The sequence below is a fragment of the Sporosarcina sp. P16b genome (genome assembly GCF_002743065.1).
Classification (GTDB): Bacteria; Bacillota; Bacilli; order Bacillales_A; family Planococcaceae; genus Sporosarcina.
Window position 1 is genome coordinate 1 of sequence record NZ_PDYO01000004.1, and the last position, 57,671, is coordinate 57,671.

Consider the following 57,671-nt stretch of genomic DNA (forward strand, 5'->3'; position numbering starts at 1 on the left):
GTAAACAATCGTTCAGTCACATTCATCCGCCCCCACATCTTTTTATTCATTATAAACAAAAGTACCCTATAGGATAGACTTTTTTCAAAGTGTCTATCTTATAGGGTACATTTTAGAAGTCAAGGGGCTTTTATTGGTATGTAGTGTTAAGTTATCAGATTACGGATAGATGTTTGATTTTCGCCACAATTTATCCGAATAGTCAGTAATTTTTGCGAGGACGGAAAATGCACAAATAAATGAGTGGTGTAATGGAGACAAAAGATAAGAAAAACTCTCAAACCCTAACTCCTGTAGGATTCATACAATGTCAAGCGTTGTCGGATCATAGGGAAAAGTGAAGGTTTATTCGACGTTTTTAGAAAAATCATAATCTACTATGAAAAGTACACAGCGTCTTGACCTGTCCAATACAGAGGAGTACAATATACATGTTATCATATTGTACCATGAAGAGAGGTACTGGTGAATGTGAACTAGATAGAGAAACGCATCACTACAGTATAATCTCAGAAATAAGGGAGGGTAAAAGACTTGTCGAAAGAAACAGATTTTTTCTTACGCCGTCTACATTCGTTGCTTGGTGTAATTCCAGTTGGACTTTTTGTTGCCCAACACTTAGTAATTAACCATTTTGCAACGCGCGGTGAGGAAGCATTCAACACAGCATCTAATTTTATGGGGAACTTGCCGTTTGTATTTTTCCTGGAATGGTTTATTATTTACATTCCACTCATGTTCCACGCGTTTTACGGAGTGTACATAGCTTTCTCAGCGAAATACAACGTGGGCCATTACAGTACTTTCCGTAACTGGATGTTCACGCTCCAACGGTTCACGGGCGTATTCCTTGTCATCTTCATTGCATGGCATGTATACGAAACTCGTATTCAAAAAGCTCTTGGAGCCGAAGTAGACTTCAACATGATGGTCGATATTTTGTCGAATCCACTTATGCTTGTATTCTATATCCTAGGTGTTGTATCTGCTACTTTCCATTTAGCAAACGGACTTTGGTCTTTCTGTGTTACGTGGGGAATTGCACAATCACCAGAATCACAAAAGATCGTGTCTTACATCACAATCGTTATATTCTTAATACTTTCTGTAATTGGAATTCAAGCACTTCTAGCTTTTGTGTAAAAAACTAACTAACTAATGAAATTATGTATAATTGAGGAGTGACACAATAATGGCAAAAGGCAGATTGATTGTCGTCGGTGGAGGACTAGCTGGACTAATGGCTACCATCAAATCAGCGGAAGCTGGTGTACCGGTTGACTTGTTCTCGCTAGTACCAGTAAAACGTTCCCACTCCGTATGTGCCCAAGGCGGCATTAACGGTGCTGTAAATACGAAAGGTGAAGGCGACTCCGTCGACATTCACTTTGATGATACAGTTTACGGTGGGGACTTCCTAGCGAATCAAAAACCAGTACAAGCAATGACGGCAGCAGCTCCTGGAATTATCCACTTATTGGACCGTATGGGTGTTATGTTTAACCGCACGCCAGAAGGTCTATTGGATTTCCGTCGTTTCGGTGGTACACTTCACCACCGTACAGCGTATGCAGGTGCAACAACTGGACAACAGTTACTTTATGCTCTTGATGAACAAGTGCGTTCTCACGAGGTATCAGGACTTGTACAAAAATACGAGCACTGGGAATTCCTTGGAATTATTAAAGATGAAGAAGGTACGTGCCGTGGGATCAAAGCTCAAAACTTGAAGACGATGGAAATTCAAGCGTTCAAAGCGGATGCTGTCATCATGGCAACAGGCGGCCCTGGTATTATTTTCGGTAAGTCCACAAACTCTGTGATCAATACAGGTTCTGCGGCTTCCATCGTATACCAACAAGGTGCAAAATATGCAAACGGAGAATTTATTCAAATTCACCCAACAGCGATTCCAGGAGACGACAAGCTTCGTCTAATGAGTGAATCTGCACGTGGTGAAGGTGGACGAGTTTGGACGTATAAAGATGGAAAACCATGGTACTTCTTGGAAGAAAAATATCCGGACTACGGTAACCTAGTTCCACGGGATATTGCGACACGTGAAATCTTTGACGTGTGTGTAAACCAAAAACTAGGTATCAACGGTGAAAACATGGTGTACTTGGATCTGTCCCATAAGGACCCGAAAGAACTTGACATTAAACTTGGTGGAATCATCGAGATTTATGAAAAGTTCACGGGAGACGATCCACGTAAATTGCCGATGAAAATCTTCCCGGCTGTTCACTACTCAATGGGTGGACTATGGGTTGACGATCACCAGCAAACAAGCATCCCAGGCCTATTCGCAGCAGGCGAATGTGATTACTCACAGCATGGTGCAAACCGTCTAGGTGCTAACTCTTTGCTGTCTGCTATCTACGGCGGAATGGTCGCAGGACCAAACGCAATCGATTATATGAAGCATCTAAAGCGTACAGCTGATGAACTTCCTGCAACGATCTTCGAAGATGCAGTGAAAGAAGAGCAACAAAAATGGGAAGACACTCTGAAAATGGATGGCACGGAGAACGCGTACATTCTTCACAGAGAGCTTGGCGAATGGATGACTGACAACGTAACGGTTGTTCGTTTCAATGATAAATTGAAGCAGACAGACGAGAAAATTGTCGAGTTACTTGAGCGTTATGAAAATATTAATATTACGGATACACAGCAATGGTCTAACCAAGGAGCTATTTTCACACGTCAGTTGAAAAACATGCTATATCTAGCACGTGTTATCACTTTAGGTGCATTGAATCGTGATGAGAGTCGTGGCGCGCACTACAAGCCGGACTTCCCGAATCGTGACGATGAGAACTTCTTGAAAACAACAATTGCGGAATTCGATGGAGTCTCTGCACCAATTATTTCATATGAAGAGGTAGATACATCTATCATTCCTCCACGTATCCGTGATTATTCAGCGAAGAAAGGAGATTGACAAAAGTGAGCGAACAACAAACAGCAACTGCTACAAAAACTGTCGTGTTTGACATTCATCGTCAAGATACTGCCACTTCAAGCCCATATGTGGAAAGATTTGAAGTTCCATATCGCCCGAATATGAACGTAATTTCGGCTCTAATGGAAATCAGACGTAACCCAGTAAATGCCAAAGGTGAAAAAACGACGCCTATTAACTGGGATATGAACTGTTTGGAAGAAGTCTGTGGTGCATGTTCAATGGTTATAAACGGTCGCCCTCGTCAGTCATGTACTGCACTGGTTGATCAGTTAACACAACCTATTAAACTTGAGCCTATGCGTACATTCCCAGTCGTTCGTGACTTAGTTGTTGACCGTGAATTCATGTTCGATTCGTTAAAGCGTATTAAAGCATGGGTTCCGATCGATGGTACGTATGATCTTGGTGAAGGTCCCCGTATGCCTGAGCGCAAGCGTCAATGGGCATACGAATTGTCTAAATGTATGACTTGCGGGGTATGTCTAGAAGCTTGTCCGAACGTAAACGACAAGACGAACTTCATGGGTCCTGCATTAATGTCACAAGTACGTCTATTCAATGCCCATCCGACAGGTGCAATGAATAAAGATGAGCGTTTGGCTACTGTTATGGGAGACGGAGGAATCACTGAGTGCGGTAACTCACAAAACTGTGTAGTTGCTTGCCCTAAAGGAATTCCATTGACGACTTCTATCGGTGCAATTGGTAGAGCAACGACGATCCAAATGTTCAAAAACTTCTTCGGAAGTGACCACCAAGTAGATTAATTTCTATAAATGAAACTGTCCAAGAAGTCTATGACTTCCTGGACAGTTTTTTTGATGTTTAGAGCTTCTAGACTATGTAAGAAAGCTTCAGATTTCTTCTTTGGAAAATGTCCGTCACCTATCTTCAATCCCTAGTAGTCATAAATTGAATCTGCGTCGTCAGGAAAATACTAAATGTTATTTGACGTAAATATATATTTTGATATACTGAAGAAATGAACAATCATTCATTATGAAGGGGTGCATGTAAATGAGAGAGAGTTATATTGATGATTTAGAGGAATGGATAGAAGGATTTAATTTTCATGCGGAAGTTACAGTCCGTTTTTCTGAGACGGATATGTATGGACATTTGAACAACACAAAAGTCTTTGCATATTTTGAGTATGCTAGAATTGAATTTTTGAAGCATCTACAGCATATGGAAAAGTGGGTGGACCCAAAGGGCAAAACTATTCCAATAGTGGCGGATTTGCAATGTGATTTTGCGAAGCAAGTGTACTTTGACGAAAAGCTACAGATCTATGTAAAGGCTAATTCCATGGGCACGAGTTCAGTTGATTTGCATTATATGGCTAAGAATGAACGCAATGAAATGGTCTTCACAGGTAGAGGTGCTATCGTTCAAGTTGGAAAAGGTGATGGAATGCCTGTTGCATGGACAGAAGAAGAAAAACAGATGTTTCTCGAAAACTCGTAAAAGCCTACACAGCCGCCCCTATCCTTACATATCCTAAGGGGAAAGCGTAAAGAGGAGGGGCGCATCTTGGATGAAATGCAAAACCGTTCTTTATTAACAAATCGGGAACGACAAATTTTCACTTTGCTGGTAGACGATTTTACAACAAAAGAAATTGCTGGACAGCTGACCATTAGTGAGAAAACCGTACGAAATCATATTTCGAATACGATTCAAAAATTGGGCGTGTCAGGCAGAGCACAGGCTATCGTTGAATTACTGCGATTGGGAGAATTACAGCTAAACTAAAAATGATAGCTTGCTTACGATAGTAGATTAATTTTGTGCAATCGGTGTCAATTACTTCTTCTCTAGCCTATAACCGAAGGAAAAAATGTTGCGTTCATCAATGAAAACGGTACAATGAAAAGATAGGACTCATTTCAGGGAGCTGATTTTTTGTTGAATGAACAGAAAAACGTACCAACTGATATCGTAACGATGGAAAAAGACTTGCGATACATTGCGTCCATCATTAAAGAACAGGGTCGGAAAATATTAAAGAACTCTACTATTACACCTCCTCAATTCAGCGCTCTTCAATGGTTGTTGGAACATGGTGATATGACCATCGGTGATCTATCCAATAGAATGTTCCTAGCTTTCAGCACCACGACGGATTTAGTAGACCGAATGGAAAATAGTCAACTAGTGAAGCGAGTGCGGGATGAAAAGGATCGTCGGGTTGTCCGTGTCCATTTATTACCTGAAGGGATACGGATTATTGAAGAGGTCATACAGAAGAGACAAGAGTATTTACAAGACGTTCTTGCCGATTCAAATGAGCAAGAAATTCAGCGGTTTTCAGAATTGCTGGCTACATTACATGAACAGATGACAAGAGATTGAGGGATTACATTGAATGCACCTATTGGAGTAATTGATTCGGGGGTCGGTGGACTGACAGTTGTAAGAGAGTTACGCCACCACTTACCGAATGAACCTATTATTTATATTGGCGATGATGCACGTTGTCCGTATGGTCCTCGACCTGCGGAAGAAGTGTTGCAATTTACGATGGATATGGTCAACAGTCTGGCGCAAATGGGTATAAAATTGCTGGTGATTGCGTGTAACACTGCGACTGCCATAGCGCTAGAAGACATACGGAAGAAATTTGATTTTCCTATTGTCGGTGTGATTAAGCCAGGGGCCAGAGCAGCTGTCAACGCGTCGCAAACAGGTGAAATTGCCGTGCTTGGTACAGAAGGCACCGTGAACAGTAAAGCATATGATCAGGCGATACAAGCTCTAAAAAAGGAAGCGAAAGTCTATTCACTTGCGTGTCCGGAATTCGTGCCAATCGTTGAAAGTGGAGAATATCGCGCACAGGCGGCAAGGGATATAGTCGATAAGACATTACAGCCTTTGCATAACTACTCGTTTGATTCTGTAATACTTGGCTGTACGCATTATCCATTATTGCAAGAACATATTGAAGCGCATTTCTCCAATCAAAAGAATGTTATATCTTCAGCGGCGGAGACTGTGATTGACGTGGAAGGGATTCTTAAAGCTAAGCAATTACAATCTGTTTTAGCTAAAGAGCCCATATTTTACACAACAGGCTCGTTGGAAAAGTTTCAAGCCATCGTTGAAGATTGGCTTGCTATTCCTCAGCCAGACGTACGTAAGTTGACTTTTTGAAGTATATGGCAGTGCCCGAAAACTGTACATTGTTTTCGGGTTTTTTGCTGTGAATATGGTAAGATGGATTGATTGTAGACTTGATGAGCAGGTCACAAAAAATAGATGAACCAAAATGGAGGAAATTGTATGCGACACGATGGAAGAACAACAGATGATATTCGTACAGTAACGATAGAGAAAGATTATTTGATACATCCAGAGGGGTCAGTACTGATTTCAGTTGGCAATACTAAAGTGATTTGTACAGCGACGATTGAAGATCGAGTACCACCGTTTATGCGTAACAGTGGAAAAGGGTGGATATCCGCTGAGTACTCCATGTTACCACGCGCTACGGGACAACGTACAATCCGTGAATCATCCCGCGGTAAAGTAGGTGGTCGTACGATGGAAATCCAGCGTTTAATCGGACGGGCTTTGCGTGCTGTTGTTGATTTGGACGCTATTGGAGAGCGTACGATTTGGATCGACTGCGATGTTATTCAAGCAGACGGTGGAACGCGAACGTCTTCTATTACAGGCGCGTTCGTTGCGTTGGTTATCGCTGTGAATAAATTGCAAATCGAAAAGCAACTGCCCGTTTTTCCAGTTCGTGATTTTCTAGCAGCTACCAGTGTGGGGAAATTGGCTGACGGTCAATTGATCACAGATCTCGACTACGTAGAAGATTCCTCAGCAGATGTGGATATGAATGTTGTCATGACGGGACAAGGCCAATTCGTAGAACTCCAAGGGACAGGCGAGGAAGCTACTTTTTCCCGTGCGGAAATGAATGATTTATTGACATTGGCTGAATCGGGAATTGAACAATTGATTGCCATTCAAAGAGAAGTATTAGGCGAGTTGGCAGATAAGATTGGACAACAGGCAGGCGAAGCACAATGAAAGAAGTGTTAATCGCAACGAATAATAAAGGAAAAGCAAAAGACTTTGAAGTTCTCTTTCGTCCTTTAGGTATTACCGTGCTGACGTTGCAAGATATCGAAGAATCAATTGATGTAGAAGAAACGGGTACCACTTTCGTTGACAATGCCATACTGAAAGCCGAGACCGTTGCAAATTTACTGGGGAAGATAGTAATTGCGGATGACAGCGGGCTAGAGGTTGATGCATTAGATGGCGAGCCGGGTGTTTACTCCGCGCGCTATGCAGGCGAGCCTTCGGACGATGAAGCGAATATCGATAAGTTGCTAGCTAAACTTTTAGGGGTACCTAAAACAGCGCGTCAGGCACGTTTTCGATGCGTTCTGGCAATTGCAGGACCAGGTGTCGAGACAACTACCTATTCTGGTAGCTGTGAAGGTGTCATTACAGAACAACGACAAGGAACGAATGGGTTCGGCTATGATTCGATATTTTATGTGCCTAGTAAAGAAAAAACGATGGCAGAATTATCTGCAGAAGAGAAAAGTGCGATCTCTCATCGAGGGGCAGCTTTAGCTGAATTAAAAGAACAGCTACCGGAATTTATTACGCGGATTGGTGAGATAAAATGAAGCTAATTGTTTTAAGTGATTCACATGGCGACGTAAATACAGTGAAGCAAATTACATCATTGCAAGCAGACGCGATATTCCATTGTGGAGACAGCGAATTATCGGCAAAAGATCCAATGCTCAATGGAATCCATATTGTTCGTGGTAACTGTGATCGAGATGATCTATTCCCAGCGTCCATTGTTCAGAAAGTGGACGATGAGACTGTATTTGTCGTCCACGGCCATGAACACGACGTTAAGCGCTCTATGCTGACTCTTTCCTACGCAGCAGCTGAACAGCAAGCCACAATTGTATTATTCGGACATTCCCATTTGTATGGGGCGGAAATGATCAACGATGTACTTTTTGTTAATCCGGGAAGCACGACGCAACCACGTGGCGGTAGGAAAGCTACCTACGCAGTCATTGAAATAGCCGATGCTTATACTGTGAGTTTTCACAGTATGAATCACGACTTACTAGACCAAATCATTTTAAATAAATAGTTTTAAGAAATAGTGTTGACTTTTGTTTAGGTTATGCATATAATAGTTCTTGTGCCTGTGGTTGCAGGTGTTTGTCTCAGTAGCTCAGCTGGATAGAGCAATGCCCTTCTAAGGCATCGGTCGGGGGTTCGAATCCCTCCTGGGACGTAATAAAATCAGTCACAAACCATTGATGCAATTTGGTTTGTGAGAAACTAGGGATTCGGTCAGGGCTTCGGTCACTGGTGCAGAATCCCTTTTTTGTACCCTAACATTTTACGTATAATGAGACATGAAATTATCTTCCAATTCAACTGAATGGAGGATTTTTTTATTATGACGAAAAAGACCGGATTATTTGATGTGGATTTTACACTGACAACCAAAGAGCTTACCGCTTCTATTCAAGGAGAGAAGGCGACTACCGCTCACTACAAGCCCTTTTCGGAAGCTTTAGGAACTATTATGAACCAAATGCAGGTGAGCAGCTATCGCCCTCGTAGTCTGAAGGATTACGATACGATCCTGCATAACTTTGCAAAGAGTACAGGGGTTACCTATTTAGAAGAGCCATATTAACAAATAAGGTTACTACTAAGCTTTCGCTATGAATAGATTCCCGGCTATAGGTGAGTATGATTTAAGGGTTTGTGCAGAGAAGGTTTTCCGAATTGATTAACGTAGATGACTATAGGGTATTTATATATAGAGAGGTGATAGTAAATGAAGTTCACGTTAATCCAACAAAATGATACACATGGGTGTTTAGAATTACACGAAGAGCTTTTTTGGGATTCAAAAGGTCCGATTTTAAAGAAAGTTGGCGGATATTCGAGAATTTGCAAGTACGTAAAAGATGTAAAAAAAGAAAATAATAATGTGCTCTTTTTTGACGGCGGGGATTTGTTTCATGGAACATTGCCGCTTTTAGCAAGTAAAGGAAATGCCATTATACCTCTACTCGAGAAAATGCCGTTGGACGGTTTTGTACCGGGTAATTGGGATTTCGCATATGGCAAAGAACAGCTACAAAGTTTGACGAATAATCTTTCTTTTCCTTCGATCGCCTGTAATTTAAAGGATCAGGATACAGGAAGGCCTTTATTGAAACCGTACATCGTAAAAGAAATGCAAGGGGTGAAGGTAGGTGTCATTGGTCTCACGTATCCTTATGTCGATATTACGATGCCGCCAAGCTTTTCTAAAGGAATGATTTTTTCAACTGGTGTTGACGAAGTACAAGATTATGTCGAGAAGTTAAAGGCTGAAGTCGATATCATTGTGCTTCTGAGTCATATGGGACTTCCCCTCGACGCCAAATTAGTAAATTTGGTAAATGGAATTGATATCGTTCTTTCTGGTCATAGCCACGATCGTGTGATAAAACCGATTATCCTTAATAATACTTATATTGTACAGGCTGGTTCAAGCGCATCATTTTTAGGCCGTTTAGATATTACATTTGAAGATGATAAAGTAATGGAAGTGAAATACGAGTTAATAACCGTGGATGAGACATTCGAAGAAGATGAAGAAGTTAAGGAAATGGTAAACTCAATTTTAGCACAATATGAAACAGAACGAAGCACTATTGTAGGAGAAACAAAAGTTATTTTACATCGTTCAACTTTAGAAGAGGCGCCGATGGATAAGCTTATAACGGATGCATATTTGTCTTCATTTGATTGTGATGTTGCTTTTTCACACGGTTGGCGATATGGTCCTCCAATGGCCGTTGGTCCGCTTACTTTGTATGATTTACATACAATTATTCCAGCAAATCCAAAGTTATTTACACTTGAGCTTGATGGAGTAGCACTTTTGGAGGCATTAGAAAATAATTTGGAACAAGTGTTTTCTTCCGAGCCATTTGATCAAAAAGGTGGTTATATTTTGCGTTCCAGCAACTTAATGATGACTTACAAACCGAATAATCCAAAAGGGAATCGTATTCAGAGCTTGCAAATAGCAGGCGAAAACATTGACTTGAAAAAAGTATATAAAATTGTTGGTGGCGGGGGTCAACTATTCAAAATGCATGAAAAAAAGAAGGTTTATCAAGACATTCACGCCATTGATCTCATTTGCTCATACCTTAAGGAAAAAAAACCGTACGATGTGAAGGTAGGAATGGACATTCTTAGCGTCTGAGACGAACATTAAATACTCGTTGAAAAGATTGGGAAGAACTAATCTCCAGTGTAAGAATCATAGTTATTCAAAAAAATGGCCTTTCGTGAATTTATACGATAGGCCATTTTTTCGTCTACTCATTCCGTGTGTTGAAAAAAGTGAAACATGATTGGAAAAATCTTTTAGTATTTAATACCGAAAAATATATCGAATAAATTTCGATTTTCATCAAACCTTCATATAGCTTTAGTAATATGGAATCTAAGTGCTAATGAGCAGGAGGTGAACATCTATGGGAACAGCAAGTGTACAAACTTCAATTGCTATTATCTTTATAAGTTTGTGTGTGGGATTTCTCTCTTTTTATTTTATAGGCGATTTATCAAAAAAGAAAAAGAAAATCTATATAGGTGAATTAGTATCGCAAATTACGAATTTTGTCCTTTTTATGTGGCTTGGTAAAATTCTGTTAAATCTTTCTGTCTTTTTAAAAGATCCATTGGCAATTTTAGCATACCCAAGTAATTCGAATGCGGTTTATATTGCTGTTCTCTTTAGTTTTTTTGCAATTGCTATTAAATCCAAACGACAAAAGATTGATATCATTCCATTTCTAAATGCTTTTATACATGTGTTTTTAATAACGTCATTTTTGTATGAATTCATTCAAATTGTATGGAATAACAATACATATTCAATTAGATACCTTGGCTTACTCGCCGTGTTGATTATTACGTTCGTTGTCATGCATGCACGTGTAACAATCTATAGGCTAAATATAATCATGGCAATTGGTTGGACTTTAGGTACTTTTGGATTGACATTTGTGATGCCGTTTATGATGGTATTCGGCTATACAATGGCTCCGTGGTTTTTGGGTTTAGTTTTTGTGATTTGTTTGATAGTAAACATTTTAAAAAAGGAAGAAGGTGTCGTAAATGGGCGGAATTGAAGCAGATACGATGTTAGTGGTGGGAATGTTTTTAGCAGTAGGGGCAGGTGCGCTATCTTTTTTATCGCCTTGTGTGTTACCGATTTTTCCGGCGTATTTATCGTATATCACCGGAATTAGTGTTAAAGAACTGCAAGGAAATCATGACGTTAAAATACGTAGTAAACTATTAAGCCATTCTGTGTTCTTTTTGTTAGGCGTTTCACTTGTCTTTATTAGTTTGGGTGTCGGGGCATCATTTTTAGGACAATGGATTCAAACGTTATTAGTAGGTGATTCTGGATTACTAATACAGCGATTAGCCGGAGTGTTCATTATATTTATGGGGCTTTTTGTTGGAGGTTGGATCACTATTCCAACTTTAATGAAAGAAAAGCGTTTCCAATCTTCGAAAAGGCCAGTTGGCTATTTTGGAACTTTTTTCGTTGGTATGGGATTTGCTGCTGGATGGACACCGTGCATTGGCCCGATCTTCGGATCCATTTTATTTTTGGCGGCAAGTAACCCGGGTCAAGGTATTTTGTATACAGTGATGTATGTCATTGGTTTTGCCTTGCCATTTCTGATCCTGACCTTCTTCCTCGGATCAACCAAATGGATTGTTCGCCATAGTCAAGTGATTATGAAAACAGGAGCCATTATTATGATTCTTATGGGCTTGATTTTATTTACTGGTCAAATGCCACGCATCACCGAATTTCTTCTTAAATTAGTGCAAGATACATGGTTCGAAAAGTTAGGATAAAAATGGAGGTAATGAGAAATGAAAAAGGCAATAATTATTTTTATTGTAGTGGGAATGCTTGGGTGGGCTGTATATGAGTTCATACTTTCAGCTGATGAGGGAGGCAATATAAAAACATCTGAGTATGAAGATGCTAACATCAAAGAAGAATCCGTTGAATCCAATGAAGTGGGGATTCGTAAGGGGCAAATAGCTCCAGATTTTGAACTTAAGACATTGGATGGTGAGACAGTAAGGTTGTCTGATTACAAAGGGAAACGGGTCATGCTAAACTTCTGGGCAACATGGTGTCCGCCATGCCGTGCAGAAATGCCTGATATGGAAAAATTTAAGAGGGATAAGGATGTACAAATTTTAGCTGTAAATTTACTTGGTACGGAATCAAGTCTAGAAAACGTTCAAAATTTTGTCGACGAACTGAAGCTGACGTTGACTATTCCTTTGGATGAAAAATCTGCTATATCAAATCAGTATCAAATTGTAGCTTATCCTACCTCATTTATGATTGATTCAAATGGTCGTATCCAATCCGTTGTAATGGGTGCCATGAATTATGACTTTATGGTCCAGGGATTTGAAATGATGCAATAGGTTCCTTCTGTCGTGTAAACTAGTAGCGGGGTGATTCGTGTGAAACAAACTATTATGGTTGTCGAAGATGATAAAATGATTCGGGAATTAATTGCGATTTATTTGAAGAAAAATGGTTATGAAGTTGTGGAGTCAAGTGATGGAGAAGATGCGAAACCAGTTTTTCTTGAACATCAGCCATGCCTATTAATATTGGATTTAATGCTCCCCAAAATAAGTGGCGAGGAATTTTATGAATGGATTCTTAAGCAAGAACAAAATAATGTATCAGTTATTATGCTGTCAGCTAAAGCAAGAATTGACGATAAAATTTCAGGGTTAAATTTAGGAGCAGATGCATATATGACAAAACCATTTGACCCAAACGAGCTTATCGCGCAAGTAGAAGCAGTTTTACGCCGCACAAGTCACTTTTGTCAAAAGATTGTAGCTGAAGGGCTATGTATAATGCCGAAAAAAGGTCAAGTTTTGCTTTACGGTAAAGACATAAAATTGACGAAGTATGAGTTTAGTCTTCTTCATTACTTTATGCAAAATCCGAATATAGTTTTGTCACGAGAACAGCTCATTACGATGATTTATCCAAATGAGGAGCATACTGTAATGGATCGAACCATCGATGCGCATATAAAGAAGCTTCGTGAAAAGATTGAAGATTTTCCAGCGGAACCGAAACGAGTACAAACCATCAGGGGAATGGGGTATAAATTTGTCGCGAATAAATAACTATTTATCCACATTAATCCCTTCTGGATTCCTTTGGCGTTTAACGTTTTTAAACATTTTAGTTATAGTGACCGCGACGGCCATCAGTGGATGGGCTATCTATAATACAGCCTGTTTTCTGGTAGCTGGAGTGGGAGATCTAGATGGTAGGACCCAACAGCGATTTAACAGTACACTTCTAAATTACTTATGGATATTCATGATTGCTGCTGCTTTTGTGGGAAGTTTACTACATTTTTATTTAATAAAACGCTTAATCAAACCAATCCGAAGCTTGATTCAATCTACAGAAAAGCTGAAGCTCGGAGATTACCCGGAACCCGTGCAAGTTAATAAACAAGATGAAATTGGTCAATTGGTTACACAATATAATGGGCTTATTGCACAGTTACAAACGAATGAACAACAACGAAAAAAACTAGTCTCCGATCTATCCCACGAAATAAGAACTCCTTTGTCAAACTTAAATGGTTATCTGCAAGCATTGAGGGATGGAGATATAGTCGGCGATAAAGTCCTGTTTGCATCCCTTCATCAGGAATCAAACCGATTATCACAAATGATTGAGCAACTTGAACAATTAAAGGAATGGGATTACTTATCCACCCAATCGGTTGTAAAAAAAGAAATGTATGAAATAGAAAGCCAATTAACTCAATGTGTTGCAATGTTTGATAGGGCTTTGATGCAGAAAAATATACCGATACAAGTAGAAGTTGAATCATGTAAACTATATATTAATATTGAAGGTATACAACAAGTCATCAGCAACTTGCTGGAAAATGCTATGCGATATTATGAAGGAATCGGGCCAATTTTAATAACAGGGAAAAAACAAGGAAAAGGTTATTGTATTTCCATAACAGGACCCAGTAATCCTATACCAGTTAACGAAAGGGAAAAGGTATTCATGCGTTTCTACAGACTTGATTCTTCTCGTAGCCGATTGACTGGTGGTTCAGGATTAGGACTTGCGATTTCAAAGGAAATCGTAGAACGCCATCATCAAGGCGAGATAGGAATTGAAACGACTGATAATAGTAATACATTTTGGATTGTTTTACCGAGATGATAAAGTGAAAGGAATAGAACAAATCAATAGAGGTGGCGAACAACGCGATAATAATTCCATTCAAAACGAAACACCAATTGGAAACAGAAAAGGCAGGAAGAGTTATGCGTGAGTGGAAATCCTACTTAGATTGGGAAGAAGCAAACAGGCACCACATAATAGAAAGAGAAACAGAAGAACAGAGCTTGTCACAGGGCGAATTCGAATGGCTGAATGAATGGATGAGCGAAGAAAAATGATTAACATAGAAGTTGACCAAAAGAAACTAAAAGAGCTTTATTTTCATAAAATAGATGATATTGAAGAAGAAGTGTGGAAGTAGTCATACTTTCCTCTCTTCTTTTCGATTAAAAATAGGTGACTAAATATGATGAATGATAAAAGAACAATTGAAATGTAACTACAAGTACTTTCAGTTTTTTGAAATAGTAGTGAATAAAGAAATTGATTATATCTACTTCAAAGATGGTTCTTACCATGAACTTGTTTTTAAATCGCAAATGTTTAATATTATGCACTTGTGTGGTATGGAATACCAAGATCCAAAGAGTAAGAATATGATGAAGCCTTCGCAGATTTATGTAGCTCTCAAAGCAAATTAAATATCACCAGAAGGAGTTTTATGGAAATCATTCACTGTTCAGAAGTTGCAGATTATCAATTGTCTAGAAGATCTTACAAAATACACTGTTAGTATAAGCGATGGGAGTACTGTTTATTTGAATCTGTCATTCGAAAAAAGTAAGTCATTATAACAATGCTCGTCAAGAAAAAACTTTACACATATTATACACATTGAATAGAAGAAATGCAGGTGTATTAGGGTTTAAAGACTCTTAAAAACGTCCTCCTGGGACGTTGGCAAGAATATGTTAATGGAATAAGAAATAAAAAAAGACCGTAAACATTGAAATATAATGTTTACGGTCTTTTTTTAGTATTGAAGCAAAAATTTTTCACAGCGAATATATGTATTTGGCTTTGTCTAGGTTTCATTGAACTGGAGAGGCCCTTAAATCTTCAGGCGGTTGTCAGTGGAAGGGTAGTGTTAGTTGGAACGAGAAAACCGATGAACGAACATAAGGTTTCGATTTTGGATTCAGTATCGTCGATGGAAAGTCTAGAAAGAGATGGAAAAATCAGCAATGCTAATTGCTGTAGATCAAAAGCTTGCTGGTGTCGTCGCAATAGCTGATATGGTGAAAGAAACTTCCAAAGAAGCGATTGCCAGAATGCAAGATTTGGGTCTTGAAGTGATTATGCTGACAGGTGATAACCAACGCACTGCGGAGGCCATTGTTCGTCAAGTCGGTTTATCTTATGTCATTTCGGAAGTGGTACTAGAACAAAAAAGCGATGAAATTAAAAAATACAAGACCAAGGTAAGAAATTCGCTATGGTCAGGGACGGGATCAATGATGCACCCGCCCTTGCAGTGGCAAACATTGGATGGCGGTTGGAACAGGTATGGATATCGCTATTGAAGTGGAAGATATTACATTGATGAGTGGAGACTTAAATAGCGTTGCTGATGCCATTTTATAAGCCGTGAAACGATGTGCAATATTAAACAAAACTTGTTTTTTTGCTCTCTTCTACAACACGGTCGGAATTCCAATTGCGACAATCGGTCTATTAGCCCCTTAGGTTGCCGGTGCAGCAATGGCGTTCAGTTCGGTATCGCTCGTATTGAATGCATTGCGCCTCCAAAAAATAAATTTAAAAAATTAATGAGAAAAGCCTGTGGCAACTCCTTTATGGGTTGTCAGAGGCTCTTTTATTTAGTACATAGGTACGATTTGGACTCTGAAGAAGTAAAAGAAGTAAGAAATGTTCATTTGCATATATTCATATAAATAGTGTCCGAAATAAAGACGCTGTCTTCTAAAAGTGTGTGAAGTACATACACATAATGCTTCCATGTAAGTGAAGTACGACCTTTTGAGAGCGCTTGCTAAAATATTTACAAGATAAGTATTGGTATATGTACGAAAAAGGGTAGATGCCACTAGAATTACTAGTAATATCGACCTTTTTTCTATAATTTTGATTGATGGCATGAATATTGCATTATGTAATAGGTGTAAAGAAAAAGTAAAAGGGGTGTGATTGATTTGTTACGTAATTTGAAGATATTAGATTTCTCAGGATTACTACCTGGACCTTATGCGACGATGATGCTCGCTGACTTGGGGGCAGAAGTCTTGCGGGTAGAGTCACCAACGAGGCCCGATTTAATTCGAACATTTGGAGGAAAGAATTTTGCGGCACATGGTTTCCTAAATCGTTCCAAACGTTCAATCGCACTCGATTTAAAGAAAGTGGAGTCTATCGAAATCGTCAAGAATTTGGTGAAGGAATATGACATTGTGTTAGAACAATTTCGCCCCGGCGTTATGGAGCGACTAGGGTTAGGTTATGAAGTACTGAAAGAAGCGAACCCACAACTAATCTATTGTTCACTTACAGGGTTTGGTCAGACGGGTCCATATCGTAATCGTCCGGGACATGACATTAATTATTTATCGATTGCCGGATTGGCAGATTACTCTCGACGCAAAGAGGAGCGTCCAACCCCTCAAGCTGTACAAATTGCGGATGTAGCTGGGGGCTCTCTACATACTGTCATTGGAATATTGACAGCTGTATTGCACCGAGCGCAGACGGGAGAAGGGCAATCTATCGATGTTAGTATGACGGATGCCGCATTTGCGCTCAATGCTCTTTTTGGACCGGGTTATCTTGTTGATGGAGTGGAACCCAAGGCGGAACGAATGATGCTGAATGGCGGAAGTTATTATGACTATTTCGAAACAAAAGATGGTCGCTATTTTTCAGTTGGGAGTGTTGAGCCTGCATTTAGAAAGCAGCTATGTGAGGCGATTGGTCACCCCGAGTTACTTTCGGTTGCGATGAGTCAAGCACCTGCTGATATGCATTCGTTTACGGAGAGATTAAAAAAAGCTTTCCTAAGCAAAACCTATGATGAATGGTTACCCATTTTCGAAGAATTTCAAGCGTGTGTAGAACCCGTATTACCGTTTAGCGAGGCGTGTGTGCATCCACAAATTAAGGCAAGGGAAATGGTGATCGAAGTACCTAAGTCTGATGGAACTTCACAATCGCAAATCGCTCACCCGATTAAATTCTCAAAAGGAAGTCCGAGCTATAAACACGTGGGTGGGAAGCTCGGGGAAGATACAGTCGATGTATTTGAAGCATTGGGTTACAGTGAGGAACAAATTGCAGAATTGAAAGAAAAGGGTGTCTTCTAAAGGATTAAAAATATCAATTTGGAGTAGTGCAATGCTAGATGGATAGCTAACTAGAAGGGAGAAATATGACGATGAAAGCGAAAGTACTTGGCGTAAATATGGTGAAATTTAAAAAGCCTGGGTTGAGTGATCCATATGAAATGATGGCAGCAAAAGCGGTTCAAGGTGCATTAGAAGATGCAGGAATTGAGTATCGCGATATTGAACAAGCATATGCAAGTTACGTTTTTGGGGACAGTACTTGTGGACAAACTGCATTATACCAAGTAGGGATGACAGGAATTCCAATTATTAATGTTAATAATAATTGTTCATCGGGCTCCACTGCTTTGTACATGGCTCGCCAGGCAGTCGAATCCGGTGAAGTAGATTGTGCTTTGGCAGTTGGCTTCGAAGAAATGAAACCGGGTGCTTTAGGAAGTATCTGGAATGATCGCACGCCCCCAATGGGGTGGGCAGTAGAGCGATTGATTGAATTGAATCCTGACTTACCGGAGGCTCCTCTTGCTTTGAAAATGTTTGGAGCGGGTGGAAAAGCATATTTGGAAAAGTACGGAGCCAATCCGAATATTTTTGCCAAAGTAGCAGTGAAATCCAGAAGTCATGCTGTGAAAAATCCGTATTCAATGTTCAATCAGACATTAACGGTTGAGGAAGTAATGAATGCGCCGACGCTATTTCCAACGCTCACTCGTTTGATGGCGTGCCCACCAACTTGTGGAGCCGCCGCAGTCATTGTATGTAGTGACAGTTTTGCTAAAAAGCATGGGATATCCAATGCAGTAGAGATCCTGGGTCAGGCAATGACTACGGATACAAACGTTAGTTACGATGATCCGATGACCCTTATTGGAACTGAAATGACGAAATGTGCCGCACAACAAGTGTACGAAAAAGCGGGGATAGGTCCTGAAGACGTGGATGTTGTTGAACTTCATGATTGCTTTACCCCCAATGAAGTGGTTACTTACGAAGGATTAGGACTTTGCGGTGAAGGGGAAGCAGAACAGTTTATCAATGATGGAGATAATACGTATGGCGGGAAGTATGTCATCAATCCTTCAGGCGGATTAATGTCGAAAGGACATCCCCTTGGTGCAACTGGTCTTGCCCAATGTACAGAGCTTGTATGGCAATTACGTGGTCAAGCAAATCAGCGTCAAGTTGAAGGTGCGAAAATTGCACTCCAGCATAATCTCGGTCTTGGAGGAGCCTGTGTCACAACGATGTATCGCTTAAACTAATGGATGGCAATTTCACTCGAAATGTATTGGTAGGAATTCATTTCTTATCTAAATATTCACAAGAAAAAGTTAACTAAGGTTTCCTTTGCTATAATAGAGGTAAGTTATTTTTTATGAATAGAAAATAGCACTTCAATAGTAGAGTAGAAGGAGCCGAAAATCATGTTCGAATTGCAGAATCTGATAACCCCAGTAAGGCACTATCTTTTACCAGAAAGTACACTCCAACAAGCAATAGAATCAATGAAGCAAGCGCAGTGGAACACGATTCCTGTTATTAATGACTCCGATCAAGTTGTCGGTGTGTTTACGAGAACTAGCCTCTATGATGCACTGCTTGAAGGAAAACCAATGGATACAATGGTTCGTACTTTGATGAAAAAAGACGTAATTACGTTCCTTTATGACTCGAGTAACGAACTAATGCAAAATAAGCTTCAAAATTCGAAGGTAGGTATGGCAATTGTTGTCGATGAAGAAGGAAAAGTAGTTGGTCAGGTCACTAAAACTGACATTATCTTTTCATTGCTGGAAACAACTAAATCGCTTCAAAAGCGACAGGAGGAAATCCTGGATATTTCAGGGTTAGGTGCACTCGTTATCGATCGACATCATCGAATTATTTATAGCAACCCTAAGTTTTGTCTGATGAGTAATTATAAAGAATCCGAACTACTTCACACGGACATTACGACAGTCATTTCCAAAATTCAATTGGAAAGCATGCTCCAATCCAAGCATTATCGGCTACGCATTGGAGAATTTAACACGTTAGCCCGTATTTCTGTACACGAGATGCCTCAAGATGAAACGGGGCATATTATTCTTTTTCAAGACATTACGGATGTAGAGAAAATGGCTCAGGAGTTACAGACTGTATTGAAATTGAAAAGTATTATGCAAACTGTTATTAATAACACCTACGATGGGCTCATTATGATTGATGAATTTGAATTGATAACGTTTATTAGCCCGTCTTTGCAAGAACTATTTGAATTGGAAGAGGAACAAATACTCCATCGGTCAGTGAATGATATCTTTCCTCAATTGGAATTATCAAAGGCAATAAAATCAGGTATCTCTGAATTTAGCGACATGATGGAGATAAATGGGATTCGTTATACAGTGCATCGCATTCCAGTTTACCAGGATGACGAGATGATTGGTGTCATTGGAAAGATTTCATTTCGTGGATTAAATGAAATGGAAGAAGTGTTTAAGCGATTTGAGAAAAGTGAAATGAGTAGGCAGAAAGTAGCAACAAAACAACGAGAAACAACAAAGTTTACGGTTGACCAAATTATTACACAGGACGAGCAGATGGAAAAAATCATTCGCTCCATTTTTAAAATGGCGAAAGGAACGTCTACAGTCCTTATCCGCGGAGATAGCGGGACAGGAAAAGAACTGTTTGCTCATTCTGTTCATAGTAGCAGCGCAAGAAAAGACAAGCCATTTGTCATTGTGAATTGTGCTGCCATTCCAGAACATCTACTGGAGTCTGAATTTTTTGGATACGAAGAAGGTGCTTTTACTGGGGCGAAACAAAAAGGGCAAAAGGGGAAGTTCGAGCTAGCAAACGGCGGTACTTTGTTTCTGGATGAAGTGGGTGATATGTCATTGCAACTCCAAACAAAGATGCTTCGAGTCCTACAAGATAAAGAATTTTACCGAGTAGGTGGAGTGGAGCAGATTCAAGTAGATGTAAGAATAATCGCGGCAACAAATCGTCCTCTTGAAGAAATGGTGGCAAGTGGTGAATTTCGAGAGGATTTATTTTATCGTTTAAATGTTATTTCATTTGAGATTCCTCCATTGAGACAACGGAAAAATGATGTTTTATTGCTAAGTAAATCGTTTATCAAAGATTTAAATCGTTTAAATGGGGTCAGCATTACTGGCATTGATCCGTTGGCTGAACAAGTGATGATGGATTATGATTGGCCTGGAAATGTTCGTGAACTTCGCAATGTACTAGAACGAGCAACGATTTTTGCAGACCATGGAAAAATTGAACTCGAGGACTTACCACAATATGTTGTGAATAAAGTCGGGATGCCAGCAGGAATTGAACATGAAGAAACAAAAATATCGTTATTAGAAACGGCCGAAAGAAAAACGATTGTAGGGGCGCTAGAAAAAACAAACGGTAATAAATCACAAGCTGCAATCCTTTTAGGTATGAGTCGATCCGTCCTTTATAATCGAATAAAAAAGTATCAACTTGATGGTTCTTAATCTTTTCGGAGGAGGGGATGAAAGTATGTATTTCGATGAGTTTACAGTCGGGCATGTGTAAACGACAGATTCCTATTTAGTATCAAAAGAAGAAATTATAGCTTTCGCGTCTCGCTATGATCCACAGGATATCCATATGAATGAGCAGAAGGAAAAAAATGGCCCTTTTAAAGGAATTATTGCATCAGGTCTTCTTACATTAGGTATTGCTACGAAATTGGGCATTGAATTACGGAGCATGACGGAGAATTTCATTTGTGGTGTTGGGTGTGATGATGTTCGATTTTTACAACCGGTTTATCCTTCTGATATGTTGACAGCACATATTGAAGTCGTCGAATGTACCCCTCACAGCCAAAAAAATGATAGGGGATTTGTTTCATTTTCGTATAAGGTCAAAAATCAACGTGGGAAAGTAGTCCTGACCTTTCGTTTAACAGGTTTACATGAGCGTGATCAATCTTTATTGCATGCCTAAATAACAGTCTAGCAATCAATTTCTCTTTCTACATTACTTGAAGAATTTAAAAATGTTGCTAAGCCGGTCGGTGCTAGCAAGGAATATTTTTAAAAATGTATTCAAATATGAGGAGGGTGTAAAGATGATATTCACTAAAAGTTTACTATATGCGGCCAGGACGTATCCAGAAAAGTTAGCTATTATTGACGGTAAACATAAATTTTCCTACCGTGAATTGATTAATCGAACGGCAAAACTTAAACAATCACTGCAAGGGATGGGTATAAAAAAAGGAGATCGTGTAGGCATGTTGATGCTGAATGATTTTCGCTATATCGAGTTAATGTATGGGGTAACAGCACTTGGCGCAATTGTAGTACCACTTAATATTAGATCGAATCCCGAGGAACTTGCATTTATCTTAAATAATGCGGGTGTAACTATTTTATATATCCATAAAGAATTTCTACCCGTTGTTCCTTATTTGAAAGGAAATGTATCTGGAGTTCGCCATTTCATTCTTGCTGAAGATGCCAAACTGATGGAATCGATTGAGTCTGATGACATTGAATCCTATGAAAAGTTAATTGATGCACAGCCCGATGGAAAGTTAGCGTATGAAGGAGTCGATGACGAGGACATTGTTGGTATTTTCTATACAGGTGGAACGACGGGACGACCTAAAGGAGTTATGCTTACGCATAAAAATTTAACGGTCAATTCCTACCATATGCTGGCTAATATAAAATGTGCCGAAGATGATGTTTATCTTCATGCTGCGCCTATGTTCCACTTAGCAGATCAAGCTTCAACAAATCTATTTACGATGTTAGGGGCAACGCATGCAATCATTCGTATGTTTACACCACAAGGCGTACTTCAAGCGATTCAAGATGCAAAAGTAACTGTTTGTACGCTTGTGCCAACGATGCTAAATTTTCTTTTTCATGATCCTGAATTTCAAAACTACAATCTTAGCTCACTTCGAAGATTGACTTATGGCGCGTCTCCGATGTCGATTGCTTTGCTAAAAAAGTCACAAACCATGATGCCACACGTAAAATTTAACCAAGCATTTGGAATGACAGAAGCAGCTCCAGTTCTCACGATATTGAAAGAAAAGGATCATATTATAGGCGGTACAGAGAAAGAAGAGAAACGACTCAATTCCTGTGGGCAAGCGGTGCAAGGCGTCGAAATAAAAGTAGTGAATCCCGAGGGAAATGAAGTCCCAAATCATCAAGTCGGAGAGCTTATCGCAAGAGGTGCGAATATTATGAAAGGGTATTGGGATTTACCAGAAGAAACAGCACATGCGATACGAGCCGGTTGGTATTATACGGGGGATCTCGGTTACAAGGATGAAGACGAATATTATTATATTGTGGATCGGGCAAAAGACATGATTATTACAGGTGGCGAAAACGTGTATTCGATTGAAGTAGAAGAAGTGCTATCGAGCCATCCGGCTATATTAGAGTGCGCAGTGTTCGGTATTCCAGATGAACGTTGGGGGGAAACTGTAAAAGCTTGTGTCGTCTTAAAAACGCCTGATTTAGTTACAGGAGAAGATATTATTTCATTTGCCAAACAACATTTGGCAACTTATAAAGTTCCGAAAACAGTTGTTTTGTTAGATGAACTGCCGAAGAGTGGTGCGGGTAAGAATTTGAAACGAACATTGCGTGACCAATTCTGGAAGGGTTCTAGGAAACTTGTCAACTAATTTTGGCAACGTAAAGGGCATTTACAGTGGCAAAAAACATATATGAAGTGGGAGCATCCTATCTTCCCGCACGGCTAAGTAGCGCCTCCAACATAAGTGATTGTTGGTAGGTGTTTTTTTGCGTAAAAACTATGTGTAAATGTAATATTCATATGTAAGTGAGCGACTTTATTAATCAGCTGATACCTAATCAATCATATTGTATGAAATTCAAACACTGTCTTTTCATATTGCACGAAATTCAAACGCATTATATAAATATTGAAAAAGAAATATCTGAAAATACATAAAACAATTAGGTGGTAATAAAATATGATTTTGGACTAGCTGCTAGTAATCAATAGTTTCTAGCCTTTATTTTGATCGATTCTGTCAATAGTGTTTTTTATGGCACGAATATTGCATTATGTATTAGGTGTAAATAAAAATAATAACTGTGAAGGGGGCATAAAAAAGTTTTGAATATCAAATGAGAAATATGCCAGCATTTACGTGAATCACGGGAAAACGACAATCAACGAAAAGGACGGTGTGCGTAATGAAGGTTAAAAATATGCAGATGGGTTTACAAGTGTTTGCTGAAGAAAAACCTCATGAAGTCGCTATTGTCTGTTATGAGCAAGCATTAACATTTCAAGACTTGTATCACCGTGTAAATACTATAGCAAATTCTCTATTGGAATTAGGGGTAACAAAGGGAGATCATATCGCTGTCTATATGCGAAACCGACTGGAAATGCCAGAGATTTACTACGCAATTTCAGTTGTAGGTGCTGTATGTCTACCCATTAACTACATGCTAGAAGGAGATTCTCTATCAGGTCTGCTGAATGGATCCGATGCTAGATACGTTTTTGTAGAAGGAGAGTTACTTCCAAAAATTGAGGTCGTTAAAGACCAGCTATCGTACGTATCCAATAAAACAATTATCGTACTAGATGCGAAGCCGGAAACACCCTTTAGCAATTACGAATCGATGCTTCAGCATGGTTCTACAGAGGACCCGACTGTCTTGGTAAATCCGGATGACACATTTAACATTATGTTTACCTCAGGGACAACTTCTTTGCCGAAGGGAATCGTAATCGATGGCGGAACAACATTTAAGCGTGTGCATTGTTTCACAGAAGAATGGCAAATGAATTCTTCGTCGGTCACATTGATAACGGTTCCCCTCTATCACAGTGTAGGTCTTACCTTCAGTTGGCTCTTACCTTTGTTGGGTTCCAGACTTATCATTATGCGTGAATTTAACCCTAAACTTACGCTGCAATGGATAGAAGATCACCAAATTACACATGCCTTTTTTGTACCGACGCAATATCATTACTTACTACAGGTGCCAGAATTAGAAAAATTCCAATTCTCATCCTTGCAATTATTAATCGCAGCTGCCGCACCTTTATCCGCAGAAATGAAAAAGCAGATTGTTGGCAAATTCAGATGTGACTTGACTGAGTTCTTCGGAAGCTCAGAGACATCGGCTTATATTACTCTAAGACCCGAAGATGTCATAAATAAAGCAACAAGCATTGGGAGGAAATTAAAGGAAAAGGAAGTGGAAGTCAGGCTGATTGATGCGGATGGCAACGATGTTGGTCTAGGGGAAGATGGCGAATTTGCGATTCGCAGCCCGTATCTATTTAGTGAATATTATAAATCTCCTGAGCAAACCGAAGAGACCTTCCTTCCAGGCGGTTGGTATTGCACGGGAGACATGGGCAAAATGGATTGCGATGGCTTCTATTATCTTCTTGACCGGAAAAAAGACATGCTGATTAGCGGTGGCGTGAATGTCTATCCAAAAGATATCGAAGAGGTTGTACAAAGGCATCCAGCTGTAGAAGAAGTGGCTGTTATAGGGATTCCAAATGAACGATGGGGAGAGGCAGTTAAAGCCTATATCGTGTTGAAAAAGGATCAGTCATGTAGCGCAGAAGATATGATGCTCTTTAGCAATGAGAAATTGGCCAACTTCCAAAGAGTTAAAGAGGTGGAATTTATTGATGCATTGCCGCGTAATCCATCGGGCAAAATACTCAAGCGTCAGTTGAGAGAAAGAAAGTAACTTTTTAGATGGGATATAGGGAGGAGAATTTCTTGTCAATCACACCGTTGTCGAAAACAAAGTACATGACGGTAGCTGTTAAAGGCAGAGTAGCAACGGTTTCTTTTAACAGACCTAAATCGATGAATGCTTTTACCCTGGATATGTTTGTGGAATTTCATCAGCTATTAAAAGAACTGCGCGTTACTAAATCAATTCATATTATTATTTTCAAAGGAAATGGAAATGCTTTTTCTTCGGGTGCGGATATTAAAAATATGTCCCCGGACTTGGATCTTGAAACAATGATGGATTTGGTTAGTGAAATTGCTGTAGCCTTATACACGCTTCCGAAAGTGACAATTGCAGCGATTCATGGTGCTGCTGCCGGCGGCGGGTTAAGTTTGGCACTGGCTACCGACTATACAATCGCCCAAACAGACAGTAAAATAGCAATGAATTTTAACGGCATTGGATTAATACCTGATGTTGGGGCTCATTACTTTTTACTTAAAAAACTGGGAGAAGCGAAGGCGAAACAAGTCATTTGGAATGCGAGCGTACTTTCCGCCAGCGAGGCTTTTGACATTGGGATGATTGATGAGCTCGCGGATGATTTGCAAGGAGCTGTCGAAAGGCAAGTAGAAAAATGGCTAGCAAGTCCTATACAACCTCTAATTCAGTCAAAACTAATTTTCACTGAAGTGAACCGTGAAGAGTTGATTCACATTTTGAAACTTGAAAAAAATGGTCAGATTAAAATGAGACAAACATCTGATCACTTAGAGGGCATACAAGCATTTATAGAAAAAAGGAAACCAATATTTAAGGGTGAATGAATTCTTGGGAAATAGGAAGGGGAGATGAGCGGTGTCTACTAAAACGGCTATTAAATTTAAACCAGCTTCTTTTAATCTATTTAGAAAAGAAAGGCCTTTTTACAATGAAGAGCACGAGATGTTTCGGATTTCCCTACGTAAGTTTATAGAGCAAGAAGTTACGCCTTATTTTAAACAATGGGAAGAAGATTGCATTGTGCCTCGTGAATTGTATAAAAAATGGGCGAACAAGGTTTTCTTTGTCCACAAGTAGATCCTAAGTACGGCGGGTTAGGACTTGATTTTGGATTTAACTTGATTTTATCGGAAGAGTTGAGTCGAATCGGGGGAGGGACTGCTGGGGCGGATTTACATAGCTCCATTGTCGTTCCTTACTTGGAAAGATACGGTACGGAAGAACAGAAAAACAAGTATTTGCCGAAATGTGTGAGTGGCGATCTAATTACCGCCGTTGCCATGTCAGAACCAGGCGTGGGATCTGACTTGTCAGGTATAAGTACAAAAGCGGTACGGGATGGAAATGACTACGTTATTAATGGGCAAAAAGCATTTATTACAAATGGTATTAACGCGGACTTAATTTTCCTTGCTGTCAAGACGGATCCAAAAGTAATTCCTGCTCATAAAGGCATAAGCATGATACTTATTGAAGGAGATACACCCGGCTTTTCACGCGGACGCAATTTGAAAAAGATGGGTGCATATTCTCAAGATACGGCGGAACTGACTTTTGAAGATGTTCGTGTCCCTGTTGCCGATCTACTCGGTGAAGAAGGTAAAGGGTTCTATTATTTGATGGATAAGCTACAACAAGAGAGATTGATGTGTTCGAATGGAGCATTAGTCGTCGCACAAGAAATGCTGCAGACAACGATGAATTATGTGATAGAAAGGCATGCTTTTGGGCAGCCGATTAGTTCATTCCAAAACACGCAATTTGAAATTGCAGAAATGGCAACAGAGCTAACTGTGGCACGAACGTTCTTGGATGACTTATCAACCCGGCATATGAACGGGGAAGCAATCGTAACAGAAGTTTCTATGGCGAAATGGTGGGTTACGGATATGGCCAGACGAATGTCCGCAAGGTGCCTGCAACTTCACGGTGGCTATGGATATATGGAGGAATCCGACATTGCTCGTCGTTATCGCGAAGTGGCGGTCATGCCGATTTATGCAGGTTCAAATGAAATCATGAAAAATAGCATTGCAAGAAATCTTGGACTGTAACTTATTTTTAGTAAACTTATACTAGGGAGAGATGAAAAATGGAAATTACAAACAGTGTTGCTGTCGTTTCAGGTGGATCTTCGGGTTTAGGAGAAGCTACGGTAAGAGGTATTGTTGGACAGGGTGGAAAAGCAGTTATTCTTGATTTAAACGAGGAACGCGGAAAGAACTTAGTTGAAGAACTAGGAGAAGACAATGTACATTATGTACAAACAAACGTAGCAGACGAGGAATCGGTCCAATCGGCTTTAAATCAAGCGGTGGAACAGTTCGGGAAAATCACTGCGACCATTAACTGTGCAGGAATTGGCAGTGCTCAAAAAACATATGGTCGAAAAGGTCCGTTCGCATTGGATGTTTTCAAGAAAACGGTTGAAGTGAATTTGATTGGCACATTCAATGTCATTCGTTTAGCAGCAGAAAAAATGGCTCAAAACGAACCGAACGAAAATGGAGAGCGAGGCGTCATTGTCAATACAGCTTCCGTCGCTGCATTTGAAGGGCAAATTGGGCAAGCGGCATACAGTGCGTCGAAAGGAGGAATCGTTGGGATGACGCTTCCGATTGCAAGAGATCTAGCAGAATACGGCATTCGTGTCTTGACGATAGCACCGGGTTTATTCGATACACCATTACTTGGCAGTGCTCCTGAACCGATGAAAGAAGCTTTAGGAGCAATGGTTCCATTCCCGAGTCGCTTAGGTCGCCCAAGTGAATACGCTCGTCTTGTTAACAGTATTATTGAAAATCCGATGTTAAACGGTGAAGTCATTCGTTTAGACGGCGCGATTCGCATGCAACCCAAGTAATTAGATGAAAAGATGCATAGACCAACAAAAAAAGATGTGGTGATTAGTAATGTCTGTTGTAAAAGTTGAAAAGCAAGACAAGATAGCGATTGTAACAATTGACAATCCGCCGATGAATACAATGAGCGAAGAAGTGATACAAGCACTAGGAGAAACATTCGCTAAACTGAACGCGGATAGTGAAGTACTAGCCATTATTATTACAGGTGCTGGAGAACGAGCATTTATGGCTGGGGGAGAGATCAAAGATTTCCCAGAAAAAATGGGTAATTCGAATTTAGTACCAGAATTTTTAAAAACACATAAGATCTTAAATAGCATTGATTTCTCACCAAAACCAACGATTGCCGTCTTAAACGGGTACGCACTGGGGGGCGGCTGCGAACTTGCACTAACTTGTGATTTACGCATTTCGGAAGAGCAAGCATTACTTGGCGTACCGGAATCGACGCTTGGCTTGCTCCCTGGTGGAGGTGGAACTCAACGTTTACCTCGACTCATTGGAGAAGCAAGAGCTAAAGAGTTAATGTTTACGGGAGAACATATTACGGCGGAAGAAGCTTTACGCATTGGATTGGTCAATCGAGTTGTTCCAAAGGGTGAAGGATTGGACGAAGGGCTCAAATTGGCGAAAAAAATCTGTCGGAACTCACCTACTGCGGTGAGAAATATTAAAAAGGCGGTAGATGAAGGTCTTGAATTACCGTTTAACAAAGCAATCGAAAGAGAAGCTGAACTGTTTCAAGAATTGTTTCTCACAGAAGATGTAAAAGAAGGCGTGCAAGCATTTTTAGAAAAGAGACGACCTGAATTTCTAGGGAAATAAAGCATCATAAAAAATGGATTGACAAACATATTTTATAGTATTTTGTCACTAAGTATAAGGCAATTCCAATCGTAACGATGGCGTTCAGTATCAGTCGTATTGAATGCATCACGCCTTCAAAAAGTAAATTTGGGAAATTAACGAAAAGAGCCCGTGGCAACTCCTTTATGGATAGCTACAGGCTCCTTTTTATGGAGTTTTGTTATTTAAAATATCGTGGAATATGTAAAAATTTCTTGCCAAGTAGATTTATTATTCATGGGATCGAACTAACTTATGTACATCAATACGAATCCCTGTGTGTCATTATTCTGGAGTAACCCTTCGTATAGTGTTTAAAAGATATCGATAAATCCTCAACTTAGGGAGGTAAATTTAGTATATAAGTTGAATATATGAATCCGGTTTTATAATCTCACACAAAGACGAATAATAACTTCGTCGTGTCGTTGGTTGACATCACGAATAAATTCCCTAACCTTTAAAGTGATTTTTTGAACACTTGGGAAAAAGATATTATTAATAACGGATTCCTTCAACCATTTCCATAAGCCTTCTACAAGATTTAGTTGCGAGCTATAGGGAGGCAGAAAACAAGTTCAAGTCGAGATTGATTCTCTTTGAGAAAAGGTTGCAGGTACTTCGCATGATGAATACGTGCATTGTCCAGAATCATAACGATTTTTCCTGAAGGATAATGCTCAAGAACTTTAGTTAGGAAGCCTAGAAAAGCGACTGCGTCATACTTTTCTTCCTCGATGCAAAATATTTCACCGGTTTCATAATCTAATGTGCCAATCAATTTCACGCCTTTATGCTGCCCATATGTTGGGATCAGTCGTTGCTTTCCTTTTAAGAACCAGGTCCGCTGAATCGCTTGGTAATCACGAATCATTGATTCGTCTTCAAAAAGAAGGTGGTCAATTTCTTCATTTATAAGTTTTTTTAGCGCAGGGAATGTTTCTTCTACAAATAGCCTCTGCTTTTCCGAATCTGCCTTTTTGAGGGTATAGGTAGGACGTGTATAGCTGAGTTCAAGCTGATGTAAATCGCCGGACATCCCGCGTAATGAGTAGGAAATACTCCATTCATTTTTAACAAATTCAACGATGAGCGCAAGCGTCCAGTTATATCAGGCTGTAAAACCAACATCCATAGGGACTTGAGTCGATACAATTTTTATTAGAATGGTCTTTTGTTCCTCCGATAAATTTGATGGTTTGCCGGTGGAATGTCCAAGGTTAAGTCCATCAATCCCACTTTCTTTATAATTCGCAATATAGATCCCAACGGTTTCGAAAATTCGGCCGATTAATCTGGCAATCTCTTTCATTTTATAACCGCTTAAATAAAGAAAGATTGTTTGGTAGCGCTCAAAATGGCCACGATCCTTAGTGGTTAGCATAGCTTCTTTAATTTCTACAATTTGATTTTGGACATTCATAAGTCATCAATCCCTTCAGGGTGTTTATATCTCTATACCCGTTTAGGAGATGTAGGAATCTTTAATTCAACTTATATAGTCGGATAAAATATGTACATAGACACTAAAGTAATTATGGCAAATAAATTTGCAAAGATTGCAGTTATAATAGCCAAAGTTATTTTTGAATCGAATACAGGAATAGTTATCTTCCAAAAGTTGCTACGGCTACAATAAATCATAATAAATATATATGCTCTCCCGTTAATTATTGTAAAATTTTAGTGAGGACCTTTTGATTCATTCGATTTGAACTTTTATAATAGAAGAAACAGATCTCATCGGAAGAGGTGGCATATATGGCGATAATAATACCTTTCCAAACTAGGCAGCAACTAGAAACAGAAAAGGCAGTTAAGGTTATGCGTGAGTGGGAAACCTACTTAGAACGGGAAGAAGCGAATTGGCACCAAGTAATAGAGAGGGAAACAGAAGAAAAAGACAGCTTGTCACAGGAAGACATCAAGTGGCTGAATGAATGGATGGTCGAAGAAAAATGATTACCATGAAAGTTGATCAAGAAAAGCTAAAAGGGCTTTATCTTCAGAAAATAGATGAGCATTTACAAGAACTTGAATCAGTAGTATTTTTCGTGAATTCAAAGCAACTAGCTACATATTTAAACATGTCTTGGAATAAGATTGTAACCCACATTTTATACGATGAAGAATTTCCGAAGATACGCCTAGGGAGCAAGTGGCTGTTCCATAAAAAAGAAGTTGGTAAGTATATGGAGAGGTATAATAATGAAGTTCGTAAAAATGGTGGAAGTATCGTATCTTATATACGAAAGTGAAGATGAAAAAACATTGAGATTATTATACACAAGAAAAGAACTCACCATTATCAGTACGAGGGTAAGGGGGTATTGTTATATGTCCGCTGAGGAAACTAGAAATTAATCGTATCAAAGCTTGTCGAAGGAAATAGGGCAAGTCTGTCAAGAATAGAGTAGGTGCATGAATAAATCCATGCACCTACTCTGTTTTTATTCTATTATTTGATATTTTTTAATTTTGGCATAAAGCCATGTTCGACTGATGCCAAGAATCCGACTTGCTTGTGATTTATTTCCTCCAGCTTCCTGAAGAGCCGTTTGAATAAGTTCTTTTTCAGTTTTTTCCATCGAACTGATATAGGATTCGCTTGTAATCTTCTTTGGGGTGGATAGTTGATGCTCCGGTTATTCGTTATTCACATGTAATCGTGCATGGATGGAATCAGGAAGTTGTTCAATATCGATATAGTGATTCTGTGTTAAGTTAGCTGCCCTTTCTAATAGGTTTTGAAGCTCACGGATATTCCCGGGCCAATCATAGTTCAACAGTTTCGTCAGTGAGGAATGGGTGATGCCATTTAATTGGAACCCGGATTGATTGAGATGGGAAATTATGGATTCGACGATGTCAGGCATGTCCTCCATCCGTTCACGTAAGGGTGGAATTTCAATCCGCATGATATTTAATCTGTAATAAAGATCTTCCCTGAACTTTCCTTCCGCAATGAGCCTTTCCAGGTTCTGGTTAGTTGCAGCAATGATTTTAGTGTCTAGCTGAACAATTTGGTTGCTGCCAATTGGTTCATACTCTTTTTCTTGCAGTACCCGCAACATTTTTGTTTGAAGTTCTAACGGCATATCACCGATTTCATCGAGAAATAAAGTGCCGTTTTGAGCCATCGCAAACTTCCTTTTTTTTTCGCCCTTTTTTGCACCAGTGAAAGATCCTTCCGCGTAGCCGAAAAACTCAGATTCGAGCAATTCATTCGGGATGGCCGCACAATTTACTTGAACGAACATACCTGTCTGTTGGGAGGCCGCATGGATGCCATGTGCAAATAACTCTTTCCCCGTTCCGCTTTCGCCAAGTAAAAGTACGGTTGAGCGGCTGCGCGATGCTGCCAGTGCCTCCGTTTTTGCCCGGCGAATCGGCTGCGAGTCGCCAATGATGTCAGCCAAGGAGTATTTAGTACCCCTAATTTCATTCAATTCCTTTTGATAATAGGTGATCTGCTGTTCTAGCTTATTCACTTTTTGTAGCGCTCCCTGTAATTGAATCAATCCTTGGTAGGTGATTTTGCAAATGGCTCCGACATTTATGTTCTCATCTTTTATTGGTAATACAGTAATTAACGATTGCGTTTCTCCAATCAGCTTTGGAACATTATTCAATACCACCCCTGTTCGTACGACCTCTTCTAGACCAAGATTCGGAAAGGTTTCGGTAATGGATTTTCCCAACAAATCATTTCCTGTCATGTTATAAAGATCGCAAAATCCTTTGTTGACCATTGTGATTTCCATCTGCTTATCCACAAGAATAATGCCGTCATATGCTAATTCCACGACGGATCGCAGTTTTTCCTCCCATTCTTTTGAAAACTCTAATTCCCTTGCCGTTTCCTCGAGCTTTGTCATGTCTTCCATCAAGACCATTAATCCGGTCAATTCATTATTTTCTTTTATTGGATAACATTTGATAAATAGGCTATGTCCGTTTAATTCTAATTTTGTTTTTGCTTCAACTTCTTTATTTAGCAGAACACGATTCAATAGTTTGAGAATCGTTTCGTCAATATCCCGTTCACCAAATGTGTAATTATCCGCGGACAATTGTAGAAAAGAATTGGCCAACGGATTGATGGAGATGATATTAAAATGCGTATCGACTGAAAAAAGCCCGAAATTCAAATTATGGAAAATCAACCCCAATTCTGATTCCATTCGACCATAAACTTTATCGTACAAATAGAGGATTTCGGAAGTGGACATGATACCAATGGGTTCTCGTTTTTCATTCAGGACAGGCGCGTGTCCTAACTGATTTTCTAAAAGAAATTTTCGGGTTTCTGCAACTGTATATTCAGTTGTTAAATAGATCGGTTTTTCATTGATGAAATAATGTATGGAATGTTCGAATGCATACCCATTGGCTAGCGCTTGGATTAACCTGTTCTTCGTTAAAATACCGCAAAGCTGTCCGTTGCTATGAACCACTGGAATAATATGAGACCTTGTACGGGCAAAACTCTGGAGTGCTTGCTGTATGGTGTCCGTATTTCTGCATACGGGGAAATCCTTCGACATGACTTCTTGTATTAACATAGATATCATCCTTTCAGAACTAGATTCATTTTATATCAATATACAAAACAATCAAACAAGTTACTTTACACTTTTACGCAAACAATAGTTTACACTTTACAATTATTGTTAGATTTTGTTTACATATGCGTATTTGCCAAACCACTACGATACCACAGATTTCAGCCTTTAAGTGGTTGGCATGAATCTTGCAACTAAGTTAAGTGTAGCTGGAAACTAGAATGGGAGGTTTGTGATAAAGGTGAAATATAATGAATTTCAAGTTGGGCAGACATTTGAAGCAGAGCCCGTGACAATAACTAAAGAAGATATCATGGAATTCGCATTGAAGTATGATCCTCAGTTCATGCATATTAATGAGAAGAAAGCGCGAGATGGTATGTTTGGCGATATTATCGCTTCCGGTATGCACACCTTATCCGCCACTTGGAATTCCTGGGTGCAGCTTGGAATCTTTGGGGATGATGTAATTGCCGGCGTGGGCATTGAAAAGGTGAAGTTCCGAAGGCCTGTTTTTCCAAATGATTGTCTGAGCGTCAAGATAGAGGTTATCGATATGGAGCAGAGAAAGCCCGATTGCGGAGCCATCACACTATATCTGTCAACATACAACCCAAAAAAAGAATTGGTACTTGAAGCGGAAGTCACCGGACTTATACAAGTTTAAGAGGGGGATTAAAGATGAAGCAGGATAATGAATTATTATTATTTCGTAAATCAATACAAGCATTTGCAAAGAAGTATATAGAAGATGATTATTGGAAGTGGGAAGAGGATGGCAATATTCCGAGAGAAATTTGGAGTAAGTTGGGCGAGGAAGGTTTTCTTTGTGTAGACATCCCTGAGAAATACGGCGGTTTAGGGGCCCCTTATGTGTTTTCTTCCTTAATTGTGGAAGAGCTAAATCGGTTAGGCTATGCATCGATTGCGATCAACTTGTCTGTACATTCCAATATTATTGCCCATTACATTCTAGGCTCAGGTACGGATGAACAAAAGAACAGATACTTGCCGAAAATGGCTTCTGGTGAAATGGTCGGCGCCATTGCGATGACAGAGCCGGATGCAGGAAGCGATCTCCAAGGGATCAAAACAAACGCAAGCCTCATGAAGGATGAATCTGGCTATCTTCTAAATGGTTCCAAGACCTTCGTCAGCAACGGCCAGCACTGCGATTTTGTTATCGTCGTGGCACGAACGAATCCAGAGGTTCGAGCTGCAATTGGGACGACGTTATTCATTGTGGATATTCCTGCAGTCGGACTTGAACAAGGAAAGAATCTTAATAAGATCGGGCTTTTGTCTTGCGATACATCCGAGGTGTTCTTCGAAGATGTGAAAGTATCGGAATGCTCGATTTTAGGGGATCTGAATCAAGGGTTTGTAACATTGATGAATGAGTTGCCTAGAGAGCGATTAACCATTGCGATAGGCGCAATCGGTGCGATAGATGGGGCTTTGGAGTTAACAATTCAGTATGTAAAAGAGCGGAAGGCTTTCGGGAAATCCATAAGTGATTTTCAAAATACACGTTTCAAAATTGCTGAAATGATGACGGAAGCAAGAGTTAATCGTGCGTTTGTCCAAGAATGCCTCGACCTCCTTGAAAAAGGGGAACTTGATACGGAGACGGCAAGTATGGCTAAGCTATCCTGCACGGAGGCACAAGGAAAAATCACCGATAGTTGTCTGCAGTTATTCGGTGGATATGGATATATGCGTGAGTACCCGATTGGTCGCGCCTTTGTAGACGCAAGAATCCAACGAATTTACGGTGGTACATCGGAAATCATGAAAGAAATCATTGGCCGAGGCATTTTCGGAAAATAAAAAAACGAGGGGGATATGGAATGGGAATTTTACAGGGACTGAAGGTATTGGATTTTTCTACGCTGTTACCAGGTCCTTTCGCCACATTAATGCTAGCGGATATGGGGGCAGACGTCATTCATGTGGAGTCCCCAACCCGGGCAGATATGGTCCGAGCAATGGAACCGGTAGATGAAGGAGGGATTTCTGCGGCCCATCGTCATTTGAATCGGTCGAAAAAGTCTTTGGCACTCGACTTGAAAGATGCCGAATCAATCAATGTCATCCATTCTTTACTTCATGAGTATGATATCGTGATGTAACAATTCCGACCTGGTGTCATGGCCCGGTTGGGGCTGGATTATGAATCACTTAAGAAAATTAATCCAAAAATCATCTATTGTTCGCTAACAGGCTACGGACAGACGGGACCTTTTGCTGATCGGGCTGGACACGATACGAATTATTTATCGATTGCAGGTGTAATGGATTACTCTCGTCGCAAGGGAGAACGTCCTCCGGTATTAGGTGTCCAAGTTGCGGATATTGCGGGGGGTTCCTTGCATTCGGTTATCGGTATTTTAGCTGCTGTTTATCACCGAGAAAAGACGGGTGAAGGTCAATTTATCGATATTAGTATGACTGATGCGAGCTTTTCTTTGAATGCCCTATTCGGACCAGGGTATTTAGCGCACGGAGTGGAACCGCAGACTGAAAATCTGATGCTGAACGGTGGGGAGTTCTATGACTATTACGAAACGAAAGTCCTTACATTAATAATTTTGGAACTGAAGAACAAAAGTGGAGGTACTTACCTGGCTGCATGAGCGGGGATATCATTACCGCTATCGCAATGACTGAGCCAGGTGCAGGATCAGAATTGGCGTCCATTAGTACAACTGCTATTAAAGATGGAGATAGTTATGTGTTAAATGGTCAAAAAACATTTAATTCCAATGGTATTCAATCCGATTTAATCATCATTGTCGCTAAAACAAATCCAAAAGCAGATCCTGCACATAAGGGAATTAGCTTATTTTTAGTTGAAAGTGATATGCCCGGTTTCTCCCGTGGAAGAAAGCTTAATAAAGTGGGAATGCACAGTCAGGATACAGCGGAATTGGTTTTTGAAAACGTAAAAGTTCCAGCTGCCAATTTACTAGGTGAAGAGGGGGAAGGGATTCTATCACTTAATGAAAGAGTTGCAACAGGAACGAATCCTTTCGGCCGTGGGTGCTCAGGTTGCAACGGAGGATATGTTGAGTATGACAATTGATTATGTGAAGGAACGGACGGCTTTTGGACAACCGATTAGTAAATTCCAGAACACTCAATTTAAACTGGCTGAAATGGCAACGCATGTTCAAATAGGTCGAACATTTTTGGATGATTTAATTGTAAAACATATGTTAGGGAAAGATATTCAAAAAGAAGTGTCAATGGCCAAATGGTGGATCTCGGATAATGCGAGAAAAATGGCTCCTGAGTGTATGCAACTTTATGGAGGATTCGGGTATATGGAAGAATATAAAATTGCCCGTCGGTACCGGGATATTGCCGTTGTCCCTATTTACGCCGGGTCAAATGAAATTATGAAAACTATTATTGCAAAAAATCTAGGATTATAACATGAAGTAAATCGAGGTAAACGTGATGTAGATAAAATGTGAATTAGTGTGGAAGGCTTGTCTGTGCTTAGATTAAGAAGAAAGCGACATATGAGGAATTATAAGGAAAGAGGGAATGCAATGGTCGATACTAATCAATCAATTGAAAAGAGTACAATCTCCAAAACAATGAAACGTATTCTACCTTTTGTTCTATTACTGTATGTCATTGCTTATTTGGATCGGGTCAATCTAGGATATGCAGCCTTGGAAATGAATGCCGATTTGGCGCTAACTGCAGAAGTTTTTGGGCTTCTGTCAGGGATCTTTTTTGTTGGGTATTTCTTCTTTGAGATACCTAGCAATATGATCATGAGTAAGGTGGGTGCTAGAATTTGGATCGCACGGATTATGATCAGTTGGGGAGTTGTTGTAATCTTCACTGGTTTTGCACAATCTGCAATGCATCTCTATATTCTACGATTTTTACTCGGAGTAGCGGAAGCGGGTTTCTTCCCCGGGATAATCCTTTATTTAACCTATTGGTTCAGAGCGTCAGAACGTGGAAAAGCAACGGCTGTTCTTGTATTGGCACTGCCCATAGGAGGAATAATAGGTGCTCCCTTATCCACGTTTATCATAGACAATATTTCGTGGGCAGGCATGGAAGGTTGGCGTTGGATGTTTATTTTAGAGGGGACACCGGCTCTGATATTAGGTGTTGTCGTTGTATTCTATCTAACGAACAGACCAGCTGATGCAAAGTGGCTTACGAATGATGAGAGGAATTGGTTGGAAAGTGAGCTGGCGGCTGAGAGAAAGATTACCTCTTCCATAAATAAAGTATCAAAACTTGGAATGATTAAGGATTTACGTGTCTGGAAGCTGTCATTACTATATTTTACGGGATATTGTGCGGTGTATGGCTTATCTTTTTGGTTGCCTACCATTATTAAATCTTTATCTGTCAGTACGACAACCAATATGGAGATCGGCTGGCTTGCGATGATTCCAGCATTGGTTGGTATACCGGCAATTATTTTCTTTGGATGGAATGCAGATCGAACGGGTGCACATAAGGCTCACTTGCTTTGTTGTTTCTTAGTAGCAATTGTCGGGTTCATTGGATGTGGCTTTTCAGAGTCGGTTGTCATGGTGGTATTAATGTTAACAATCACTTCATTCGGATTATATGGATTTACGGGTTGTTTCTTTGCTTATTTGACCTTTTTCTTTTCCGAGTCTACGGCGCCAGTCGGCATTGCGTTAGTCAATTCATTTGCGGCGTTGGGTGGATTCGTGGGACCGATGATTTTGGGATTGGTCAACTTGCAGCAAGGCATGTTTATACTGTCATTCTTATTGGTAATTGGGTCAATCACATTAATGTCGTTAAAGTTGGAGGAAAATATTGCTAAAAAAGAGGACGTCCAAGCTGTACAATTGGACCCCGCAAATCCAATTTACAAGGGAGAATTAAAATGAAGACATTGCTTGAAGGAGATGTCATTTGGAGTCCTTCCGATGATAGAATTAAAGATACTGTCTTATGGGACTTTATGTCATGGTTAAAGAGTGAGAAAGGCGTAGTGGTGGAAGATTACGCTCAGATGTGGAAGTGGTCAGTGGATGAACTAGAATCATTTTGGGAAAGTGTGTGGGAATATTCAGGTATTATTTCAAGTTCACACTACTCGAAGGTTTTAGGGGGAGCCACGATGCCAGGGGCGGAATGGTTTCCGGGTTCGAACTTGAATTTCACGGAGAATATATTTGCGCAAAGCCAAGAAAATCAGCCCGCTCTCTATTTCCGGTCCGAATTCATTTCAACACAAGAAATGAGTTGGTCGGAATTGAAGGGGCAAGTCGCATCTGTTGCAAAAGGATTAAAGGAATTAGGTGTAGGACCCGGGGATCGTGTCGCTGCGTATCTGCCAAATATTCCAGAGACGGTTGTTGCATTTTTGGCAACAGCGAGCATCGGTGCAATATGGTCGGTCTGCTCTCCTGATTTCGGCTCGCGAAGTGTTATAGATCGCTTTCAGCAAATTGAACCGGTCGTTCTATTGGCGGTGGATGGTTACTCGTATAATGGTAAAAGATTTGATAAACGGGATGAAGTTCAAATGATTCAGAAATCCTTAACTTCATTGCAGCATACCGTTTTCATACCCTATATCCAGGAAGAGATTTTGGAAGGGTGTACTCCATGGGAAACCCTATTAAGACATGAAGTGCAACTGACATTCCAAGCCGTTCCATTTGAACATCCGCTTTGGATTGTCTATTCTTCCGGAACGACTGGATTACCCAAGCCGATCGTGCAAAGTCATGGTGGAATTATTTTGGAATATAAGAAAACTATGATGATTCAACATGGTTACAAGCCGGGAGACGTCGTCTATTGGTTTTCTTCAACCGGATGGGTCATGTGGAATATGCTTATTGGATGCTTATTGACGGGTTCAACCATTGTCATTTATGATGGCAGTCCCTCTTATCCTAGTATGGATGTCCTTTGGGAGCTTGCTGAAGAAACAGGTATCATGTTTTTTGGGACAAGCGCACCGTTCATCTTGAATTCGATGAAAATGAATGTAAGACCAAAAGAAAAATATGATTTATCCAAGCTGGAATCACTGTTTTCTACGGGTGCCCCGTTAACTGGGGACGGATATAAATGGGTATATGAACATGTGAAATCGGATATTTGGCTAGTTTCCGCGAGTGGGGGTACGGATGTATGCTCCGCATTTGTAGGGGGAGTTCCGATAGAACCTGTACGTATCGGAGAGATTCAAGGTCGTTCCTTGGGTGTTGCGGCAGAAGCGTTTGATGAAGACGGGAATGCATTGACAAATGAAGTTGGTGAATTGGTCATTACAAAGCCAATGCCCTCCATGCCACTTTATTTCTGGAATGATGAGGATAATAAAAGGTATCATGAAAGCTATTTTGATGAGTATCCAGGCATTTGGAAGCATGGGGATTGGATAAAGATTGATGAAAAAGGACGTTGTGTCATTTACGGTCGCTCCGATTCCACAATTAACCGTTCTGGCGTAAGAATGGGAACGAGTGATTTGTATCGGGTCATTGCAAATTTGGATGTAGTGATGGATAGTTTAGTCATTGACTTGGAGGTTATGGGTAAAAGTGAATCTCTCATTCTCTTTGTCGTGTTAAAAAAGGGCCATTCATTGGATGATGAATTACGTAGTAAGTTAAAAAATCAAATTCGGGAACATTTATCGCCTCGATTTATTCCAGATGAAATTTATGCGGTGAAGGATATTCCGAAAACACTGAACGGGAAGAAGATGGAAGTGCCAATTCGAAAGCTGCTTCTCGGATTCGATGCTGAAAAAGTGATTAACTCGGATTCAATGGGGAATCCGGATTCACTTAGATTTTTCCTGGAACTGGCAACGGAATTTAATGAGACACGCACAACAAAATTATTTTAATTCAAGGGGGAATTTTATTATGAGGGAAGTAGTCATCGTTGAAGGGGTTCGAACTGCAGTAGGGAGACGAAAAGGGGCTTTGACCAATGTACGGCCAGATGATTTGGCAGCGATCGTATTAGATGAAGTCGTGAAACGTGCCGGGATAGATAGAGGCGAGGTGGAAGATGTCATTTTAGGTTGCGTATCCCAAGTGGGGGAGCAGGCTATGAATATTGCCAGAACTTCGTTATTAATTGCTGGGTTTCCAATCCATGTACCGGGCGTGACAATCGATCGTCAATGCGGATCGAGTCAACAGGCTTTGCATTTTGCAGCACAAGCGATTGCATCCGGTGATATGGACATTGTCATTGCAGGTGGCGTAGAAAGCATGACACGTGAGCCGATGTTTTCGAGTGGACTCGGTAAAGGTCTTAGTAAGAAATTGACCGATCAATATGAAATTTTAAACCAAGGGATTTCGTCTGAAAGAATGGTGAAAAAATGGGATTTGACACGGGAAGAGTTGGATCAGTACTCCGTGAACAGTCATTTGCGGGCATTCGACGCCATTAACAAAGGGCATTTCGAAAATGAAATCGTACCTGTGGAAGTTGAGCAAGATGATGGCACAACGACCATGTTTGCTGTAGATGAAGGGCCGCGTGAAGGGACGACATTGGAGGTTCTTGGTGGATTGAAAACCGTTTTTGATGAAAACGGTGTAATCACTGCAGGGAATGCAAGTCAAATTAGTGATGGAGCCTCAGCTGTCCTGTTGATGTCCCGTGAAAAAGCGGAACAATTAGGATTGAAACCACGTGCTCGTATCGTTGCACGCTCCGTTGTCGGTTCGGACCCGACGCTTATGCTGACAGGTCCAATCGAAGCGACCAGAAAAGTATTGAAAAAAGCTGGTCTATCTATAAAGGACATCGATACCTATGAAGTAAATGAGGCTTTTGCTCAAGTTCCTCTAGCCTGGTTAAAAGATGTTGATGCTGAATATGAAAAGTTAAATGTTGACGGGGGAGCCATTGCTTTAGGGCATCCACTCGGAGCGACAGGAACAAAATTACTTGTTACGTTGTTGAATCGTTTAGAACGGAAAAACGAACGATTTGGTTTGCTTGCCATCTGTGAGGGAATGGGTATGGCGAATGCCACTGTTATTGAAAGATTGGAGTAGGACCGCTTTTAAATCATTCCAATTTCAAGTATATTATTTTAAATAAGATAGGAAAATATAATACTTAAGACTGCCACAATCAATAAGATTGTGGCATTTTTCACTACTGTGGCATAACTCACGAATGAAATCTCAGTCATTAATGCATTGGTCAGTCTTGGGGATTGCCGTTCATAATTCCTATAATGATTCTCCTTTGAATTTGGTATTGCCTACAAACTTCATAATGCGAAGGAACCGGGATTTTATGCAGCCCAACTTTTTGGATGAAAACACTGACAGGGATCCAGTTCCCTTGTCACCGTTTAATATAGCGGTAAATCGTCCCCGCCAGCTGAATGTTAAATAATTGTTGGCCATCTGTCAGGTCGGTTGAAAGAATTTCTTCAATACGTTTCAGGCGATAATTTAGCGTATTCGTGTGGACGTGAAGGACGACGGCGGTTCGTTTGATGTTTTGGTTTTGACGCAAATAGGTAAGTAGTGTTTGCAACAAATCTCCTTTTCGCGCTCGCTCGTATTGAATGAGCGGGCCGATGACTTCGTGCACGAAATCGAGTAGCTCTTCTTCTGAATTCCGTAAGATGAAGCGTTGGATGCCAAGGTCTGTGTAGGACAGGGCGCGTTCTTCGAAATGGTAGTTTTTCATGAATGTGGTGCATTTTTCAGCTTCTTTGAATGATTCGTGGGCAGCGGCGAGGTTTGGTTTCATTCTGCCGATGCCGATGGTGATGTCGAGTTCGCTGTATGTTTTATCGATTTCCTGCTGCAAATGCAAAGCGAGTTCTTTAATGCTGCCTGCCGGGTTCGCTGCCTGCAGTTTGGCAGGGTAGGAGAATAAGGCGGCGAGCTTGTTTTGGTCGATAAGCGCGGCGCCTTGCGAGTTTTTTCCTAGGAAGTTAGTATTCGTCATATAGAGCAGATTGTTGATGACGTTTTCGCTTATAGCTCCGCGCTGCAATTTGTCTTTGTTTTCGACACTAATGATGACGGCGATGTAGTTGCGGTTCAAGTCGAATTGCAGATTTTTTGCCTGCTTCATTAATGTTTCATCAATTGCCTGGCCGGATAAAATTTTTGTCATGAATTCGTTCCGCAGACGCTGCTGTGTTTCGTAGACAGCTTGTTCTTTGACGAGCACGAGCGTGAGGACCGTGCAGATGTGTTCGAGCGCGTTGATTCCGACTTCTCCGATTGGGTCTTTTGAGATGATGATGAGTGTGCCGAGCGGCTTTATTTTCGATTGCAACGGCAGCGCGATGACTTGATATTTTTCAAGGCCTAGTGTGATTTCAGAGACGCTGTACGGGCTGTTGAGCGACTGGTCATTCTGTTTCACAAAGCGTAGTAGTTCGCTGTTCATCTCTATTGAAACGGGCGCGCGGCAGGCAGAAGCGGTCAGTTCGCCTATCTCATCGAATAAGAAAATATGCTCGCCGATCGTTTTGTAAATATAGTCGATAATGGACTGAATTCCTTCCCCGTTGACGACGAGATTGGAAATGTTGCGCTGCGTTTCGATCGAGCGGGACAGCAGCTGGACGGTCTTTTTCTCTTGATGATAAATATTCGATTTTTCGAGCGCGATGGCGGCTTGCTGGGCGATCGCTTCTAACAGCTGCATATCTTCTTTTTTGAAATGAAGCGATTTATCAAATGAATCAAGCGTAATGACACCGATGCAGGTTCCTTTCAATAAAATCGGTGATGAAATGACTGAAGTGAAGTGGAAGTTATTCGAAATAGATTCATCGAGCAGCGTCCGATTGCAAGGAGTAAGTGTATCAAGCGCCTGTTTGATTTCTTCTTCATTTTTAAACACTAGCCCTTTTTCCGCTTGAAACGTCATGCCGGTCATCGATTCGCCGCTGCTTAATTCAATCGATTTAAAGATTTGCGGATAAAACAAGCCATGCGCTGATTTGGCCACCAGGCGCTGTTTCTGCAGGTCGAAAACCCAAATGGAACCGCCTCCTGCTGCGTCTACTGCGGAAATTGCTTCATCTATAATCAAATCGAAAATCGTTTCGATATCTAATGAAGAGTTAATGACAGTGGAAACATGAACAAGAGATTTGAGCTGCCGGTGAGTTAACTTATCTTGCATAATCTATCATCCTAACCCTATAGTATTTTGTGTTTTTTGTGTAAAACACACAAATTCTTTCGGAAAATCACACATAGAATTGATTATTTTTATTGTTTATAATTATAGATGAATTGGAAATAGAATGAAAGTGGGTTGGTTTAAAGTACATGGATTGAAGAAAGTGAGTCGGTTTAACGTGCACAGATAAATGAAAGCGTTTGCAGCTTGATTGTTGGCGCAACGATTTACGGCAATGACGGAATGTAAAAGAAGAATGGAGGGTATTGGATATGAATTTTGATTTGACGGATGAACAACAAATGGTGCGCAAGCTGGTTCGCGATTTTGCAGAAGCGGAAGTGGAGCCGGGTGCGGATGAGCGCGATCGTACAGGGGAATTCCCGAAAGAGATTTTTGAAAAGTTTTCGGAGCTTGGCTTGATGGGGCTACCTTTTCCGGAAGAGTACGGCGGTGGCGGAGCAGATACGACGAGTTTTGCTATCGTCACGGAAGAATTAAGCCGAGTCTGCGCATCGACAGGCATCACGTATTCTGCGCATATTTCACTTGGCGGAGCACCGATTCATTTGTTCGGCACACCGGAGCAGAAAAAGAAATATTTAATGCCGATTTGTACGGGTGAATCGTTCGGGGCGTTTGGATTGACGGAGCCGAATGCGGGGTCGGATGCGGGCGGGACAGAAACGACAGCTGTTCTTGATGGCGATGAGTGGGTCATTAACGGTTCGAAGTGTTTCATTACGAATGCAAGCTATGCGAAACATCTTGCTGTGACTGCGATTACAGACCGCTCAAAAGGAATGAACGGCATTAGCGCATTTATCGTGCCGACCGATGTACCAGGATTTACGGTCATCGCAAACTATGAAAAAATGGGACTTCATTCTTCTAACACGACGGAATTGATTTTGGAAAACGTCCGGGTGCCGAAAGAAAATCTTCTTGGCGAAATTGGAAACGGTTACAAACAGTTTTTAGCAACGCTTGACGGTGGACGGATCGGCATCGGCGCAATGGCTGTTGGCATAGCGCAAGGAGCGTACGAGAAGGCGTTGAATTACGCGCAAGAGCGAAAGCAGTTCGGCAGAAGCATTTCGAACTTCCAGGCGATTCAATTCAAACTTGCGGATATGGCAATGAATATCGAGCTGGCACGCAATATGGTGTATAAAGCAGCGTGGCTAAAAGATCAAGGGCGCCCGTTCAAAAAGGAAGCGGCGTTTGCAAAATTATTCGCTTCTGAAATGTGCATGCGCGTCTGTGATCAAGCAGTGCAGGTTCATGGCGGCTACGGCTATATTAAAGAATACCAAGTTGAACGTTTCTTCCGTGATGCGAAACTTTTAGAAATCGGTGAAGGTACGTCTGAAGTCCAGCGCATGGTCATTGCAAAACAGATCGGCTGCTGATTTTGAAAAGGTTTTAATGAATTGACAAAGGGGCGATTGAATGGATATTGAACGAGTTTTACAAGTAGCTGCGAATAGTAAACTTATTTATCCTAGTGAAGAAAAGGCGCGCTCGACTTCGATTGGTAGCGCAGAAGCTTTCCAAGAACTTCTCCGGCAGTCCCAGGAAGATCCTGCTGCATTTTGGGATCAGCAAGCCCGTGAGCTCGAATGGTATGAACCGTGGACAGAGACGATCAGTGGCAAACTCCCTGATTTCAAGTTCTTCGTGGATGGCATTACGAATCCTAGCATCAACTTACTAGACCGGCATATACATAACGGTGCCGGTAACCGGACAGCGCTCATTTGGGAAGGTGAGAACGGCGATTCGAAGTTTTACACGTATTCGATGCTCCTTGCAGAAGTAAACCGTTTTTCTAATGTGCTTCGATCTTTCGGCGTGAAAAAAGGCGATTGTGTCGCGATCTATCTTCCGAATTTGGCGGAAGCCGTCATAGCGGTGCTCGCGTGTTTCCGTGTCGGGGCAATTTACAACGCAGTCTTCTCAGGCTATTCCGAGCGTTCTTTGTCCGACCGATTGGCAAGCTTTGAACCGAAAGTCATTATCACAGCGGATGCGACAATGCGCCGCGGCAAAGAAATTCGCTTAAAAGAAAAAGTCGATCAAGTCGCGCCGTCCACTTCTTCAGTTGAAGCGGTCATCGTCGTCAATCGCATGGGCATCGATATCGACATGCAGGAAGGCCGCGATTACTGGTGGCATGAGCTGACGGAAAAAGCGAGTATCCATTGCGAACCGGAGCGCCTTGAAGCGAATGAAAGCGGGATCGTTTTCTATACGAGCGGCACGACGGGAAAGCCGAAAGGGATCGTGCACTCAGGTGCGGCATTCGTCGTGCAAAACTATGTCTATGCGAAATACCATCTCGACCATCGCGATGACGACGTATTTTGGTGCACGGCGGATATCGGCTGGCTGACGATGCATATTTGGGGTATCGTCGGAGCCCTTGCGAACGGCGTTACGACAGTCATTTGCGAAGGAGCGATCGATTATCCCGAGAAAACACGTTTTTATCAAATCATTGAAAAATACCGTGTCAATAAATTATTTACCGCTCCGACAGCGCTACGCATGTTGAAAAGCATGGGTCAGGAGCCAATCGAGCAGTTTGACTTGTCATGCCTTGACGTGATCGCACTCGTCGGCGAGCCGTTCGATGCGGAGACGTGGCACTGGACATATGAAGTGCTAGGCAAGAAAAAAGTCTATATTAACAACACTTGGGGGCAGACCGAAACGGCCGGCTCGCCGATTGCAGGAGCAGCATGGCTGACGCCGATGAAACCCGGGTCTTCGGGCACGCAGTTTTTAGGCGCAGTATTCGATGTCGTCAATGAAGCCGGCGAACCTGTGAAAGCCGGGCAGCTTGGCAACTTGATCATTAAAAAGCCATTCCCGATGCTATGCAGGACGATTTGGAGAGAGCCGGAACGTTACTACGGTTCATACTACAGCCAAGTCGACGGTAGCTACTACGCTAGTGATCTCGCACTGATCGACGAAGACGGCTATATTTGGGTAGTCGGCCGTTCAGACGATGCGTTCAACGTTGCAGGCCACCGTTTGAGTACGATGGAAATGGAAAGCGCCGTGCTCGAAAGTGCAGGCGTGGCGGAATGCGCGGTCATTGGCGTGCCGGATGAAATTAAAGGAGAAGTGCCTATCGTTTTCGTCCGTCTTTCAGAAAATGTAACAGACGGGGAGGAAGTCGCAGGGCGGATTAAAGAAAACATCATCCGCCAGATCGGAAAAATCGCCCAACCGAAAGAAATCATCATAACGGACTCCCTGCCTAAAACGGTGAGCGGAAAAATAATGCGTCGCCTGATTAAAGAAATCGTTACGACAGGCAGTGTCGCGGGTGATGTGACGGGGCTTGAAGATCCGTCGACAGTTGCGGAACTTCAGAGCGTCATTAAAGCGAAAACTGCGAGCAAATAAATGAACAGTAGAGCCGGTCTTTTTATGGCCGGCCCTCCTTTTCCTAAATGGATGCACACGAAAGCTTGATTACACGATAAATTGAAAGGGTGAATATCATGTTTAAAAAGATTTTGATTGCGAACCGCGGGGAAATAGCGGCCCGTGTCATGCGTACATGCAGGGCTCACGGTATTAAAACAGTTAGTGTCTATTCGGAAGCGGATGCGGAAGCTGTCCACGTCAAGCATGCGGATGAAGCATATTTGCTCGGCGGACCGCGCGTAACGGAAAGTTATATGAAAATCGATAAAATTTTAGAAGCGGCGCATCAGTCGAAAGCGGAAGCGATCCATCCAGGCTATGGTCTGCTCTCTGAAAACGCTGAATTTGCACGCCGCTGCGAAGAAGAAGGATTCGTGTTCATCGGGCCTTCGCCTGAAGTCATTTCTGAAATGGGCAGCAAAATTGCAGCGCGCAAGGCGATGGAAAAAGCCGGTGTTCCGGTCGTGCCGGGTATCACCCGTGCCCTTGCAGACGCTGAAGAAGCGATCGAAGCGGCGGAAACTATCGGCTATCCGGTTATGCTGAAGGCGTCTGCGGGCGGCGGTGGAATCGGCATGCAAGTCGTCTACAGCGCTGACGAAATTCACAAAGCGTTCGAAGGCAATCAAAAACGAGCGACTGATTTCTTCGGTGATGGCGCGATGTATATTGAAAAATTCGTCGAGAATCCGCGCCATATCGAAATTCAAATCTTAGCGGACAATAGTGGAAATACAGTGTACTTATGGGAGCGCGAGTGCTCAATCCAGCGCCGCCACCAAAAAGTAGTAGAGGAGGCGCCGTCTTCATTCATTTCAGAAGAGACACGAAGAAAAATGGGGGAAGCAGCAGTTAAAGCGGCAAAGTCCATTGGCTATAAAAATGCTGGCACGATCGAGTTTTTAGTCGATGCAGACCAAAACTTCTACTTTCTTGAAATGAATACACGGCTGCAAGTTGAGCATCCGATTACAGAAGAAATTACGGGGCTCGACTTAGTGAAAGAGCAGCTTGATATCGCAGCGGGAAAAACACTTACATTTGCGCAGCAAGACGTCAAACGCGACGGACATGCAATTGAAGTACGTATTTACGCTGAAGATCCGAAAACATTTTTCCCTTCACCGGGGACCATCACAAAACTTAAGTTGCCAGAAGGACCGGGCATCCGCCACGAATTGGCAGTACACGGTGAGTCGATTGTCACACCGTTTTATGACCCGATGATTGCGAAACTCGTCGTCAAAGGTAAAGACCGCGACGAAGCGATCGACCGCCTGCAGGAAGCGCTTTCGACCTACCATATCGAAGGCATCAAGACGAATATTCCAATGCTTCAGGAAGTAGCAGCACATGAAGCATTCCGTTCTGGGGATACGACAACGGAATTCGTGGAAAAATATTTGACGAAAAAAAAGAAAAAACAAAAACAAACGAAATGACTTTGGGGGGATTACTATGACAGAAATTACTGCAAGCATGGCAGGAAGCGTTTGGAAAGTACTCGTGAAAGCAGGAGATGAAGTAGAAGAAGATCAAGACATCGTCATCTTGGAATCGATGAAAATGGAAATACCGATTGCAACTGATTTTGATGGTGTCGTAAAAGATGTAAAAGTGAACGAAGGCGAATTCGTCAATGAAGGAGACGTCATCGCAGTCATTGAATAATTCCTGTAGAAGGAGATGAAACGATGAAATGGCCTAAAACAATTACGATTAAAGAAGTTGGACCGCGAGACGGACTGCAGAACGAAAAAATCTTCATTCCGACAAAGGACAAAATCGCCTGGATTAATGAGTTGTCTAAAAGTGGCCTGACATCGATTGAAGTGACGTCTTTCGTCAATCCGAAATGGATTCCGGCGCTCGCGGACGCAGCTGAAGTAATGGCGGGCATTAATCGGGAGCCGGGCGTCTCTTATTCGGCGCTCGTCCCGAACCGTCAAGGGCTTGAACGAGCTTTTGAAGCAGATATCGATGAAGCGGCGGTGTTCTTGTCAGCGAGCGAAACGCATAATATGAAAAATATTAATAAAACGATCACGGATACACTGCCTGTATTAAAAGAAATTGTCCAAGACGCGAAAATGGCAAGCAAGAAGACGAGAGGCTATGTGTCTACAGTGTTCGGCTGTCCATACGAAGGCATAGTCGATACGGAAGCGGTCGTCCGCGTGTCGGAGTCGCTATTTGATATGGGCATTGACGAATTGTCGCTTGGCGATACGATCGGCGTTGCGAATCCTCGGCAAGTCCAGGAAGTGCTTGACGTACTGCTGAAACGTTTTCCGGCAGACAAATTGGCAATGCATTTCCATGACACACGCGGGACAGCTTTAGCGAATGTCCTGACGTCACTTGATATGGGCATTACGGTGTTCGACAGTTCTGTTGGCGGGCTCGGCGGCTGTCCATACGCACCGGGTGCTTCAGGCAATGCAGCGACAGAAGATGTATTGTATATGCTGCATGGAATGGATATTCATACCGGCGTCGATGGTGAGAAAATTTTAGCGGCGTCCGCGTTTATCCAAGAAAAAATCGGCCGGGCGCTTCCAAGTAAGAATTTGCAGGCTGCCGGTGCGCATGATAAGTGAAGGACGTGAGTAAATGGGCAATAATGTGGTATTAGAGAAGCGCGGCGACGGAATTGCGGTCATTTTATTGAATCGTCCGGAAGCGGCGAATGCATTGTCAGTTGAGATGCTGGGCGGGCTTTACAATGCACTGCAGGAATGCCGCTACGACCGGGAAATCCGCGCTGTTATTATAACGGGCGCTGGTGAAAAAGCTTTTTGTGCAGGCGCTGATTTAAAGGAACGCCTAGGAATGAATCCGGTCGAGGTGCGCAAGACGGTTTCGTTGATCCGTCAGACAATTAACGGCATTGAATCATTGCCGCAGCCGGTCATAGCTGCAGTCAACGGCGTTGCGCTCGGCGGCGGGACAGAACTGGCCCTGGCATGCGACATCCGGATTGTAGCGGAGACGGCAAAGTTTGGATTGACGGAAACTTCGCTCGGCATTATTCCGGGAGCTGGCGGAACGCAACGACTGCCGAGATTGATCGGCAAAGGACGTGCGAAAGAGCTTATTTTCACAGCGCGCAAAGTCGAAGCGACAGAAGCATCGGAAATCGGGCTTGCTGAATACATGGTGGCGCCTGATCAGTTGATGGATCAAGCGCTTACTGTCGCGGGACAAATCGCTGCCAACGGTCCGCTCGCTGTCGCGCAGGCGAAGTTCGCGATTGACCACGGCTATGATGTAGAACTGCAGACGGGGCTCGCAATCGAACAAAACGCCTATGAAGTGACGATTCCTTCCAAAGACCGGCTCGAAGGACTGCAGGCATTCAAGGAAAAACGCAAGCCTGTATATACGGGCGAATGATGAATGATCATAAAGGAGGCAGGACTATGACAACAGATACGAAATCTTTGCAACAAGCATTGAATGAAAGAGTGGAGCAGATTAAAAAAGGTGGCGCACAGAAATACCATGAGAAAAATACGGAACAAGGGAAAATGTTCGTTCGGGACCGCTTGAAATTATTATTCGATTCAGATCTTGAAATCGAAGACGGCCAATTCGCGAACTGCATGGCGGGCGATCTTCCTGCTGACGGAGTGGTAACAGGCATGGGGAAGATTAACGGCCAAGTTGTTTGCGTCATGGCGAATGATTCCACCATCAAAGCAGGCTCATGGGGCGCGCGGACAGTGGAAAAAATTATCCGCATCCAGGAAACCGCTGAAAAATTGAATGTGCCGCTCGTTTACTTAGTCGATTCAGCAGGCGCACGCATTACGGATCAAGTCGAAATGTTCCCGGGCCGCCGCGGTGCGGGGAAAATTTTCTATAATCAAGTGAAATTATCCGGCCGCATTCCGCAAATCTGCGTTTTGTTCGGCCCGTCAGCTGCTGGTGGCGCGTATATCCCAGCGTTTTGCGATATCGTCATTATGGTCGACAAAAACGCTTCGATGTATCTTGGCTCACCGCGTATGGCGGAAATGGTCATCGGTGAAAAAGTAACGCTCGAAGAAATGGGCGGCGCGCGCATGCACTGCTCAATATCAGGATGCGGCGATGTGCTCGCGAAAAACGAAGAAGACGCAATCGCAGCGGCGCGGAGATATTTATCATATTTCCCGGCAAACTTCTCGGAAAAGCCACCTGTACGTGATACAGTGGCGCCGAAACAGCTGGATAAGGCACTGGAAGAAATCATTCCGAAAAATGAAAACGCTCCGTTTAATATGCACGACTTGATCAAAGGGATTATCGATGAAGATTCATTTTTCGAAATCAAGAAACTGTTTGCAGGCGAGCTCATTACTGGCCTTGCGCGTATCGACGGAAAAGCGGTCGGTATTATCGCGAACCAGCCACGCGTTAAAGGTGGCGTGCTATTCCATGACTCTGCCGACAAAGCGGCAAAGTTCATCAACCTTTGCGATGCGTTCCACATTCCGTTACTATTCTTAGTCGACGTACCTGGATTCATGATTGGAACAAAAGTAGAACGCGCAGGCATCATCCGCCACGGCGCAAAAATGATTTCTGCGATGTCAGAAGCGACTGTGCCGAAAATTTCCGTCATTGTCCGCAAAGCATACGGCGCAGGTCTGTACGCCATGGCAGGCCCGGCATTTGAACCGGATGCGTGTTTAGCACTGCCATCCGCTTCCATCGCGGTCATGGGACCTGACGCAGCTGTCAACGCAGTCTACGCAAACAAAATTGCTGCGCTACCCGAAGAAGAGCGCGCAGCTTATATTGAAGAGAAGCGCAGCGAATACAAAGAAGATATCGATATTTACCATTTAGCTTCCGAAATGATTATTGACGGCATCATCCCAGCAGACTCACTGCGCGATGAGCTGATTACGCGCTACGAAGCGTATGCGACGAAATATATCCAGTTTACGGAACGTAAGCATCCAGTTTATCCGGTGTGATGGAAGCAGACAGGTCCCGCGTCACCGAGAGGGACTTTTAATTAACTATTTACGTGTCAGATTCAGCAATTTCACATTTTCGAGAATTGGCATACAAAACGTATACACACAGCGCGTAAACAATTGCTACTATTGCATTTTTTATGTCTTGTTGAGACGTAATAAAGTGAAATCTAGATATGATCTAAAAAAGCACGGTAGCATTGTTAAATCAATGTATACCGTGCTATTTGTATGAGACTTCAAATAGTAACATTAAAATGCCAAAGTATTCCTTACGAAAGTCATACAAATTCTTAGTTTATTACCTTCTCTAATTTTAATCGTAATATACTTTGTGAAATGCTGCACTTTGAGAGGAGTGGGGGATAGAAGGCGCACGAGGAAGACATACTCATTACTACTGACAAATCAAAAATGAGAATATATCGCACACTAGCCGTTTTTAATTAATGGGATTAGAATGATTGGATATAAACAGTGAAACATGTTTTGTCCTAAAAAGAATGGAATAAAAAGGAGGAGGAAAAAGATGGGAAGAGTAGTTCACTTTGAAATTCACGTAGACGACATGGAAAGGGCACAAAAGTTTTATGGAGATGTATTCGGATGGACCTTTCAGGACTGGAGTGAGTATGCAGGGATGCCTTATTGTGGAGCAGTGACTGGTGATAGTGAGCTTGGAGTGGATGGAGCATTGATGCAACGTCAAGGTCCGCGTCCAGAACGTAACCAACCATTAAATGGTTATGCTTGTACTATAGGAGTCGATGAGTACGATTCGACTGAAGTGAAAATTCTTGATGGTGGGGGCAGCGTTGCAATACCCAAATATGCGTTGCCAGGAATGGCATGGCAAGGCTATTATTTGGATACCGAGGGTAATATTTTTGGAGTTCATCAACCAGATAAAAATGCAAAATAATAAGGTTGTTTTGTGAGGAATGTAATCTTAAACTAAAGAGACATTTTGTTTTGTAATAATTTTACTAGGTTTGATTATTTTAAAGGAGTGATGCACAATGGCTGTCGATATTTATTTAACGTTTAATGGGAATTGTCGTGAAGCGGTTGAGTTTTATGCAGACGTTTTTGAAACCGAAAAACCTAACTTTATGACTTTCGGTGAAAAATCTCCAAATCCAGAATACCCTCTTCCAGAAGAAGCAAAAAACTTAATTATGCATACTCGTTTAGCTATTGAAGGAAGCACTGTAATGTTTTCAGATACGTTCCCTGGTTCGCCTTTCACAGTTGGAAACAACATTAGCTTAGCCTACCAATGTGTAGAAGCGGAAAAGTTACAAATGGTTTATGAAAAACTAAAAAAAGAGGGGACCGTTGGGATGGAACTTCAAGAGACTTTCTGGTCAAAACTTTATGGCCAGGTCACTGATAAATTCGATGTAATTTGGCAATTGAGTTTAATCAACGAAGACGAAGTTTCTTAACAGCAAACAATCCAAGTCGTAAAGTTTTGAATTGGCAGACGGCATGGAACCATTAATCAAAAGAGGTGTAGGTATGAGTAAAGTTTCATCTACGACTTTGAACATGATAAGAAATTTTAATGTAGCACCTGAAAAAGTATTTGATGCGTGGCTGAACCCAGAAATGATGAGAAAGTGGTTCTTCACATTGGAAGGGACAAATAAAGTGACACGAAATAATCCCAAAGTAGGCGGTACTTGGGAAATTATTGACCATAGAGGAGGACAAGATTACCGCGCGATTGGGGAATATCTAGAAATTGATCCTCCGAAAAAAGTGATGTTCACTTTTAAGATGCCAGAAATGAGCGATTTAGAAGATACAATTACAGTTGAGCTAAAAGAGCTCGAGCAAGGTTGCAAGATGACATTCACACAATTGATCCATGTTGCTCAAGAAGTGAATTGGACAGAGTCCGAGATCGAAAAAGCACTTACAGAAATGCATGATGGCACTGAAGTTGGCTGGAATTATATGTTTATGGGATTGAAGGAATTAGTGGAAACAGGTAGAGTTAGCTATACAGGGTAAAAAAGTTTAAACAAAGAGAGGAAAGTAGAATATGAAGGACGTTAAACCATTTTTAATGTTTCAGGGCGGAACCGCCGAAGAAGCTATGAAATATTACACCTCACTCATCGAAGACTCAGAAATTAAAAGCATTACGCGGTACGGGGCTGAAGGACCTGGTGAAGAAGGTACAGTGATACAAGCGGTCTTCTCGTTAAAAGGACAAGAGTTCATGTGTATCGACAGCCATATTGATCACGAGTTTACATTTACTCCATCTTTTTCTATTTATCTAACGTGTGATACTGAAGAGGAAATTGACAGTCTTTATGAAAAAATGATGCAAAACGGTACAGCTCTCATGCCTTTAGATAACTATGGATTCAGTAAAAAATTCGGATGGCTGAATGACCAGTTTGGTATTTCATGGCAGTTGAACTTGCCAGAGTAATGTAGATGCAAAAGAAATTCGAGATATTTTACAATCGGATGCTTAACTGAAAGCATGAGCGCATTTTTATAATTTTACAGACAAAATAATAAACAGTAAAATGCTGATCCCATTTATATTTAATAAATGGGATCAGCATTTTTGAATTGGCGGTATTATTAGAACCTCATGAAATTCGTTCCATTTTCCGGATTTTTTCCACAGTGATGATTACTAGAAGAAGATATTTAGGCACATTTAGCGGAATTAATACATTAGTAATCAACATATATTTATTGATATTCGATAAATTTGGTGTTAAAGTAAAATTTATAATATTGAAGGTAAGCGAGGTGTTTTTAATGAAACTAGGGACAACACTATTTTTAAAGATAGCTGTCATTTTAATTGGTATTCCAGTTCTAGCTGTGTGCATATTTTTGTTGCCGCAGTTAGCTATTGAGGCAAAAGAAGCTACGGAAAGAGGTTGGGATTTTGCTTATGCAGTATATAGTATTTTAGTAGTCATCTATATTTCGGTGATTCCATTTTATTTTGCCTTGTACCAAACCTTTAACCTATTAAACTTTATCGATGGAAATCAAGCGTTCTCTGAGTTGTCTGTAAGGGCGTTAAAGAAAATCAAATACTGTGCGATCATAATTAGCGGCTTATATGTAGTAGCCCTTCCATTCGTCTTTATCATGGCAGAGATAGACGACGCCCCAGGTCTGGTAATAGTCGGAATGATTCCTATTTTTGCTTCCATGGTGATTGCGGTCTTTGCTGCTGTTCTCCAAAGGCTTTTAAGAGAAGCAATCGATATAAAAGAGGAAAATGATTTAATAGTCTGAGCAGAGGTGAATAACATGGTAATTATCATCAATATTGATGTGATGTTAGCCAAAAGGAAAATGAGTGTTACGGAACTTTCCGAGCGAGTTGGGATTACAATGGCGAACATCTCCATACTGAAAAATGGAAAGGCGAAGGCGATTCGACTATCGACTTTAGATGCGATTTGTAAGGCTTTAGAGTGTCAGCCTGGGGATATATTAGAATACCAAGTAGGAGAAGACACGGAAAATCCAGCAGAGTAGAAAACGAGTCAATGCAACTGTAAGGCATTTCATTCAACACGATATAATAAAAAATATAAATATAGAGCATTTCCTCAAGGACTGGAATGCTCTATATTTTTGTCTAAACTAAAATAAATATATTTACCTGTTGGGGATCCTTTTTCAAACTATAATTCTAGGTAGAGAAAAAAGAGTAATCGCGATATGATAAGGATAGCTCAAACTTTATTATTTTTAGTATAAAGTTTGTTATTCGTACAGATCAACGCGTTGTCAGATGTTAAGGGGGAAATAGTTTGGATATTTATCAGGAATTTTCAGCCCGACATTTTGGGGCTTATTTAGATTCGGAAGAGTTTTTGGATTATATGTTGCGTCAGTGGTTGCTTAAAGGACGGCATTTGGATGTTTGTCATGTCATCGACCATCCTTCGTTTACAAAAGTGATGAATGCATGTAGGAATGATGAACGGTACGCATTACTCGTAGAACTGTCAGACTTGTATGAGAGTGAAATTACACTAGCGAGTCAATACAATGAAACATTACTAGCGTTGGCTTATGGTGAAGATTTCGATCCGTTTGAGCTGAATCAGGATACTAGGGCCAAAGGGGATTGGCGATATCATCTTTGGTTCTATTTCTTTAATAACGAAGGACATGTGGCGGAATCCTGGCAACTATTCAATACAAAAATTTATCCGCTATGTGCCACGTTAAATAACGCGCGTGCCGATCATATGCAGACGCTAGCTAGGTACTTTAATGAACTAAGTGTACTAATGGATAAAACGCGCGATCCGGATATTTTAGAGAGCGTGACGAAAAAGACCATCATGAATCTGTATGATTTGTTTTTACAAGTGGCTCATAACGATACAATGATCGACTTTGCAACGAAGCGAAGTTTTTGTGAACGCTTGATTCATATGATGAAATATAAAGAGATGCACAGGGTTGGTCTGGAATTCTATATCACATTCAATGATCTATTCGATTTGAATGATATTCCCACTGTCATTAGCTTGGTGAATCTATCTAAGTCTGCATATGATTATCATGCAGTGCATGTTCTGCATGGTGATATTCAAGCAATTCAATATCGCATCGAGAAATATAAAGGGGATATCGTTTCGCAATTAACGAAAATTTCCGAGTACATATTACGAATGAAGAATGTTATCGAAGAGCAACATGGTGGAAAGATTCATGAAGACTCCTTTATACAAGCTGATTTCAACTTTTTCTTTTATGAATGTGGAATTGAAGAAATGTGTACAGCTAATTTCTCTGAGTTGCCGTTTGAAGATCAAGATAGTATAGTGAGAAATTTATTGAACGCAATGATTTGCTTTTATAAAGCGGATAAAACATTAACATCAGAAGAAGGCAAGGTAAAAGAACCAGCATTGAACTTATTGATTGGCTGGGAATTGGGTAATGAAGGTATGAAGTTGAGAAACCGTGTTCTCTCTTTGGTACCTGATGTGGGAATTGAATACCGCGAAATCATGACTTCAGATGCATTGATCCAATTAGATGAATGTCTGACAGAGTTCTACTTGCATGACCTATCTCCAAAAGTAGAAGCAATCATACAAAAATCTGAGCAATATGATCTAGAACCAATCGATCCTAAACAGGCGTTGACGCTGCTGGAAGAGACCTTTACATCACTTCATCACCATAGTGCACTAATTTTCGGTGAGGAAGAAAAAGAACGCTTTGAAAAGTCGGCCAAACAATTACCTCGCTTGTTGAAATCTAATGAAGTGAAACGACTCTTAACGATTGCTGAAGTGAAATGGCATGAATTAGAAAATGCCAATAAGCCAGAAAGTCAACAGTCCAGTCAAAAAGCCGCTTTTCTTATAGCGGATTATGTAAAGGCAGTGGAGGAGTACCTCAGTCATATCTTAGTTAGTAAAAGAGTAACCAAACAGACGATGCCTTTAATAGATGTGGCGATGCCTGAATCAGGACTAACTTCTGTCGAA

General features: G+C 41.3%; 50 protein-coding genes, 1 tRNA gene and 6 pseudogenes (1 of these 57 running past the window's edge). 53 read left to right on the forward strand and 4 right to left on the reverse strand.

Annotated elements, in window-relative coordinates; all coding sequences use genetic code 11:
• Nucleotides 1-534: 534 nt before the first annotated feature.
• The 30 genes and pseudogenes from CSV77_RS06690 to CSV77_RS06840 all read left to right on the forward strand — a co-directional run bounded on the left by CSV77_RS06690 (nucleotide 535) and on the right by CSV77_RS06840 (nucleotide 29,003).
• Nucleotides 535-1,143, forward strand: coding sequence for a succinate dehydrogenase cytochrome b558 subunit (locus CSV77_RS06690; protein ID WP_099629725.1), 609 nt, complete (start codon nucleotides 535-537; stop codon nucleotides 1,141-1,143).
• Between the two features lie 49 nt (nucleotides 1,144-1,192).
• The gene (gene sdhA, locus CSV77_RS06695) at nucleotides 1,193-2,947 is read left to right on the forward strand and encodes a succinate dehydrogenase flavoprotein subunit (protein WP_099672814.1); all 1,755 of its coding nucleotides are present in this window, start codon (nucleotides 1,193-1,195) and stop codon (nucleotides 2,945-2,947) included.
• Nucleotides 2,944-3,738, forward strand: a complete 795-nt coding sequence (sdhB, locus tag CSV77_RS06700; RefSeq protein WP_198166058.1) for a succinate dehydrogenase iron-sulfur subunit — start codon at nucleotides 2,944-2,946, stop codon at nucleotides 3,736-3,738. The genes sdhA and sdhB overlap by 4 nt, the downstream gene beginning before the upstream one ends.
• Nucleotides 3,739-3,988: 250 nt before the next feature.
• Complete coding sequence (locus CSV77_RS06705) at nucleotides 3,989-4,438, forward strand: acyl-CoA thioesterase (RefSeq protein WP_099672815.1); 450 nt, start codon at nucleotides 3,989-3,991, stop codon at nucleotides 4,436-4,438.
• Between the two features lie 75 nt (nucleotides 4,439-4,513).
• Entirely contained in the window at nucleotides 4,514-4,726 is a 213-nt protein-coding gene (locus tag CSV77_RS06710; RefSeq protein WP_085428963.1) for a helix-turn-helix domain-containing protein, read from the forward strand.
• Between the two features lie 192 nt (nucleotides 4,727-4,918).
• A complete protein-coding gene (locus CSV77_RS06715) occupies nucleotides 4,919-5,326 on the forward strand; it encodes a MarR family winged helix-turn-helix transcriptional regulator (RefSeq protein ID WP_099630006.1) in 408 nt (135 codons plus the stop codon).
• Between the two features lie 9 nt (nucleotides 5,327-5,335).
• On the forward strand, nucleotides 5,336-6,124 hold the full coding sequence (racE, locus tag CSV77_RS06720; RefSeq protein WP_099672816.1) for a glutamate racemase: 789 nt from the start codon (nucleotides 5,336-5,338) through the stop codon (nucleotides 6,122-6,124).
• Between the two features lie 129 nt (nucleotides 6,125-6,253).
• Nucleotides 6,254-7,012, forward strand: a complete 759-nt coding sequence (gene rph, locus CSV77_RS06725; protein WP_099672817.1) for a ribonuclease PH — start codon at nucleotides 6,254-6,256, stop codon at nucleotides 7,010-7,012.
• On the forward strand, nucleotides 7,009-7,623 hold the full coding sequence (locus CSV77_RS06730) for an XTP/dITP diphosphatase (protein ID WP_099672818.1): 615 nt from the start codon (nucleotides 7,009-7,011) through the stop codon (nucleotides 7,621-7,623). Before rph ends, CSV77_RS06730 begins: the two co-directional genes overlap by 4 nt.
• A complete protein-coding gene (locus tag CSV77_RS06735; protein ID WP_099672819.1) occupies nucleotides 7,620-8,111 on the forward strand; it encodes a metallophosphoesterase in 492 nt (163 codons plus the stop codon). The genes CSV77_RS06730 and CSV77_RS06735 overlap by 4 nt, the downstream gene beginning before the upstream one ends.
• 73 nt (nucleotides 8,112-8,184) lie before the next feature.
• Nucleotides 8,185-8,258 (forward strand) — tRNA-Arg (locus CSV77_RS06740).
• Nucleotides 8,259-8,426: 168 nt separating this feature from the next.
• On the forward strand, nucleotides 8,427-8,669 hold the full coding sequence (locus CSV77_RS06745) for a hypothetical protein (protein ID WP_199203715.1): 243 nt from the start codon (nucleotides 8,427-8,429) through the stop codon (nucleotides 8,667-8,669).
• Between the two features lie 144 nt (nucleotides 8,670-8,813).
• Nucleotides 8,814-10,241, forward strand: a complete 1,428-nt coding sequence (locus CSV77_RS06750; protein WP_099672820.1) for a bifunctional metallophosphatase/5'-nucleotidase — start codon at nucleotides 8,814-8,816, stop codon at nucleotides 10,239-10,241.
• Nucleotides 10,242-10,515: 274 nt separating this feature from the next.
• The gene (locus tag CSV77_RS06755) at nucleotides 10,516-11,175 is read left to right on the forward strand and encodes a hypothetical protein (RefSeq protein WP_099672821.1); all 660 of its coding nucleotides are present in this window, start codon (nucleotides 10,516-10,518) and stop codon (nucleotides 11,173-11,175) included.
• On the forward strand, nucleotides 11,162-11,920 hold the full coding sequence (locus CSV77_RS06760) for a cytochrome c biogenesis CcdA family protein (protein WP_099629734.1): 759 nt from the start codon (nucleotides 11,162-11,164) through the stop codon (nucleotides 11,918-11,920). The genes CSV77_RS06755 and CSV77_RS06760 overlap by 14 nt, the downstream gene beginning before the upstream one ends.
• A gap of 18 nt (nucleotides 11,921-11,938) precedes the next feature.
• Nucleotides 11,939-12,511 carry a TlpA disulfide reductase family protein gene (locus CSV77_RS06765; RefSeq protein WP_099629735.1) on the forward strand — a complete coding sequence of 191 codons (573 nt, stop codon included), beginning with the start codon at nucleotides 11,939-11,941 and terminating at the stop codon, nucleotides 12,509-12,511.
• Between the two features lie 39 nt (nucleotides 12,512-12,550).
• A complete protein-coding gene (locus tag CSV77_RS06770; RefSeq protein WP_099672822.1) occupies nucleotides 12,551-13,237 on the forward strand; it encodes a response regulator transcription factor in 687 nt (228 codons plus the stop codon).
• The gene (locus tag CSV77_RS06775) at nucleotides 13,221-14,309 is read left to right on the forward strand and encodes a sensor histidine kinase (protein WP_233212187.1); all 1,089 of its coding nucleotides are present in this window, start codon (nucleotides 13,221-13,223) and stop codon (nucleotides 14,307-14,309) included. The genes CSV77_RS06770 and CSV77_RS06775 overlap by 17 nt, the downstream gene beginning before the upstream one ends.
• Nucleotides 14,310-14,413: 104 nt before the next feature.
• Nucleotides 14,414-14,548: a hypothetical protein gene (locus tag CSV77_RS17250; RefSeq protein WP_255407060.1), complete on the forward strand. Its 135-nt coding sequence runs from the start codon at nucleotides 14,414-14,416 to the stop codon at nucleotides 14,546-14,548.
• 779 nt (nucleotides 14,549-15,327) lie between these two features.
• Nucleotides 15,328-16,040: pseudogene (locus CSV77_RS06790) on the forward strand (HAD-IC family P-type ATPase); the annotation flags it as partial.
• Between the two features lie 377 nt (nucleotides 16,041-16,417).
• The gene (locus CSV77_RS06795; protein WP_199203721.1) at nucleotides 16,418-17,584 is read left to right on the forward strand and encodes a CaiB/BaiF CoA transferase family protein; all 1,167 of its coding nucleotides are present in this window, start codon (nucleotides 16,418-16,420) and stop codon (nucleotides 17,582-17,584) included.
• Nucleotides 17,585-17,649: 65 nt separating this feature from the next.
• On the forward strand, nucleotides 17,650-18,828 hold the full coding sequence (locus CSV77_RS06800) for a lipid-transfer protein (RefSeq protein WP_099672826.1): 1,179 nt from the start codon (nucleotides 17,650-17,652) through the stop codon (nucleotides 18,826-18,828).
• 162 nt (nucleotides 18,829-18,990) lie between these two features.
• Nucleotides 18,991-21,066, forward strand: coding sequence for a sigma-54-dependent Fis family transcriptional regulator (locus CSV77_RS06805; protein WP_099672827.1), 2,076 nt, complete (start codon nucleotides 18,991-18,993; stop codon nucleotides 21,064-21,066).
• 82 nt (nucleotides 21,067-21,148) lie between these two features.
• A pseudogene (locus tag CSV77_RS06810) lies at nucleotides 21,149-21,544 on the forward strand (MaoC/PaaZ C-terminal domain-containing protein); the annotation flags it as partial.
• A 124-nt stretch (nucleotides 21,545-21,668) separates the two neighbouring features.
• Nucleotides 21,669-23,252 (forward strand): long-chain-fatty-acid--CoA ligase, encoded by a 1,584-nt coding sequence (locus CSV77_RS06815; protein WP_158232032.1) that lies wholly within the window; start codon nucleotides 21,669-21,671, stop codon nucleotides 23,250-23,252.
• 538 nt (nucleotides 23,253-23,790) lie between these two features.
• On the forward strand, nucleotides 23,791-25,320 hold the full coding sequence (locus CSV77_RS06820; protein ID WP_099672830.1) for a class I adenylate-forming enzyme family protein: 1,530 nt from the start codon (nucleotides 23,791-23,793) through the stop codon (nucleotides 25,318-25,320).
• Nucleotides 25,321-25,358: 38 nt separating this feature from the next.
• Entirely contained in the window at nucleotides 25,359-26,138 is a 780-nt protein-coding gene (locus CSV77_RS06825; protein ID WP_199203722.1) for an enoyl-CoA hydratase, read from the forward strand.
• 118 nt (nucleotides 26,139-26,256) lie between these two features.
• Nucleotides 26,257-27,368 (forward strand): annotated as a pseudogene (locus CSV77_RS06830) (acyl-CoA dehydrogenase family protein).
• Nucleotides 27,369-27,406: 38 nt separating this feature from the next.
• Nucleotides 27,407-28,177 carry a 3-hydroxyacyl-CoA dehydrogenase gene (locus CSV77_RS06835; protein WP_099672832.1) on the forward strand — a complete coding sequence of 257 codons (771 nt, stop codon included), beginning with the start codon at nucleotides 27,407-27,409 and terminating at the stop codon, nucleotides 28,175-28,177.
• A gap of 49 nt (nucleotides 28,178-28,226) precedes the next feature.
• Nucleotides 28,227-29,003, forward strand: coding sequence for an enoyl-CoA hydratase/isomerase family protein (locus CSV77_RS06840; protein ID WP_099672833.1), 777 nt, complete (start codon nucleotides 28,227-28,229; stop codon nucleotides 29,001-29,003).
• A gap of 407 nt (nucleotides 29,004-29,410) precedes the next feature.
• Here CSV77_RS06840 and CSV77_RS06845 read toward each other — a convergent pair.
• Nucleotides 29,411-30,447: pseudogene (locus tag CSV77_RS06845) on the reverse strand (IS630 family transposase).
• A gap of 338 nt (nucleotides 30,448-30,785) precedes the next feature.
• On the opposite strand from CSV77_RS06845, the gene CSV77_RS06850 reads away from it, so the two are divergent.
• The gene (locus tag CSV77_RS06850) at nucleotides 30,786-30,986 is read left to right on the forward strand and encodes a hypothetical protein (protein WP_099672834.1); all 201 of its coding nucleotides are present in this window, start codon (nucleotides 30,786-30,788) and stop codon (nucleotides 30,984-30,986) included.
• On the forward strand, nucleotides 30,965-31,282 hold the full coding sequence (locus tag CSV77_RS06855; RefSeq protein WP_099672835.1) for a MerR family transcriptional regulator: 318 nt from the start codon (nucleotides 30,965-30,967) through the stop codon (nucleotides 31,280-31,282). The genes CSV77_RS06850 and CSV77_RS06855 overlap by 22 nt, the downstream gene beginning before the upstream one ends.
• Before the next feature lie 192 nt (nucleotides 31,283-31,474).
• Here the strand turns inward: CSV77_RS06855 and CSV77_RS17345 are convergent, their stop codons facing one another.
• Both CSV77_RS17345 and CSV77_RS06865 read right to left on the reverse strand, forming a co-directional pair.
• Nucleotides 31,475-31,612 (reverse strand): helix-turn-helix domain-containing protein, encoded by a 138-nt coding sequence (locus CSV77_RS17345; protein ID WP_099672836.1) that lies wholly within the window; start codon nucleotides 31,610-31,612, stop codon nucleotides 31,475-31,477.
• Nucleotides 31,613-31,669: 57 nt separating this feature from the next.
• Nucleotides 31,670-33,589 (reverse strand): sigma-54-dependent Fis family transcriptional regulator, encoded by a 1,920-nt coding sequence (locus CSV77_RS06865; RefSeq protein WP_158232033.1) that lies wholly within the window; start codon nucleotides 33,587-33,589, stop codon nucleotides 31,670-31,672.
• Between the two features lie 241 nt (nucleotides 33,590-33,830).
• Here CSV77_RS06865 and CSV77_RS06870 point away from each other — a divergent pair, with 241 nt between their 5' ends.
• The 7 genes and pseudogenes from CSV77_RS06870 to CSV77_RS06900 all read left to right on the forward strand — a co-directional run bounded on the left by CSV77_RS06870 (nucleotide 33,831) and on the right by CSV77_RS06900 (nucleotide 41,643).
• On the forward strand, nucleotides 33,831-34,256 hold the full coding sequence (locus CSV77_RS06870; RefSeq protein WP_158232034.1) for a MaoC/PaaZ C-terminal domain-containing protein: 426 nt from the start codon (nucleotides 33,831-33,833) through the stop codon (nucleotides 34,254-34,256).
• A gap of 14 nt (nucleotides 34,257-34,270) precedes the next feature.
• Nucleotides 34,271-35,419 (forward strand): acyl-CoA dehydrogenase family protein, encoded by a 1,149-nt coding sequence (locus CSV77_RS06875; RefSeq protein ID WP_099672839.1) that lies wholly within the window; start codon nucleotides 34,271-34,273, stop codon nucleotides 35,417-35,419.
• An 89-nt stretch (nucleotides 35,420-35,508) separates the two neighbouring features.
• Nucleotides 35,509-36,225: pseudogene (locus CSV77_RS06880) on the forward strand (CaiB/BaiF CoA transferase family protein).
• A pseudogene (locus tag CSV77_RS06885) lies at nucleotides 36,165-37,026 on the forward strand (acyl-CoA dehydrogenase family protein); the annotation flags it as partial. The pseudogenes CSV77_RS06880 and CSV77_RS06885, both read left to right, overlap by 61 nt.
• 120 nt (nucleotides 37,027-37,146) lie before the next feature.
• A complete protein-coding gene (locus CSV77_RS06890) occupies nucleotides 37,147-38,490 on the forward strand; it encodes an MFS transporter (protein ID WP_099672840.1) in 1,344 nt (447 codons plus the stop codon).
• Nucleotides 38,487-40,472: an acetoacetate--CoA ligase gene (locus CSV77_RS06895; RefSeq protein WP_099672841.1), complete on the forward strand. Its 1,986-nt coding sequence runs from the start codon at nucleotides 38,487-38,489 to the stop codon at nucleotides 40,470-40,472. The genes CSV77_RS06890 and CSV77_RS06895 overlap by 4 nt, the downstream gene beginning before the upstream one ends.
• Nucleotides 40,473-40,491: 19 nt before the next feature.
• The gene (locus CSV77_RS06900; protein ID WP_099672842.1) at nucleotides 40,492-41,643 is read left to right on the forward strand and encodes a thiolase family protein; all 1,152 of its coding nucleotides are present in this window, start codon (nucleotides 40,492-40,494) and stop codon (nucleotides 41,641-41,643) included.
• A 298-nt stretch (nucleotides 41,644-41,941) separates the two neighbouring features.
• On the opposite strand, the gene CSV77_RS06905 is transcribed toward CSV77_RS06900, so the two are convergent.
• Entirely contained in the window at nucleotides 41,942-43,750 is a 1,809-nt protein-coding gene (locus CSV77_RS06905; protein WP_099672843.1) for a helix-turn-helix domain-containing protein, read from the reverse strand.
• A 272-nt stretch (nucleotides 43,751-44,022) separates the two neighbouring features.
• Here CSV77_RS06905 and CSV77_RS06910 point away from each other — a divergent pair, with 272 nt between their 5' ends.
• The 14 genes from CSV77_RS06910 to CSV77_RS06975 form a co-directional block, all read left to right on the forward strand.
• Complete coding sequence (locus tag CSV77_RS06910; protein WP_099672844.1) at nucleotides 44,023-45,162, forward strand: acyl-CoA dehydrogenase; 1,140 nt, start codon at nucleotides 44,023-44,025, stop codon at nucleotides 45,160-45,162.
• A gap of 40 nt (nucleotides 45,163-45,202) precedes the next feature.
• Nucleotides 45,203-47,170 (forward strand): acetate--CoA ligase, encoded by a 1,968-nt coding sequence (locus CSV77_RS06915; protein WP_099672845.1) that lies wholly within the window; start codon nucleotides 45,203-45,205, stop codon nucleotides 47,168-47,170.
• A gap of 98 nt (nucleotides 47,171-47,268) precedes the next feature.
• The gene (locus CSV77_RS06920; RefSeq protein WP_099672846.1) at nucleotides 47,269-48,636 is read left to right on the forward strand and encodes an acetyl-CoA carboxylase biotin carboxylase subunit; all 1,368 of its coding nucleotides are present in this window, start codon (nucleotides 47,269-47,271) and stop codon (nucleotides 48,634-48,636) included.
• Between the two features lie 16 nt (nucleotides 48,637-48,652).
• Complete coding sequence (locus CSV77_RS06925; protein WP_099629756.1) at nucleotides 48,653-48,865, forward strand: acetyl-CoA carboxylase biotin carboxyl carrier protein subunit; 213 nt, start codon at nucleotides 48,653-48,655, stop codon at nucleotides 48,863-48,865.
• A gap of 23 nt (nucleotides 48,866-48,888) precedes the next feature.
• Nucleotides 48,889-49,794, forward strand: coding sequence for a hydroxymethylglutaryl-CoA lyase (locus tag CSV77_RS06930; protein WP_099672847.1), 906 nt, complete (start codon nucleotides 48,889-48,891; stop codon nucleotides 49,792-49,794).
• 13 nt (nucleotides 49,795-49,807) lie between these two features.
• A complete protein-coding gene (locus CSV77_RS06935) occupies nucleotides 49,808-50,590 on the forward strand; it encodes an enoyl-CoA hydratase (protein WP_099672848.1) in 783 nt (260 codons plus the stop codon).
• 26 nt (nucleotides 50,591-50,616) lie between these two features.
• Nucleotides 50,617-52,161, forward strand: coding sequence for an acyl-CoA carboxylase subunit beta (locus CSV77_RS06940; protein WP_099672849.1), 1,545 nt, complete (start codon nucleotides 50,617-50,619; stop codon nucleotides 52,159-52,161).
• 532 nt (nucleotides 52,162-52,693) lie between these two features.
• Complete coding sequence (locus CSV77_RS06945; RefSeq protein ID WP_099672850.1) at nucleotides 52,694-53,086, forward strand: VOC family protein; 393 nt, start codon at nucleotides 52,694-52,696, stop codon at nucleotides 53,084-53,086.
• A 97-nt stretch (nucleotides 53,087-53,183) separates the two neighbouring features.
• Nucleotides 53,184-53,612, forward strand: a complete 429-nt coding sequence (locus tag CSV77_RS06950; protein WP_099672851.1) for a VOC family protein — start codon at nucleotides 53,184-53,186, stop codon at nucleotides 53,610-53,612.
• A gap of 73 nt (nucleotides 53,613-53,685) precedes the next feature.
• Nucleotides 53,686-54,183 (forward strand): SRPBCC family protein, encoded by a 498-nt coding sequence (locus tag CSV77_RS06955; RefSeq protein ID WP_099629762.1) that lies wholly within the window; start codon nucleotides 53,686-53,688, stop codon nucleotides 54,181-54,183.
• 31 nt (nucleotides 54,184-54,214) lie between these two features.
• Nucleotides 54,215-54,613 (forward strand): VOC family protein, encoded by a 399-nt coding sequence (locus CSV77_RS06960; protein ID WP_099672852.1) that lies wholly within the window; start codon nucleotides 54,215-54,217, stop codon nucleotides 54,611-54,613.
• A gap of 341 nt (nucleotides 54,614-54,954) precedes the next feature.
• Nucleotides 54,955-55,446 (forward strand): DUF2975 domain-containing protein, encoded by a 492-nt coding sequence (locus tag CSV77_RS06965; RefSeq protein WP_099672853.1) that lies wholly within the window; start codon nucleotides 54,955-54,957, stop codon nucleotides 55,444-55,446.
• Nucleotides 55,447-55,461: 15 nt separating this feature from the next.
• On the forward strand, nucleotides 55,462-55,692 hold the full coding sequence (locus CSV77_RS06970) for a helix-turn-helix domain-containing protein (RefSeq protein WP_099672854.1): 231 nt from the start codon (nucleotides 55,462-55,464) through the stop codon (nucleotides 55,690-55,692).
• A 278-nt stretch (nucleotides 55,693-55,970) separates the two neighbouring features.
• Nucleotides 55,971-57,671: the 5' portion of a hypothetical protein gene (locus tag CSV77_RS06975; RefSeq protein ID WP_099672855.1), read on the forward strand. It continues 252 nt past the right edge of the window; the window shows 1,701 of its 1,953 coding nt (coding positions 1-1,701); the start codon lies at nucleotides 55,971-55,973; its stop codon lies beyond the right edge, outside the window.

What these genes read in the sequence shown, in the direction of transcription:
- sdhA (WP_099672814.1), top strand. Translation starts at nt 1,193, where the DNA reads ATGGCAAAAGGCAGATTGATTGTCGTCGGTGGAGGACTAGCTGGACTA.
- CSV77_RS06705 (WP_099672815.1), top strand. Translation starts at nt 3,989, where the DNA reads ATGAGAGAGAGTTATATTGATGATTTAGAGGAATGGATAGAAGGATTT.
- CSV77_RS06710 (WP_085428963.1), top strand. Translation starts at nt 4,514, where the DNA reads ATGCAAAACCGTTCTTTATTAACAAATCGGGAACGACAAATTTTCACT.
- CSV77_RS06715 (WP_099630006.1), top strand. Translation starts at nt 4,919, where the DNA reads ATGGAAAAAGACTTGCGATACATTGCGTCCATCATTAAAGAACAGGGT.
- rph (WP_099672817.1), top strand. Translation starts at nt 6,254, where the DNA reads ATGCGACACGATGGAAGAACAACAGATGATATTCGTACAGTAACGATA.
- CSV77_RS06730 (WP_099672818.1), top strand. Translation starts at nt 7,009, where the DNA reads ATGAAAGAAGTGTTAATCGCAACGAATAATAAAGGAAAAGCAAAAGAC.
- CSV77_RS06735 (WP_099672819.1), top strand. Translation starts at nt 7,620, where the DNA reads ATGAAGCTAATTGTTTTAAGTGATTCACATGGCGACGTAAATACAGTG.
- CSV77_RS06745 (WP_199203715.1), top strand. Translation starts at nt 8,427, where the DNA reads ATGACGAAAAAGACCGGATTATTTGATGTGGATTTTACACTGACAACC.
- CSV77_RS06750 (WP_099672820.1), top strand. Translation starts at nt 8,814, where the DNA reads ATGAAGTTCACGTTAATCCAACAAAATGATACACATGGGTGTTTAGAA.
- CSV77_RS06755 (WP_099672821.1), top strand. Translation starts at nt 10,516, where the DNA reads ATGGGAACAGCAAGTGTACAAACTTCAATTGCTATTATCTTTATAAGT.
- CSV77_RS06760 (WP_099629734.1), top strand. Translation starts at nt 11,162, where the DNA reads ATGGGCGGAATTGAAGCAGATACGATGTTAGTGGTGGGAATGTTTTTA.
- CSV77_RS06765 (WP_099629735.1), top strand. Translation starts at nt 11,939, where the DNA reads ATGAAAAAGGCAATAATTATTTTTATTGTAGTGGGAATGCTTGGGTGG.
- CSV77_RS17250 (WP_255407060.1), top strand. Translation starts at nt 14,414, where the DNA reads ATGCGTGAGTGGAAATCCTACTTAGATTGGGAAGAAGCAAACAGGCAC.
- CSV77_RS06800 (WP_099672826.1), top strand. Translation starts at nt 17,650, where the DNA reads ATGACGATGAAAGCGAAAGTACTTGGCGTAAATATGGTGAAATTTAAA.
- CSV77_RS06805 (WP_099672827.1), top strand. Translation starts at nt 18,991, where the DNA reads ATGTTCGAATTGCAGAATCTGATAACCCCAGTAAGGCACTATCTTTTA.
- CSV77_RS06815 (WP_158232032.1), top strand. Translation starts at nt 21,669, where the DNA reads ATGATATTCACTAAAAGTTTACTATATGCGGCCAGGACGTATCCAGAA.
- CSV77_RS06820 (WP_099672830.1), top strand. Translation starts at nt 23,791, where the DNA reads ATGAAGGTTAAAAATATGCAGATGGGTTTACAAGTGTTTGCTGAAGAA.
- CSV77_RS06835 (WP_099672832.1), top strand. Translation starts at nt 27,407, where the DNA reads ATGGAAATTACAAACAGTGTTGCTGTCGTTTCAGGTGGATCTTCGGGT.
- CSV77_RS06840 (WP_099672833.1), top strand. Translation starts at nt 28,227, where the DNA reads ATGTCTGTTGTAAAAGTTGAAAAGCAAGACAAGATAGCGATTGTAACA.
- CSV77_RS06850 (WP_099672834.1), top strand. Translation starts at nt 30,786, where the DNA reads ATGGCGATAATAATACCTTTCCAAACTAGGCAGCAACTAGAAACAGAA.
- CSV77_RS06855 (WP_099672835.1), top strand. Translation starts at nt 30,965, where the DNA reads ATGGATGGTCGAAGAAAAATGATTACCATGAAAGTTGATCAAGAAAAG.
- CSV77_RS17345 (WP_099672836.1), bottom strand. Translation starts at nt 31,612, where the DNA reads ATGGAAAAAACTGAAAAAGAACTTATTCAAACGGCTCTTCAGGAAGCT.
- CSV77_RS06865 (WP_158232033.1), bottom strand. Translation starts at nt 33,589, where the DNA reads ATGTTAATACAAGAAGTCATGTCGAAGGATTTCCCCGTATGCAGAAAT.
- CSV77_RS06875 (WP_099672839.1), top strand. Translation starts at nt 34,271, where the DNA reads ATGAAGCAGGATAATGAATTATTATTATTTCGTAAATCAATACAAGCA.
- CSV77_RS06890 (WP_099672840.1), top strand. Translation starts at nt 37,147, where the DNA reads ATGGTCGATACTAATCAATCAATTGAAAAGAGTACAATCTCCAAAACA.
- CSV77_RS06895 (WP_099672841.1), top strand. Translation starts at nt 38,487, where the DNA reads ATGAAGACATTGCTTGAAGGAGATGTCATTTGGAGTCCTTCCGATGAT.
- CSV77_RS06900 (WP_099672842.1), top strand. Translation starts at nt 40,492, where the DNA reads ATGAGGGAAGTAGTCATCGTTGAAGGGGTTCGAACTGCAGTAGGGAGA.
- CSV77_RS06905 (WP_099672843.1), bottom strand. Translation starts at nt 43,750, where the DNA reads ATGCAAGATAAGTTAACTCACCGGCAGCTCAAATCTCTTGTTCATGTT.
- CSV77_RS06910 (WP_099672844.1), top strand. Translation starts at nt 44,023, where the DNA reads ATGAATTTTGATTTGACGGATGAACAACAAATGGTGCGCAAGCTGGTT.
- CSV77_RS06915 (WP_099672845.1), top strand. Translation starts at nt 45,203, where the DNA reads ATGGATATTGAACGAGTTTTACAAGTAGCTGCGAATAGTAAACTTATT.
- CSV77_RS06920 (WP_099672846.1), top strand. Translation starts at nt 47,269, where the DNA reads ATGTTTAAAAAGATTTTGATTGCGAACCGCGGGGAAATAGCGGCCCGT.
- CSV77_RS06925 (WP_099629756.1), top strand. Translation starts at nt 48,653, where the DNA reads ATGACAGAAATTACTGCAAGCATGGCAGGAAGCGTTTGGAAAGTACTC.
- CSV77_RS06930 (WP_099672847.1), top strand. Translation starts at nt 48,889, where the DNA reads ATGAAATGGCCTAAAACAATTACGATTAAAGAAGTTGGACCGCGAGAC.
- CSV77_RS06935 (WP_099672848.1), top strand. Translation starts at nt 49,808, where the DNA reads ATGGGCAATAATGTGGTATTAGAGAAGCGCGGCGACGGAATTGCGGTC.
- CSV77_RS06940 (WP_099672849.1), top strand. Translation starts at nt 50,617, where the DNA reads ATGACAACAGATACGAAATCTTTGCAACAAGCATTGAATGAAAGAGTG.
- CSV77_RS06945 (WP_099672850.1), top strand. Translation starts at nt 52,694, where the DNA reads ATGGGAAGAGTAGTTCACTTTGAAATTCACGTAGACGACATGGAAAGG.
- CSV77_RS06950 (WP_099672851.1), top strand. Translation starts at nt 53,184, where the DNA reads ATGGCTGTCGATATTTATTTAACGTTTAATGGGAATTGTCGTGAAGCG.
- CSV77_RS06955 (WP_099629762.1), top strand. Translation starts at nt 53,686, where the DNA reads ATGAGTAAAGTTTCATCTACGACTTTGAACATGATAAGAAATTTTAAT.
- CSV77_RS06960 (WP_099672852.1), top strand. Translation starts at nt 54,215, where the DNA reads ATGAAGGACGTTAAACCATTTTTAATGTTTCAGGGCGGAACCGCCGAA.
- CSV77_RS06965 (WP_099672853.1), top strand. Translation starts at nt 54,955, where the DNA reads ATGAAACTAGGGACAACACTATTTTTAAAGATAGCTGTCATTTTAATT.
- CSV77_RS06970 (WP_099672854.1), top strand. Translation starts at nt 55,462, where the DNA reads ATGGTAATTATCATCAATATTGATGTGATGTTAGCCAAAAGGAAAATG.